Below are 56,235 nucleotides of genomic sequence, written 5' to 3' on the forward strand. Positions count from 1 at the left end.
CACAATGCTGCAAAATAAATTATCCGGTATTAGCTACCGTTTCCGGTAGTTATCCCAGTCTTGAGGGCAGGTTGCCTACGTGTTACTCACCCGTCCGCCGCTAACCATCAGGAGTGCAAGCACTCCATCAAGTCCGCTCGACTTGCATGTATTAGGCACGCCGCCAGCGTTCGTCCTGAGCCAGGATCAAACTCTCCAATAAAGTTTGACTTGCTCATTTCTTAACTGACGAGAATTTGTTCAATTCTCTTTATGCTCCATCATCCGACAAACCAAAGCTTGTACATGATGATTTCGCAATGGATCCCACTAGTGAAATCCTTACTCACTCGTTGTTCAGTTTTCAAAGATCAATCACATTTTGTTTGTCATCCGCATCTCAGCGGCGACTTTTATAATATATCATACTAGCTTGCTGTTGGTCAAGAAGTTTTTTTAATTATTTTCAAATTCAAGTTCTGCCTGACCGGTGAATCTCTATCACCCGCAATCAAACGGGCGAACATTAATGTATCATAGAATATGAGCATACGTCAACTACCTAATATCGTAAATTTTAAACCGACAAGTAGGGCCACACCCGGCAAGCCCAGGACCATGACCGTTCCTATGGTCATCGGATTCAGAGGAATATACGCTTCAGCTGCTAGTCCGGTGAAATTCACAACATAGATAGCTACAGCCGAAAGGGCCAGATGCGCCCCGAATACAGTCAGCCATCCCAGCCCGAGCTTCTTTCTAAACACAACATAGATAAGCAGCAAGAGCGATATGCATAGTACGCCAAGCACAATCAATTTCATAGATACTCCTCCTTCAAAGGTCAATAGGAATCCTATCAATCACTCTCGGTTAACCGTTCTCCCTTTTTTGCTCGATATACTGCATCCTTGCTCCATCCAGATTAAGCTGCTTGGCCTGTTTAAGATTCATCTGGTATTTGCGCTCTGCCGCCTCCAACATGTAGATCGCATAATCGATCTGATCCTGTCCCGTAGCCTCCTGGAACAGCAAGTGCGCCCGCTCCCACTCCATCTGGGATCTCTGGACGTCCAGGAAGACATGCCACATCCGTTCTTGCTCCTCTGCCGTGATATACGTTTCCTCTTCTTTCTTCCTCGACTTCCACCATATCTTCATTCCGTTCACTCCCTATGAATATGAATGATTGACCTGCCCTTATAAAGACCGTCTGTAACATTCATATCGAGAGAGGGACAAACTTAGAACCATAAGAACACTTTCAATTTCTACTTTCTTGGCCTAGAAATGCGCAAACAAAAAACGAGCCATCAGAATCGCTTCCAATGCTCGTTCTTGTGTTGCTTTCATATTTCAATCAAATGCTGCAGGGATCCATAATATCAGTTCAGTTCTCTTCGACCTTCAAGCGCTTTGGATAAAGTCACTTCATCTGCGTACTCCAGGTCACCGCCAACCGGCAGTCCATGGGCAATACGAGTCACCTTAATATCAAAAGGACGGACCAGGCGCGATATGTACATCGCCGTTGCCTCTCCCTCGATATTAGCGTTCGTCGCCAAAATGAGTTCTTTCACTCGTTCGTCACTCAAGCGCGTGAGGAGCTCCTTCAAACGGATTTCATCCGGCCCGATCCCCTCCATCGGAGATATGGCCCCATGGAGGACATGATAGTAGCCCTCGAATTCCTTCGTGCGCTCCATCGCCACCAGATCCTTCGCATCCTGTACAACGCAGATGATCGAAGCATCCCGAGTCTTGTCCTGACATACCCGGCATGGATCCGTATCCGTGATGTTGCAGCAGACGGAGCAGTAGTGCAGATTCCTTTTGACACTGACTAGCGCTTTGGCAAAATCAATAACGTCATCTTCCTTCATGTTCAGAACATGAAAAGCCAGGCGGGCGGCCGTTTTCGGCCCCACACCCGGCAGTCGCGTAAAGGCATCGATGAGCTTCGCGATCGGTTCAGGATAGTACAAATGTAACTACTCCTTCTAGGTTAGTTTAGAACAAGCCCGGGATTTTCATGCCGCCTGTGAATTTGCCCATATCGGCGTTCGCAATTTCTTCAGCCTTGGCAAGTGCATCGTTAACCGCAGTCAGCACCAGATCCTGCAGCATTTCCACATCATCCGGGTCAACCGCCTCAGGCTTGATGTTGATGGACAAAATTTGTTTATGGCCATTCGCTTCTACGGTAACCACGCCGCCGCCGGAAGTTCCTTCAACGGTTTTTGTAGCAAGCTCTTCCTGCGCCTTCAGCATTTGCTCCTGCATCTTTTTCACTTGCTTCATCATTTGGTTCATATTATTCATGATTCATCTCTCCTTATAATTAGGGTGCACGTAGGGACGCGCTAGTCTTTTATGACAACGAGGTCTTCTCCAAACAGCTGGATCGCCTCATCAATCCATGGTTTTTCTCCACCGGCATCAGCTTCTTCATGTTCCAGCTTAAGCTCTTCCGCCTGAGGCTTGCCTACTCCTTCTACCGCATCATTCCAGTCGCGAAGCATCATGGTCACCAGATGGTACGGCTTGCCGAGCATAGACTCAAGAACCCCTTCAATCACCTGTTTGTTGGCAGGTTTCTCCGTGGTTTCGCGGTGGATGTTGTTTTTGAAAGCGACAAGCACCTTGTCTTCCCATACGGATACGGGCTCACCATCCATCAGCCATGCGTGAACCGTTACCTTCTCCTCTTTCACGTTCTGCAGAATTTGGGCCCACTGCCGATGTACAGCGGTATAATCCTCTCCGGTCCGGGAGGATACATACTGATCCATATGCTGCGGAATCTTGGCCGTTGAAGCTGCTTTCGGTGCAGGTGTACGGGCAGACTTGGCCGGTTCGCGTTGATTCGATGCAGGAACACCGTTTTGAATCAGACGCTCCAGCTTTTTCTCAAGTGCGGCTACATGCTGTTTCAACTGAACCAGTTCTCCCGCATCGGCGGTAGAATGGGCAGCTGCGGCCCCGCCGCCGGATTGGGTAATGCCGGAAAGCTTGAGCAGTGCCACCTCAAACAGGGTTTGCGGCTGCGAGGCATATTTCATCTCACTCTGATAACGGTTGAGCGTATCAATCATTTGAAACAGCTCATCCCGGCTGAAGGCATTTGCCATCTCCTGAAACTCGGCCGGGTTCAAAACCCGATCGGTCAGCTTGTCGGCATCGGGAACCATCTTGATCATAAGCAAATCGCGGAAATAGTACAGGAGATTCTCCATGCATTTATCTGCGCTTTTTCCCTCCTGCATAAATTGCTCCACGATCTGCAGGACCAGTCCGGCATCCCCCTGCTTCACGGCGCCGGCCAGACGGCCAAACTGCTCTGAGGCAATGCCTCCCGTCATGTCCATGACCTGCCGGTAAGATACGGTACCTCCAGTGAAGGAAGCGATCTGATCCAGAATGCTCAAAGCATCCCGCATACCGCCATCCGATAGACGCGCAATATACTGCAGCGCTTCATGCTCAGCCGTAATGCCTTCTTCCCCGCAGATCTGCTCCAGACGTCCGGTTTGTTCCTCCAGGGACACCCTACGGAAGTCAAACCGCTGACAGCGTGAGATAATCGTTGCCGGAAGCCTGTGCGGCTCTGTTGTCGCTAGTATAAACATCACGTGTGCCGGCGGCTCCTCCAGCGTTTTCAGCAAGGCATTGAACGCTTCCGTCGTCAGCATGTGTACTTCGTCAATAATATAAACCTTGCGCCGCACTTCGGTCGGTGCGTATTTGACTTTCTCCCGCAAATCACGAATCTCCTCGACGCCGCGGTTGGATGCCGCATCGATCTCCTGGACATCCATGACGGCTCCGGACGTTATGCGCCGGCAGGCCTCGCATGCATTGCAGGGTTCCTCAGCCGGACCATGCTCGCAGTTCACGGCTTTGGCCAAAATTTTAGCGGCACTGGTCTTGCCTGTACCCCGTGGACCGCTGAACAGGTAGGCATGGGAAACCCGCTGCTCGCGAATGGCATTCTGCAGGGTCTGGATAATATGCTGCTGGCCCACCATGTCGCCGAACGACTGTGGTCGCCAAGCTCGATATAACGCGATATGTTCCACTATGCTTTACCCTCTTTCAACTTCCACTTCGCGAAGATTAGGAAATCCAAGGCTCACACCAAAGCCCAATCCTCACGTGCTTTACAAGTTATATTCATGGTCAATCCCAGCCTAAACGGCATGAGTCAACGGTTATATTATACTACATTCTATACTACTTTCCCCTGCCTTAGCAAAACGTTTACTTGGAAAACTTTATCCAAAGTTCACGTGAAGCATTCGCTCCAATTTAGAATCCCGCCTCGACAAAAAACACCCTTGCCAAAGGCAAAGGTGTTATGTGCAGATATGTATACCGTGCACCTGTTATTGATCATTGCGATCCGAGCGGCAATCCTGAGCAGCAACTCGGGCTAGGCACTCCTCCGGCACAAAAGCGGTCTTGCTTATGGCTGCTTCCTTCCGGACCTGACCAGGTTCACAAGTGCTCATTGCGGAGGACCCAACCGTCAACGTTGAGCGCAGGGACCAGCCTCACATCGACAACACCTCTAACAGGAATTCAACCTCGCTACAGCGGATTGCGAGTTACAGGGCACCGCTACCTCCCCGTCTAGCACGGCGAACTTTAGTATATCGCATGGCTACCAAAAAAGCAACCGACGGAAGAAGTTGCATACTCCATCGGCCCTGCAGACAGACAAAAACCCTTCGACCACAAGGGCGAAGGGTTTGTTTATTAGATACCGTATTTCTTCTTGAATCTATCAACACGACCGCCAGCATCCAGGAATTTCTGTTTACCTGTGAAGAACGGATGACAGTTCGAGCAAATCTCTACACGAAGATCGGGTTTCACAGAACCTGTTTCAAACGTATTACCGCAAGCACAAGTAACTGTAGTAACGTGATATTTCGGTTGAATATCTTGTTTCATTGTAGCTTTCACCTCTTTCCGCCCTGAGCCTCATGCGGACCCAGAGTTATATGGACACATAAAAGGAGTATAGCACGAGCATATTGAATGCGCAATAGTCCATACACAAATCATCAGACAAGTCCGCAATTGGAACTACACCCTATTTTTAGCACATTCGAGACCGTGCAAGTTATATAATCGAAGGCCGCTTTTTCGGTCTCGCCTGTCCAGCAGGGGGCACATGCGTATAGGAGCCGATCACCACATCCGGCAGCTCCTCCTGCATGATCTCGATCGCCTGCTTCATTCCGAGAATCTCGCCTTGCGCAGGCGGAATGAGGCCAAGATAGCTCTCAGGGTCAATATTCAGATTGCGAAGCTGAATCAATTTGAGTCCCGTGCGCCGGGCAAACTCGATCATGGCTTCCAGCTCTTCCTCGCGGTCGGTCACGCCCGGAAAGATCAGATAGTTAATGGATGTATATACGCCCTGATCCGTTGCGTAACGAAGAGATTTCTCCACATTAGCGAGCGTGTAGCCTCTTGGCTTGTAGTATGCGTTATAATGGGCATCCAATGCACTGATCGTGCTGACTCTCATCAGATCAAGACCCGCATCCACGATACCGCGGATAAAATCGGTCAGTCCCGCATTGGTGTTAATATTGATGTAACCCATATCGGTCTGTGCCCGGACTTCTCGCATGGCCTCTATAATGATCTTCGCCTGGGTGGAGGGTTCGCCCTCACAGCCTTGGCCAAAGCTAATGATCGACTCCGGAGTCTTCAGATGCTCCAGCATGACCTGCACCAGCTCATCCACTCTCGGACGGAAGTTCATGCGCGTCTGCGGGGAGACAAAGCCGCTGTCATCCGGCTGTTCCGAAATGCAACCGAAGCAGCCCGCATTGCAGGAGTAAGACACGGGAACCGCGCCTTCCCAGCGATTCAGGAAGGTGTTGGACGCCGTCAGGCATTCGTATCCCAGCGCACAGTTAGACAGATGTTCGTAGAGCCGGTTTTCCGGATACTTCTCCTTCAGCGTCTTAACCCCAAGCTCAAGGTCGTCCAGATCACAATTCACAGGATTCCATTTCTCGGGATCGTCGGACAAACGCGCCGTCGTATAGAAAGCGCCATCCTTCCATACGACCGCCGAGTAACCGAACAGCGGCAGCTTATACTCCTTGTCCGACTTCACGTACCCCGGCAGGCAAAGCCGGGTGTAGCCTTGCGGCAGAAGCGCTCCGACAGCCGTATACCCGTCCTCAAGCGGCATCATGTCACCGGTCTCCGGATCCATTCCGATCGCTCGGGTACTCGGCAGTCCGACCAGCGTAGCTCCCTCCGGCAAAGGTATCAATTCATCTTCCAATATCTCGACGATCATATCTCCGCTGCGGGCCAGCCCGAACAGCTCGGAATGATCGTATACATTCCCTTGTTCATCTGCATAAACCAAATACATGTTGATCTCCTATTCTCCGGTTGATTCAGGGCTTAGCTCTGAGGGGCCGTCGCCGCAGATGCACGCGATGGACGTCTGGCTGTCTGGCCCTGAGTCCCGGTTCCGCCGCCGTTGTTGGCATTCACGTCAAATGATGCCAAGAACTCCGCGTTATTCTTGCTATCACGCATTTTTTTAAGGAAGCCTTCCACAAAATCGGCAGAGTCGTTCATATTTTTGCGGATCGCCCAAATGGTATCCAGTTCATCCTTGTTCAGCAGCACCTCTTCGCGCCGGGTACCGGAGCGACGAATATCGATCGCCGGGAAAATACGGCGTTCCGCGAAGCGGCGGTCCAAGTGCAGCTCCATGTTGCCTGTGCCTTTAAATTCCTCATAAATGATATCATCCATCCGCGATCCGGTTTCAACCAAGGCTGTCGCCAGGATCGTCAAACTTCCGCCTTCCTCCACGTTACGAGCCGATCCGAAGAAACGTTTCGGACGATGGAATGCCGCAGGATCAATACCGCCGCTCAGCGTTCGGCCGGACGGAGGAATGACCAGGTTGTACGCACGAGCCAGACGGGTGATGCTGTCCAGCAAGATAACCACGTCCTTCTTATGCTCCACCAGCCGCAAGGCGCGCGACAATACCAGTTCCGCCACTTTGATATGGTTCTCCGGAAGCTCGTCAAAAGTAGAAGCAACCACCTCACCCTTAACGGAACGCTGCATATCCGTCACTTCTTCAGGCCGTTCATCGATGAGTAAAACAAACAGTTCAATCTCTGGATTGTTGGTTGAGATGCTGTTGGCGATTTCTTTCAAGAGGAGCGTTTTCCCTGCTTTTGGCGGTGCCACGATCAAACCGCGTTGTCCTAAACCTACGGGTGCAAGCAGATCCATAATTCGGGTTGACAACTGATTAGGGGATGTTTCAAGAACAAGCTTTTCTTGCGGATATAGAGGAGTCAAGGCTGGGAAGTGTAGTCGTTCCGCTGCGACGGCAGGATTCTCGCCATTCACGGCGTTGACCTGCAGCAGTCCGAAGTAACGTTCGTTCTCTTTCGGCGTCCGGCATTTGCCAGAAACCAAATCTCCGGTCCGTAAATCGAATTTGCGGATCTGGGAGGCCGAAATGTAGATATCCTCCGTGCTCGGCAAATAGTTGATCGGTCTCAGAAAACCGTATCCTTCCGGCAAAATCTCGAGTACGCCCTCCATGAACATCAAGCCGCTCTGTTCGGCCTGCGCCCGGAGAATGGCAAATATCAATTCTTTTTTCTTCAACTGGCCATAATAAGGAATCTGATACTTCTTGGCCAGCTTATACAGATCCGTCAGCTTCATGCCTTCCAAATCGGCTATTTGTAAATCCATTCAATAACCACCTATTCAATTATTTGTTTCTGTCGCAGCAGTTCCCTGCTGTCATGTAGTCTATTAGTCTATGAGAGCTTTACTAGGAGCATTACCCAAATCAGAGGGAGATATGCAGTTTCCACCACACATTTCCCTCATTTTGGTAAAAAAATCACTCTTCTTCGGTCTCACGCCACACGTCGGCACCCAGCTCTCGCAGATTGGAAACGAGATGGTCGTAGCCGCGGTCGATGAATTCCACGCCGCTTACCTCCGTTATCCCTTCAGGCACCGTCAGTCCCGCAATGACAAGAGCCGCACCCGCCCGCAGATCGGTCGCTTTGACCTTGGCTGCGTTCAGCGGGCCGCCTTCGATGATGGCAGAGCGTCCCTCCACGCGAATTTTGGCCCCCATGCGAACGAGCTCCGGAACATGTTTAAATCGGTTGCTATATACAAAATCACTAAGGACGCTGACGCCTTCCGCTTGCGTAAGGAGGCTGGTCATCGGTGACTGCAAATCCGTTGCAAATCCAGGATATATAAGCGCCTTCACATCCACATGCTGATACCGGGCTTTACCGATCACGCGGATGCTTTCGTCCAGCTCTTCGATGCCCACACCCATCTCGATCAGCTTGGCCGTGAGGGCCTCAAGATGTTTCGGGATGACGTTGTCAATCAGAACATCGCCGCGCGTAGCTGCGGCAGCAATCATATATGTACCGGCCTGAATCCGGTCTGGAATAATGGAATGTCGGCAGCCATGCATCTCGGTCACGCCCTCGATCCGGATGGTTTCCGTTCCGGCGCCCTTAATGACAGCTCCCATGGAATTCAAAAGTGTTGCAACATCTATAATTTCAGGCTCTTTCGCCGCGTTTTCGATAATTGTGGAGCCTTTGGCCTTGGCAGCCGCCAGCATAATGTTAATCGTTGCACCTACGCTGCTTACATCGAGGTAGATCTTCGCGCCCCGCAGCTCTTTGGCATGCAGGTGAATCGAGCCGTGTTCGTTGGTCACGGTCGCGCCAAGCGCTTCAAAGCCCTTGATGTGCTGGTCGATGGGACGAGGTTCAAAATTACAGCCGCCCGGCAGGCCGATCACGGCTTCTTTAAATCTTCCAAGCATGGCGCCCATCATATAGTAGGACGCGCGCAGTTTCTTGACGGGTCCGTTAGGCATCGGAATGGATTTGATATCAGAAGGGTCAATTCTCATCTGATTGCCTTCCCATGAAACTTGCCCGCCTAATTCCTCAAGGATCTCAGCATAAACAGCCACATCGCTGAGAAGCGGCAAATTATCAAGTACGACTTCCGATTCCGCCAGGATTGCGGCGGGAATTAACGCAATAGCACTGTTCTTGGCACCGCTGATTGTTACAGCACCTCGCAGTGGGCGTCCACCGCTGATCATCAATTTTTCCATAAGCTTTCGGTTCCCCCTACATCACTTCGCAGCCGGAAATGGTTCTGATGCCCGTCATACAAGAAAAACGTCGTATCGACGTTCCTAAAGGATGACAGACGCAATAAGCGTTCGTTTTCGTAGCGATTATCCGGTTGTGAAGCCTCACAATCCGCTTGCGCTTTTTGATAACTTAATAAATGAAATGGAAAAACACCGGCTATGCGGTGTGCTTTCCATTTCATTGTATGCAGCATAAGACAGCCTAAAATATCTTAGGTGATTCCTATCGTCATGTTGCGGCCACGAAGGCTACAAGCGACTTTTGTGTGTTACGGGTGATTAAGCTTGATTGTTGGAACCAAACTCACGGATTTTGCCGACAACGGTTTCCTTGATTGCCTCGCGGCCTGGTTTCAGGAATGTGCGCGGATCGTAAGCTTCCGGTTTAGCGGCAAGCACTTCACGAACAACTTTGGTGAACGAGATTTGGTTCTCGGTGTTAACGTTGATTTTGGAAGTACCCAAGGAGATAGCTTTCTTGATGTCATGCGTCGGGATGCCCGTACCGCCATGAAGCACCAACGGGAGTTTCACAGCATCGCGAATCTCTTCCATCTCTTTGAACCCAAGGTTTGGTTCGCCTTTGTAAGGACCATGGACAGAACCAAGCGCAGGCGCCAATGTGTCGATGCCTGTCTCGTTCACGATGCGCACGCAGTCGTCAAGCTTCGCGTACATTACGTCGCCGATAACGTCATCCTCTTGTCCGCCGACCATGCCGACTTCGGCTTCAACGGAAACGCCTTTGGCGTGAGCATACTCAACCACTTGTTTCGTTGTTGCAATATTCGTCTCAATCGGGCTGTGGGAATCATCGATCATAACCGAAGTGAACCCTGCATCGATTGCTTCTTTACATTTCTCAACACTTGAACCGTGGTCAAGGTGAATGGCAACAGGAACTGTAACTTTCAGGTCCTCCATCAAACCTTTTACCATGTGTACAACGGTGCTGAATCCACCCATGTAACGAGCTGCGCCTTCGGAAACACCAAGAATTACCGGCGATTTCTCTTGCTCAGCCGCTTCAAGAATTGCATATGTCCACTCCAGGTTGTTGATGTTGTATTGACCAACAGCATATTTACCTTCGAGTGCTTTGTTCAGCATGTCTGTCATTGATACTAATGGCATGGTTTCATCCTCCTATAGATGCTTAGTTTGTCTATGGTTTTTAGCCGATATAACATACGGACTTATTATACCACATCGCGTCATAAATACTAAACAAGCATTTCCTAAATTGCTGCGAAGGAACTCACATTCTGGCAAAAAAAAGAATTCCGCCCCTTGAGCAGAATTCATCATTCAACCGATGTTGTTCGCGGTCCCTTTCAGCTGCATGTTGACGGCTTGCCGCATCTCGTCGATGTCGAAGGGTTTGGTAAAATGCATCAGCGCTCCAAGATCGGTCGCTTCCTTGATCATGTCAAGCTCTCCATAGGCTGTCATCATGATCACCTTAATGTCCGGATTCATCTGTTTAATATGCTTCAAAATCTCAAGCCCGTCCATTCCAGGAATTTTCATATCCAGCAGCACCAAATCCGGGGCATGCATCTTCACGATTTCAAGGGCAGCCTTGCCGTTCGCCGCTTGGAACGTCTCATATCCTTCACTGCTGAACACTTCCACAAGCAGGATGCGGATCCCATTCTGGTCATCCACAATCAGCACTTTGTGTTTGCTTTGTTTGCTCATCCTTCCAACCTCCCGATACTTAAATCGTACAATGAGTATATGCAAACTCGAAAGTTCCTAACTTTCCCATAAACCGGCCATTATTTGTATTCGCCTGTAGATGTCGAATTCCTTCCTGTCCTAAAAAAAGTGAGAAAAAAAGATCGCGAATTGGCTGCATCCGAAATCGACAGCGCTGGACAGGGATTCCGGTCCTCAGCTCCACCCTTCACGCAGCGACAAACGAATTTGCACGCAAAAAAGAGCCTCTTCAAAAAGAGGCTCTTCCCAATTATGCCTGATGCTGGATCGAGGCTTTTACAAATTCACGGAACAATGGCTGCGGACGGTTCGGACGGGAAGTGAATTCCGGATGGAATTGCACGGCGAGGAACCAAGGATGTCCTGGCAGCTCCACGATCTCGACCAGGCGTCCGTCCGGTGAAGTACCGGAAATACGCAGGCCCGCTTTCTCGATATCTTCGCGGTATTGGTTGTTGAACTCGTACCGGTGACGATGTCTTTCGTAAACCAGCTCGTCCTGGTAGCAGGACTCCGCAAGCGATCCCGGAACCAGCTTGCACGGATACAGGCCAAGGCGCATCGTTCCGCCAAGATCCTCGATATCCTTCTGCTCCGGAAGCAGGTCGATAACCGGATATTCGGTAGCCGGATCAATTTCGGAGCTGTTCGCGCCGTTCAGACCTAAGATCGAACGGGCATATTCGATGACGGACACTTGCATGCCAAGGCAAATACCGAAGAATGGAATGTTGCGCTCGCGGGCATAACGGATCGCGCTGATCTTGCCTTCGATACCCCGGTCTCCAAATCCACCAGGTACCAGAATACCGCCGATGCCGTTCAACGTCTTTTCCACATTGTCCGCCGTAATTTCCTCGGCGTTCACCCAGCGGATCTTCACGTCGGCATTGGCATCGAAGCCGGCATGGGACAGGGATTCCACTACGCTGAGGTAGGCGTCATGAAGCGCGACATACTTGCCGACAATCGCAATCTCAACGGTCTTCTCCAGCTTGGAGACGCGCTCCACCAGATCTTCCCACTCGCTCATATCCGGCGCAGGAGTCGTCAGCTTCAGATGATTGACAACAATTTCGTCCAGGCCTTCATCGCGCAGATTCAGCGGCACCTCATACAGGGAGGACGCGTCGCGGCATTCTACGACCGCGTTAGGGTCGATATCGCAGAAGAGCGCGATTTTGGCTTTCATCTCGGTTGAAAGCTCATGCTCCGTACGGCACACGATGACATTCGGCTGAATGCCGATGCTGCGGAGTTCTTTTACGCTGTGCTGCGTCGGCTTCGTTTTCACTTCACCGGCTGCCTTAATATATGGAATGAGGGTTACATGAATATACATCACGTTCTCACGGCCAACATCGCTCTTGATTTGGCGGATGGCCTCCAGGAAAGGAAGGCTTTCGATATCGCCGACCGTTCCGCCGATTTCGGTAATGACCACATCCGAACCCGCTTCACGGCCCGCACGGAATACGCGCTCCTTGATCTCGTTCGTAATATGAGGAATAACCTGCACGGTGCCGCCCAAATATTCCCCCCGGCGTTCCTTGCTAATAACAGAAGAGTATACTTTTCCTGTTGTCACATTGCTGTTCTTCGACAGGTTAATATCGATGAAGCGCTCATAGTGTCCCAGGTCCAGGTCGGTTTCCGCACCGTCGTCAGTAACGAACACTTCGCCATGCTGGTAAGGACTCATGGTGCCCGGATCTATATTAATGTACGGATCGAATTTCTGAATCGTTACCTTGAGCCCTCTGTTCTTAAGCAATCTGCCGAGCGAAGCGGCGGTAATTCCCTTACCTAGAGATGACACGACTCCGCCTGTTACAAAAATATACTTTGTCACTGTTAAAAACCCTCCTATATAATCTCCATAACTTCAGGCGACATATGATGTTTATCCTAACCCGTTTTCCCCTGATTCATCAGAGGGACCAACAAAAACATCGCTCGCTTCCAATAATGGTGAGCGAGCTGACCTCCGACCTATTACAAACCGCATATATTGACGCTAAAATGATCCCCATCGGGCTGCCGGTACGGCATAACGTTATGAGGCTTCAGGGCGAGCGATTCCAATACATCTTCTTACTCTGCATATCTGAATCTTGGTCTTGCTATATTGGCCCGGAAGCTAGCGTCGTTTACACTTTCCGAGCCTTAAAAACAAAAAAAGTGACCCCGAATAAATAACGGGGCACTTTTATATTAAACATATTTAATCCACAATCATAAGCCCAAGCAATAGTTTACTCTGTGCCTTGTCTGCTTGTCAAGAGAAGAACCAACCTCAAAATTCCCCAATCGGCCGACATCGTAAAACAGAGTCATAAACCATGCGGACTGGCTTAAATTCCGAGCGGAATGACAGATTAATCTCTGTCGTCTTCCTCGAATTCTTCCTCTTCCAGATCTTCTTCCTCGGAATCCGCATCTTCGTCATCCAATTCGTCATCATCCAGAACAACGTCCTCATCTACATCATCGTCAGCATCGTCATCATCCGGGAAGAGATCGTCGTGATCATCGTCTTCATCGTCGATGCTGTCGAAATCCTCTTCGGCATCGTCACCGCTATAGGTATCCTCTTCATCCGTGAAGTCATCGTCATCGTCGTCTTCATCATTGATGATCCGCGGACGTTTGGCGTTCGCAATCGGATCTTCGGACTTCTCCAGCGGATACCAGCGCTTTAGTCCCCACAGATTCGTACCTACACATGCGAAACGTCCGTCTATATTGATCTCGGTATATAACTGGGCAATCGTTTCGTTAATTTCCTGTTCCGTAAAGCCGCGAAGCTTGGCCACCTCATTCATCAGGTCACGGTAATAATACGGCGTATTCGCCGCCTTCAGAACCATAAAAGCCAGGTCAACCATCGGGATTTCCTGAATCTTCTCCGGATCGATCTTTAAATTGAGCGGATTACTCACTAACGCACACTTCCTCTCACACAATCTTCACGTTATACCCTCAACATATCCATTATCAAAACTAAGTAAAACCTATTTGGAAATAAAAATCAAGTTTTTATGCTCCATTACCCATCAGATACCAAATGGAAAAAGACGGAGACGATTCTCTCCGCCTTCTGACTGTACCCGCCCCTAGGATCGACTCCTTACGGGATAGATAAGAGAACCTTGATATTCTCTCCATGTATCTTATGTTAGCCCTGCTGCTTTGACACGGTAAACAGGGCCTATTTCCCGGAAAAAGGGCAACATCCCATTCGGGCACTCTCCCCGGCTCATACAATACTGAAGCAACGGTTCATCGAGAAGGGAGATTGCCACACATGGATTACACCCGGATCATGCAATCACTACTTGCAGAGACGAACCCTATGCGGAACGTCCGGGAAATGAACCGGCGGCTCCTCACGTTTCATGACCCTCAGCTGTACCAGAAATGCATCCGCGAATGGAACCGGCTCGCAGGGAAAAGGCGTTTCCCGAGTTCGGTCAGCCGCTCGCCGCTTACTCGCACCATCATCGCTCCAGCTCCCCAAACCGCGAAGTTTGAAGCGGAGTTTCGGAACGAACTGATGGTTGAAGAGGATGAACAGGTTCATATCCACGCCATACAGGGGACAATAGGAACGCTAACCGGGATCCCATGGGGTATCAAGCAAATCAAAGCCCCTCAAGCCTGGTCTACCTCGACAGGACACCGCGTGAAGATTGCCGTTATCGACACAGGGGTGGATTTCGGTCACCCGGATCTGAAGTATTCGCTGACCCGAGGGGTCAACCTCGTCCATCGCAACATCCCGCCTTATGACGACAATGGGCATGGAACGCATATCTCGGGCACCATCGCTGCCGCGAACAGCACCCAAGGTATGATCGGCGTTGCTCCCAGATCTGTCGTGTATCCGGTCAAAGCCTTTGATCACAACGGCTCCGCCTTCGTGTCGGATATCATTCTGGCCATCGACTGGTGCGTGCGGGCCGAGATCGATATCATCAATATGAGTTTCGGCATGCAGACCCGAAGCCGCACGCTGCTGGATATCGTAAGCAAGGCCAACCAAGCAGGCGTCCTCATTGTGGCCTCTTCCGGCAATGACGGCAAACGCCGTACCGCGGACTATCCTGCCCGTTATCCCCAAACGATATCCGTCGGAGCTACCGACCGCAGCCGGAGAATCCCCGGCTTCAGTAACCGCGGGCAATTTGTCGATATTTATGCGCCCGGAGATAAAATCGTGTCAGCCTGGCTGCAGGGAAAATACCACGAAATGAGCGGCACTTCCATGGCCACTTCACACGTGAGCGGAGCAATCGCCCTGCTGCTTGCCCAGAAGCCTGACTTGAAAAAAACAGCTACGATCAAGGCCCTGCTGCGGCGCACCTCCTCCCCCCTTAAGCTCAAAAAAGGATACAGCGCCTCCGATGGAGAGGTAAATGCCTTGAAATTTTTGCGCGAGGGCATGAAATTATAAATTCGGTTCATCAGCAACGCAAACGCCCATTTCGTTCACGCATTAAAACAGCCGTCTTTCCAAAGAAAGACGGCTGTTGGCTGTTATGGCATATGAAAGGGAAGCCCCTTCTTACATGCGTTCCGGCGCCGATACGCCCATCAGGCGAAGCACGTTGGCAATGACCGTGCGGACGGCTGCCAGCAAAGCAAGGCGGGCTTGCGTTTGATTCGCGTCTTCCGTAATGACGCGTTCGGCTCTGTAGTAGCTGTGGAACAAGGAGGCCAGTTCATATACATACCGGATAAGCCGGTGCGGTGCATAGTTCTCCGCAGCAAGCGACACTTCCTGCGGGAGTTCTCCTAATTTGCGCAAAATGTCGTATTCATGCTCGGCGGTCAGAACGCTCAGGTTGACGTCGGCAAGCGGCAGGAGGCTAATGCCTTGCTCCTCCGCTTGGCGGAATACGCTGCAAATGCGTGCGTGCGCATACTGTACGTAGAAGACCGGGTTCTCGTTGGACGTGGACACTGCCAGATCCATGTCGAAATCCAAATGCGAATCCATGCTGCGCATGGTGAAGAAATAGCGGATCGCGTCCACGCCGACCTCATCCATCAAATCTTCCATCGTGACCGCTTTACCGGTACGCTTGGACATCTTCACCTTCTCGCCGTCCTGGAACAGGCTGACCATCTGGGCGATCAATACGATGAGTTTGTCCGGGTCATTGCCGAGCGCCTCCATGGCAGCCTTCATGCGCGGAACGTAACCATGGTGGTCGGCTCCCCAAATATTCAGGATCTTGTCATAGCCGCGCTCGTATTTATTGCGGTGGTACGCAATATCCGGCGTCAGGTAGGTATACGTTCCGTCATTCTTGACGAGGACGCGGTCTTTGTCATCCCCATAATCGGTGGTGCGGAGCCAGGTTGCCCCATCCTTCTCGTAAGCTTCGCCCTTGGCTTTCAGTTCTTCCAGGGATTTCTCCACCAGTCCATCCTCATACAGGGACGTTTCGCTAAACCACTCGTCAAAATGGACGCGGAATCGATTCAAATCGCGTTTGATTTTACCAAGTTCCTTCTCAAGCCCGAATTGACGCAGGAATGCCGTTCTCTCGCCAGGATCCATCGATAGCAAGGAATCGCCTTTCTCGGCTACGAGCTCTTTGGCAAACCCTTTGATATCCTCGCCATGGTATCCGTCTTCAGGCATTTCGGCATCCTGGCCGAGCTCCTGCAAATAGCGGGCTTCGAGGGATTTAACCAGGTTCACGACTTGGTTGCCTGCATCATTGATGTAGTATTCGCGCGTAACTTCGTATCCAGCAAAATCAAGCACATTGCAAAGGGCATCGCCTACCGCCGCTCCGCGGGCATGTCCAAGATGCAGGCTTCCGGTGGGATTGGCGCTGACAAACTCCATCTGGACCTTTTGCCCTTCGCCCGTAGCGATCCGCCCGTAGTTATCGCCCTGCTCTTGTACCAATGCCACGATCGGATAGAGATACCCCTTGTCCAAGGTAAAGTTAATAAACCCGGGCCCGGCGATCTCCGCTTTCTCAATGGAAGCCTTCGCCGTATCCAAATGTTCCAAGATAGCTTCCGCGATTTGCCGCGGGTTCTTCTTGGCAATCCGCGTCAGCTGCATCGCTACGTTCGTAGCCAAGTCGCCGTGCGACTTATCCTTCGGAACTTCCAGCGTAATGGCGGGCAGCTCCTCGCGGGACACCAGTCCGGCAGCTACGGCAGCGTCTCCTACCGCCTCTGCAACCAGCCCGTTAATGTGATCTAATGGATTCATAGTCATGATTCATGTGCCTCCTGAATAGTCAAACTGATCGAAAAGTGTCCCGAAAACTCGTCAAACACATATAAATCATACGCCCAAGCCGCTCGTCCGGTCACGCCCTCTAGCGCTAGCTCCAGACGCTGGGTGTGCGTAGACAGATTAAATGAAGTGAACGGGGAGCGATAATATCCAGGCAATTGCAGTCCCAGCTTAAACGCCTGCTCGGACTCCACCTCGCCATGACGGATCAGCTTCAGCTCGTCCTCCGTCAGTTTGAGCATGGCCCGGGTTTCCCCTTGATGCGGTCCAAGCGCCGGCTCCGTATAGCGCACATACAGCACCTTCCCCTTGATAAACGCCTCTGCGGGAAGCTCCTGTATCGTATTCTCTCCTTCGTGAAGGCTCTGAAGACGGATGTTCACTTGTTTTCGGTCGTTCATGTACGTTCCTCTTTTCCTTACCTATTGTATTACTATATCCAGTATAGCCTTGCAATTCAAATGAGGATTTTAGCAAAAGTAAAGAAAAATGTCTTTCGTCGTATTTTCGGAGAGGTTGGAGCGCATCCTTAATTCCCATATTTTTCGGCCCATTGCTCGCGCCATTCCCCGAAACTGTTACCCGTGATTTCCTCCAAGGTCTTTCCATCAATGGAATAAGGAGCTCCAGCTAAATCGTTCCGATCGGGGAACGAGGTTCCCCCGATGACCTTCCCCTCCGACATCATCACGAACAAGGCCGTATTCGTATTATACATGCGGTCAAGCGGATGCCCGGAAACCTTGAATCGATAGGTGACAATTTCTTTTCCGTAATAGTTTGCCGGATCTTGGCTCTGTACACTCCATGTCTGAATATAGGGGATTGCGCCGTTACCAGGTGCGAGAAGAGATTTCTCAAGCGTATAAGTAATCGGTTTACTGGAGTGGCTTACAATCTTATAGCCCAGCGATTTCACGTAAGAGGCCGCTATCTTCTGTTCTTCGGACATGGGTTTGCCGAAATGAACGCTTAGTTGCATGAATGAATATAGGATTACGATGCTTAAACCAATACCTGCCCATAACCAAATACGATTTCTCTTCATAAGCAGCCTCCCCATTACGTCGACCTGGCCTTTCATAGGATTAGAATACCAAAAAATTGAAATCAATGGGCGGTCAAGAAAAAGAATAGGCCTGATTCAAGAAGAATCAGGCATGATCCATACTATAGGTTACAGCGGAAGCAAGGATACCTTCTCCCGCGCGTCCAGCTTGGCCACCATGTCGTTCCAGGCTTGCGGTTTCTCGGGCAGCACCGAATAGTATCGTCTCAAGAAGTTGGCAATCAGCTCCGCGGGCAATTCATCAACGGCATCGTCGCCCGGCATGAAGCAAAAATCAAGCCCGCTCACCGCTTCGCCATCGTTGTTCCAGGACGGATGCACATAGTCGATATCCGTGCGTTTGTAACCCAGATGCGACAGGACTTCGCGGCGAACGAACGGATCCATCGGCTTCACGCCGCCGAATGCATGGTCCTGCACCCGATATGGATCGTAAATCTCGGCAAACATGCCGAACAGCTCTTTGCCGTTTGCTGCCGCCAATTGATTCAGATCCTTCAAGCGATGTTGTGCCAGGAATCGGCCGATGCCGAGCCCTTCACGCCCGATAATGGTAAAATCGGTCATCGCCACGTTCCAATCCTCGTAATAGCGGTATTCCGTCGTACCTACCACTTCGTCCTCATGCAGGGCAACAAATACCCGAATGCCCGGGTCTTCGAGCGGCTCTTTCCATAAGCTGAATTCCAGCACCTCTTCCGGAGGGAACACTTCCTTCATGAGATCGTGCATTTTGCGAAACAAGGGATCGTCGATGCTCGTAATGCGGATATATTCCATTAAATTAAAAGCCTCCTTATATATGTAATGAAAATATCTTTTATATTATGAAGATATTCGAAGCCGTGAAATCATCGTTCATTCTAAACCACTTTACCCTCGGAATGGATTCTTCCATTCCATCAAGGCCCCGTAATTGCAGGACTCCTCATCCTCCAAATACTCTGCCGCTACCCCGACGGGCGTCCGGCCGCACCGGAGCAGGAAGGTAATTACGGGGTCCTTGAGATCCCCCCTGACAACGGCATCCAAATATTCTACGGCCGACATTTCGTGCGCATGCCGATGATAGCCGGGCATCCGTCCGCCGCCAAGCAGCCGGTCCAGTCCCCTTTCGATGGTCACGTGATACAGCGACTGAATCAGCCATTTGCCGAGCCCAAGCTTGCGAAAGCGCGGCCTGACGCAAATGTCGGCGATGTATAGGGTATTTCCGTCCGGCTGATGCGTGCGGATGTATCCGTTATCCGTGGCCTCCGCCCAGGAGTGGGCAGGCTCCATCGGATCGTACTCCACAATGAGCGAGGTGATGGACCCGGCGAGCATGCCGTCCACTTCAACGCATAGGGCGCCCTCGGGAAACAAGGTGACATGCTGCATCAGCTGTTCCTTGTTCCACCATTGCTCCGGAGGATACGGAGGCGGGAACGTCTCGGATTGAATGGCGATCAGCTCGTCGAAGTCCGCTTCCGTGTAGCCTCGAATAACAACCGGCACCGGCCGGACGTCGTCGAATACATAAAACTGTTGATGAAACCGGGCCATTTCCTCTACACCGCCTTTTCCCATTTTATCAAACCATGATAAAAGACTTACTCCCAATCCGGATACAAATCCGTACGCCGGTCACGCCATGTCGTGACGGAGCCCTTCTCGCGCACTTGATATAATAAATCCAGATCGAGATCGGCGGTAATGATCATGTCGTTGTTCAGCTCTCCCTCGGCCAGCAGGCCCTTCGGCGGGAACGGAATATCGTTCGGCGTAATGATGGCAGCCTGCCCGAAGTTGGCACGCATCAGATCCACGGTAGGCAGCGATCCAACCGTGCCGGTCAGCACCACATAGATTTGATTCTCGATGGCGCGGGCATGGCTGGTATAACGCACGCGGTGGAATCCGTGACGATCATCGGTGCAGGACGGACAGAAAATGACGTCGGCCCCTTTGGCCTTGGCCATGCGCACGATCTCGGGAAATTCGATGTCATAGCAGGTGAGCATCGCGATGGTGCCTTTTTCTGTCTCGAATACTTCGAGCCCTTCGCCGGCCCCCATGTTCCAGCCGGTTATCTCCGAAGGCGTAATATGAATCTTCGCCTGTTCCGCAATGCGGCCGTCCGGATAGAACAGATGCGCCACATTGTACAGCTTCCCTTCCCGGCGAATGACGTGGGTCCCGCCAATGATATGCATGTTATATTGCTTCGCAAAGCCCTGGAACAGCTCGCGGTAACGGTCTGTGAAATCCGGAAGGTCATTGATCGTTAACGCCTGGCCCTGATCGTCCCCGATGGACATCAGCTGCGTCGTGAAAAATTCCGGAAACAGCACAAAATCGGCTTCGAACTCCTCCGCCGTTCGGATATAGTGCTCCGATTGACGGGCAAAATCGTCAAAGGATTGAATCGTGTGCAGATGATATTGCACGGCAGAAACGCGAAATTTCATGCTTCTCCTCCTTATGCATGGTTAGATGCTTTCATTATATCGGATTCCGGGCTTAGAGAACATGGGAACATCAAGTCGCCGTCAATTGGAAACCATAATCTTAAGCGCGTCCCTTAAGGTATACGGTTATCATCGACGGTACCTATGCCAAAGAATGCTCGAATTATGAAAAAATACTCGCCATTCATACCCACGCTTAACAATTCTCCTGTATACTGTCGTATGTAAGCCTCTTGTCTATACGATCAATCCCGGCCCTTACAAGCATACACACGAGCCCGTTTTGACTTTAGGGCTATCAGCTTGCCAAACTATAATGTGAGGTGTTCTGTTCACAATGATAACTCGTTCGATGGATTGGCTTCAGCAACATGACCACCTTATCTTCCGCTGGTTAAACCGCAAGATCAGCAACAAAATGGTGGATTCGATGCTCTCGCTGGTCACCCATATGGGGGGTGCTATCTTTACCATTGTGCTGACACTTTCGATAGCGTTTTTTGCACCGGAGCCGTGGGATACGATGGGATGGCAGAGCTTTATCGCACTGTCCCTCAGCTTCCTGATTACGGCTCTCATCAAAAAGAAACTGAGACGCATCCGGCCATACCAGGCATTGGAAAAAGTGAGGTTTGAAAAGAAACCGATGAAGGACCATTCGTTTCCTTCCGGACACTCGACGGCCATATTTTCCATCGTCACGCCATTTCTGTTCGTTACGCCCTGGCTGTCGTTGCTCTTGATCCTGCTGGCCCTTACGGTCAGTCTGTCACGCATTTATCTCGGCTTTCATTATCCTTCCGATTGTCTGGCGGGCTGTTTCGTCGGCACCGCTTCGGCACTACTGATCGTGCTTAGTTAAATAACCAGGCATCCTCGCGCAGTTCTCGCAACTGATGATGGGGGCCTGGTTTTTTTGACCTTCTCATCTGTAGATATCTCACCTAACAACAATTAAACGCCCTTCCTGTATATGCTCCTATCATAAAGCCACAAAAAACATGAAAAAAAATTCGAACCATTCCCGCTGGTAAATCGTACTAACTTATACATTCATAATAAGGAGGTATTTGTTCATTGAAGAAAAGATTATCACGAATGCTGGTAGCCCTGCTCGCGGTTACAATGATCCTTCCAGCCGGAGCCATGGCAGCAGATAACAGCCAGATTGCCGCTGCAGGAGGGGGTCTTGAGAAGATCGCCGCAGAGAAAGCCAAGCTGCTCACCGAGACGTATGGAACGACAAGCGTCCAATATGCCCTGATCGACAACGGCAAGATTACCGTTTCCGGGCAAGCGGGCGTCAATGATATCGAAGGAAAGATTCCGTTGACCGAAGATACGATGTATGGGATCGGCTCCACGAGCAAAGTGTTCACTGCCGCCGCGGTCATGAAATTGGTGGATGACGGGAAGATCAACCTGGATGCGCCTCTCGTTCAGTACATACCCGAATTCACGATGAAAGACGAACGATACAAAAAAATCACGCCGCGCATGCTGCTTAACCATTCCTCCGGTCTACAGGGCTCAAGCCTGAACAACGCGTTCTTGTTCGAAGATAACGACCCGCATGCACATGACACGCTGCTGAAGCAGTTGTCCACTCAAAACCTCAAAGCAGATCCGGGTGCATTCTCCGTGTATTGCAATGACGGATTCACGCTGGCCGAGATTCTCGTGGAAAAAGTGAGCGGCAAGGATTTTACCGCATTCATTCATGAACATTTTACCGAGCCGTTAAACATGGACCACACCAAGACATCCCAAGACACATTGGATTTAAACCAAATGGCGGGCCTCTATTATCCGGCTCATCAAGGACAGCTGCCTAACGAGACCATCAATGTTATCGGAACCGGCGGCATCTACTCCACGGCCGAAGACCTGGTGCAGTTTGCGCAGATCTTCACCGGGGAAGCCGAGGGAATCCTCTCAGCTGCGTCTGTGAAAGCCATGGAGCAGGAAGAGTATAAAAAAGGCCTGTGGCCAGAAGATGCCGATAATTCGTTCGATTATGGACTTGGCTGGGACAGCGTGAGACTGTTCCCGTTTAACCAATATGACATGAAAGCCGTGACTAAAGGCGGCGACACCATTCTATACCACGCTTCGCTCGTTGTGCTTCCGGAGCAGAACATGGCAGCTGCCGTATTATCTTCCGGCGGTTCGAGTTCAACCAACCAATTGCTGGCAAACGAAATTTTGCTGCATACGCTCAAGGAAAAAGGCACCATCAAGGAGTTCAAGCCGGAAAAATCGTTCGGCAAACCGGTCCAAGCGGATATGCCTGACAATATGGCGGAATTCGCCGGTTACTATGGCGTGACGAATCAGCAGATGAAAGTCGACATCAAGGACGGCGAACTGTCCATTACCGTACCGATGGTTCCGGACTATCCTGCCGAGAAATATGTATACACCGCTGACGGAACGTTTGTCAGCGCGGATGGCAGCATTAAGGTCAGCTTCGTTAAGGAAAAGAATGATCGCATCTACCTATGGGTAAGACAATATGTTTCGATTCCTGGACTGGGACAGATGGCCTTGTCGCAATATTCGGCCGAAAAAATGGAAGCGAACCCGCTGTCCAAGGAAACCGCTGCCGCATGGGCGAAGCGGGAAGGCGAAACGTTCTATCCATTGAACGAGAAATTCACGTCGCTGATGTACTTCATTACGAAACCGACGGTAGAGATTAACAGCAAGAGCGGCCTGGAAGGATATCTGGTCGACAAGAAGATTATCGATCCGGATACCGCAGTAAGCCAGCATCAGGTTCCGGCGATCGGCAGCCGGGATACGTCCGAACTCCGCTTCTATAAGGAAAAAGGCGTAGAGTATCTCGAGGGCGCTGGATCCCTGTTTATCAGCGGCAAGCATGTGAAGCCATTGTATAAAGGGAAAAAATCCACCGTTACCCTGCAGGCCGACGGCTATGCCAAGTGGTATACCGTACCTGAAGCAGCCGCAGGCAAAACCATGACGGTAACCCTGCCGGCAGAAGGCGCATTCGCCGTATACGACGAGAAGGGCACGGTCGTTAACTACACCGTGGTCAGCGGCTCCAACGAAGTTAAGCTCCCAGCTAACGGAGCTGTCGTATTCGCCGGTGCCCCTGGCTCCGCATTCGGCATCACCCTGAAATAACACAAAAGCAAGCAACCCGATTAGCCGCTCGGCTTAAGTTGGGTTGCTTGCTTTTTCACTGTTAAAGGGACCTTGTGAGGTACGCTGCCTGTCCGCTATCACTCCGTAAAAACCGCGAGATTCTCAAGCGTTGAACGGAGGCCTGCTTCGTGATCTTCCTGCCGGATGCCCTCAGGAACGTCCTCGCAAACAACCGCCACCTCAGTGCCTTCCGCAAGTGCTGTCAACGTCCATGTCATTCTCATCTGGCCCCCGTAAGCGGGGTCTTCCGACTCGAATTCAAAACACTGAACGATTTTCTTGTTTGGCACCAACGCCAGGAATTTACCTTGGACGATATCCGTGCCTGCCGATGATTTGCCGAGGTTCGCGTGGTCCGTTCCAATATAGGTGAGCACCATTCGATAAGTCCCGCCTTCACGGGCATCAAAGGTATCAATCTGACCTGACATGCCCTCTGGCGGAAGCCACGACACCCAAGCCTTGGGGTCAGTGAATGCCTGATAAATGGTTTGGGGCGAAGCCTTAATCATCCTCGCGGCAGAGTCAATTCTCTTCTTCCTGGACGAATCTTCCATGATATAGCCTCCTTATTGGCGTCATAATCCCTTTCAAAAAGATTCCATTCAAATCCGAATCAAGCTTCCTTAAGCTTATAACATATGACTACCAATCATTTCTTCTCAATTGCTCAAAGTTGAAAAAGCAAGCCTTCCCCGATAGCCGTAGGCTTAGGCAGGGAGGGCTTGCTTTTTCTTTCATCGCCGAGGGGCAAAGCCTCGGCTGATCATCTATATTGGGCTGGCCCGCGAGCGACCCGTCAGGGAATTGCTCGTGAGGGCCGCGCTCACGCGAAAAAGCAAGCCGACACCGATAGACGTTAGGCTTAGGTGGGGGAGGCTTGCTTTTCTTTCATCGGCCGAGGGGCAAAGCCTTGGCCACATAAAGGGCGCTCCAAAGGCCACGAGGGCGTCCCCGCAGGGGAGACCGAAGGGTGGCCGGGCACAAGCACCAGCCCCGCTTCGATCCCCACAGCCCCGCTGAACGCCAACGTTGCGGGTGTCCAGAGGGCAGCGCCCTTGGGGCCCTCCCTGGCAGGGAGGGTTTGGGTGGGTGGAATCCCCTACTTCACGAATCCCAGCAGCATCTCGCGAATCAGCTTCGCAGCCACGATCTGGGTCTGCTCGGTCGGATCGTAGATCGGCGCCACCTCCACGAGATCGCAGCCAACAACGTTCACATCGGAGTTTGCAATCAGATGTACGGCTTCCAGCAGCTCTTTCGACGTGATGCCGCCGGCTTCTGCCGTACCTGTGCCCGGTGCGGCAGACGGATCCAGCACGTCGATGTCGATGGTCACGTAGACCGGACGGTTGCCCATGGAAGGCAATGCTTCCTTCAGCGGAGCGGCTACCTCAAACGGGTAGAAATTGATGTTCTCGCGTCCGTACTGGAACTCCTCGCGGGAGCCGGAACGGATGCCGAACTGATAAATGTTCTTGCCGCCCATAATGCCCGCCGCCTTGCGGACCGGCGTGGAGTGGGACAACGGCTCTCCCTCGTAATGCTCGCGCAGATCGGCATGGGCATCGATATGGATCAGAATGAGATCAGGATACTTCTCATACACCTTCTGAATAATCGGCCACGATACGAGGTGTTCTCCGCCGAGTCCAATCGGGAACTTCCCGTCGTCCAGCAGCTTGCCTACATAATCGCCGATCACTTCAAGACTGCGGCCGGCATTGCCGAAAGGCAGCATCAGATCGCCTGCATCGAAATAAGTGATATCTTCAATGCTCTTATCCAAGTACGGGCTGTACTCCTCCAAGCCAACGGATGCTTGGCGGATACGGGCCGGGCCGAAACGGGAGCCGGGACGGTAGCTAACCGTGAAGTCCATCGGCATACCGTAGATGACGGCCTTGGATCCTTCATAATCCTCGGAGCTCAGAATAAACACGTTGCCGGAATAACCTTGATCCAGTTTCATCAGTTTATGCGCGCCTCCTTATTTCACCAAGTCTTCTACGAATTTCGGCAGCACGAAGGCGGCTTTATGCAGACGAGGCGAATAGTACTTCGTATCCATCTCATCAATCGTGGACTCGTCCACTGCAAGCGGATCGTATGTTTTGCTGCCCATCGTAAAGGTCCACAGACCGCTTGGGTAGGTTGGAATGTTCGCTCCATAGACACGCACGATCGGGAAGATTTCCTTCACGTCTTTGTTGACCTGCTGAATCAGATCCGCTTTGAACCACGGATTGTCCGTTTGCGCCACGAAAATACCGTCTTCCTTCAGCGCCTCATAGATCCCTTGATAGAATCCGCGCTCAAACAACGGAGCAGCCGGGCCCACAGGCTCGGTGGAGTCCACCATGATGACATCATATTCGTTCTTATGCTCGATAATGTGCATATATCCATCGTTAACCAGCACTTCAACCTTCGGATCGTCCAGCTTGCCGGCGATCTCAGGCAAGTACTGCTTCGAATATTCGATAACTTTTCCATCAATTTCAACGAGTACGGCCTTCTCTACGCCCGGATGCTTGATCACTTCGCGAATGACGCCTCCGTCTCCTCCGCCGACGACAAGAACCTTCTTCGGATTTGGATGCGTGTTCAGCGCGGGGTGAGCGACCATCTCATGATAGACGAATTCATCCTTAATCGTAGTCATAACCATACCGTCCAGCACGAGCATGCGCCCGAATTCCTCGGTATCGATCATATCCAATTGTTGAAACTCCGTCTTCTCATGTACAAAGGTCTCCCGGATTTTAGCCGTAATGCCAAAAGTCGGGGTTTGCTTCTCTGTGTACCATAATTCCATCGTCACTACCTTCTTTCCGCTAGAATAATGTTCAGCCGTCCAGATCCAAGCCGTAAAACTTTATTCGGGGCAGATGCCTTTAGCTTACAGTTTCACACTTTTCCTATTGTACCAAACAAATTAGATTATATTAAATCAAGCCCAAATTGCAACCAAAAGTTCCGGTACATGCGAAAGGAAGCAAAAACATCGCCCTTTCCGATGAATATCCTGACCGCTGCAGCCCCATACTGTATAGAAAAAGAAGGCAGCCAAGGAGAATTTGAGCACATCTCCATTTTTGGCGGCACAAGGGCCTTGACTCTACAAAAGGACTGGAAGGAGAACATCTGATGCCGGGGCAAAAAAAATCACCCAAGCGCAAACGTCGTTTCGTCCGGCTTGCTACATTTCTGTTCGTACTCCTTGGCATTTCCATCATCGCAGGCGGCATTCTGCTCGCCTATTTATTTATAACGCCGCTGCCGGTCGCGGAAACATCCCGCTACTCCCGTCTGCTCGACAGCCAGGGAGATTTGATCGCCACATTCTCAAGCACGGGACATACATCCGAGCAGGTGAACCTGGCCAACATATCCCCCCTCCTGGTTCAGGCCACCTTGGCGGTGGAGGACCGAAAATTCTATGATCATCCCGGGTTCGATATGAAGGGCATGGCCAGAGCCGTATTGGTCAACCTGCAGCATATGGATCGCAAACAGGGAGCGAGCACGTTAACCCAGCAGCTTGCACGAAACTTATACCTATCTCATGAAAAAACATGGACACGAAAACTCAAGGAGGCCAAATTCACCGCCCAGCTTGAGATGAAATATACGAAAGATCAAATTCTCGAAATGTACCTGAACGAAATTTATTACGGTCACGGCGCTTACGGCATCGAGTCGGCGTCGCTGCTGTATTTCGGCAAATCGGCAAAAAACCTGACCTTGGCCGAAAGCGCAATGCTGGCCGGCATTCCGAAGGGGCCCACGTATTACTCGCCCTACAATCATATGGACAACGCGGTCAAAAGACAGCAGATCGTCCTGAATGCCATGGCGGAGACCGGATTCATCACGGAGGCCGAGGCGGATAAAGCCGCTTCGGCCAAGCTTGCCCTGCTCCCGCAGGACCGGCAGGAGAATAAAGTAATTGCCTCCTACTTCCGGGACTATGTCCGGGGTCTCGTCACCAAGCAGTTGAACATCACGGACCAGCAGCTCGAACAGGGCGGCTTGAACATCTATACAACCCTGGATCCTCGGGCCCAGAAAGCAGCCGAAGAGGCCGTATCCGAGGGCATGGACAGCAAGAGCGAGCTGGAGACGGCGCTCGTATCCATCGATCCGCGAAACGGCCACATCAAAGCTATGGTCGGCGGTAAGAATTACCGCGAGAATCAATACAACCACGCGTTGGCCAGAACCAGGCAGCCCGGCTCCTCATTTAAGCCGATTATGTATTTAACGGCCATTGCATCCAAGGAAATGACAAGCACCAGCGTGTTCAACAGCCAGCCTACCCTGTTTCATTACGATAACAATCGCAAAACGTACCAGCCCAGCAACTTCGGCGATAAATATTTAGGCGAAATCCCCATGCGGGAAGCCATTGCCGCCTCGGATAACATCTATGCCGTGAATACCATCATGAAGATCGGCCCGGATAAAGTCGCCGACATGGCGAAAAAGATGGGCATCACGAGTCCGCTGGAGCCTGTCCCTTCGCTGGCCCTGGGCACCTCGCCCGTCAGCCCGCTGGAGATGGCCTCCGCTTACGCCGTCATGGCTAACAGCGGCAAGCGGGTCTCCCCTGTCGCGGTGCTGAGCATCACCGACGCGGCCGGCCGCAGTTTGTATACGGCTCCGGAAGAGGAAGGCGAACAAGTGGTCGAGCCTTCCGCAGCTTACGTGATGACGCGCATGATGGAGGGGGTATTCGAGACCGGCGGAACGGGTAACCGCGTCTCCACCCTGATGAAACGGCCGGTGGCCGGGAAGACGGGCACTACCGACACCGACGCCTGGCTCGTCGGATATACCCCGGAGCTGTCGACGGCGGTATGGGTCGGGTATGACAAAGGACGGGAGATCAGCAAAGTCGACGGACGGCGCGCAGCGCCGATCTTTGCGCAGTATACGGAGAAGGCACTGGAGAACGTGCCGCCCAAGATTTTTCCGATCCCGGATGAAGTCGTCAGCGCGTATGTGGATCCGAAGACGGGTAAGCTTGCAGGCGCCGGCTGTCCGGACAAAATGCTGGAGGTTTTCGTCAAAGGGACGGAGCCCACGGAGTATTGCGACGAACATGAAGGCGGGAAGCCCAACAAGAAGGCTAACCCTGCAGATGCTGCCGAGAAACAGGAGGAACGTTCCTGGTGGAAGGATTTCAAACGATGGTGGGTCGAATAAACGGATAGCCCGTCACGTCAAAAAACAGCAGGCTCTTTTTCCGGGCGTTCCCGATAAAGAGCCTGCTGTTTTCTCTTTTTCACGATTCTTTATGTAGATGGCTTCTTATAAAATGCTCATATATTCGATCATGGAGCTGCCCAGAAGCACGATGACGAGCATGACTGCAACGTAGATCAGCAGGATCGCATACAGCGGATCCAGGCCGCCGGCCACTCTTCTCTTGTAGCCGGTCATGACGCATAACGGCACGGTCATCACGGTGCTGATGAACGCTAGAAGGATGATCACCTTGGATATATCGCCATTAAGAAACAGGAACAACAAACTGATCGCATACAACACAAGGTATAGCGGCAGTAATGTGCCGAATCTGGCCATGACTTCTTTCAGCTTCGCAGCCGGATTAAATGACAGCTTGACTGCAGCGAAGGTAAAGACGTTCAGCAAAAACAAGAAAATCGCGATCCAGACAATAGGCTTCAGGACTAGATCAACAAACGCCCCCTCCGGGAGTCCCTGCAGTTCATGATGAAGCGCTGCGTACAGCGCGAGCGGAAGGAGCACAATATAGAGCAGCATGGATACGATCGCGTTTAGGAACTGGCTGTTGTCCGTTACGGCAGCTGCGCTGAAGGGATGCCTTAGCCCCTTCAGGAAATGGTCCCCATAGAGCTGCCCATACAATTTTAAGCTGGTCCAATAAGGATTCGGCCCCTCTTCCTCTTCGGCATGCTGGCGGCCTGCTGTAGGAAATGAAATATCCGGCGGAGTATACACCGGCAGAGCAGCTTCTCCTTGGCGCACATGAGAAATCTCCCTATTTATGCTTCCGCCTCGCCTGGCGACGCCGTAAATTTCCGACGCAGCAGCTTGCTCCTTCATGGCCGCAAAGACGGGGGTATCCTCGATAATCAGCCTGGCCCCGCATTTCTTGCAATATTTCCCATCTCCCGTTTCATATCGACATATCGGACAAGTCATACTCCGGCCTCCCCTGTTTATACACATCCGCAAATCGAAGGATAGGTATTAGATAATGTACACATTCGAGTCGAAACGATGGCCCGTACAGGATATGATGCAGCGCTTGAGGCGCCTGGGCCGCAGATACTCTTCCTGTGCGAATTTCACATCTTTTTGCTAATAGTATAAGTTGGCGTGAAATGAAATGGAAGGATTTTCTGAGCGGCCGCTGCGCCTAACGCTGGAATTGGTTCATATGATAGGACTCGCCGGATTATAACCTGCGCTGTGAAAAGCTTGTGAACAATCAAATATTCGTTTGAATATCATGTGTAAATCGGGTATATTATGACTAACAATCAAATCAACGTTTGAATATATAGAATAAAGAGCACTAATTGCTCCTATTTCAAGGAGGTTGATCTTATGAATGTCCGAACAATGAGAGAGGACGTGGCTCTGGAGCTGTGTGAAACGGAATGTCCTTCAACCGAGAGGGTTGCTTTGTTAAAAGAAACGGTTTCGGATGATGATATGCTCGGCATGGCCGAGATCTTCAAGGCGCTGGCCGACCCGACGCGGGTCAAGGTAGCCTATATGCTGGACCGCGGCGGCGAGTTATGCGTTTGCGACGTGGCTGAAGTTCTCGGAAGCTCCACCGCAACAGCCTCCCATCATTTGCGCACGCTGAAGAACAAGAATATCGCCAAATCGCGCAAGGCGGGTAAGAATGTATACTATTCGCTAAAAGACGACCATATCCGGACTTTGCTTCATATGACGCTGGAGCACCAGAAGGAGAGGGTGTAGATGAGCACGGACAACCATCAGCAATCCAAAACATCTCCTGAAGCAGGTGGCAGCAAACTTGTTGAATACAAGGTCCAGGGCCTCTCGTGCCCGAACTGCACCCGTGAAATGCAGGAGGAGATCCAGAAGCTCGACCATGGAGGCGACGCCCGGCTGAGTTATAACAGCGGAAAGCTGACCCTTTCCCCCCAGGTGAACCTAAACCGGGTAGAAACCATTTTGAAAAGTGATGGAGCCCGAATCGTTTACGCTCCCCAAACAGCCCATTCGGCTGCCGGCGCTGATGTTCGGCCCGCCTCTTCGCCGCACGCTCATGGTCCGTCAGATGAACACGACCACGGACAAAGCCATGGACATGAACACAGCCATGGCAGCGAACGAAAAATGAAGTGGCTGCTGTCCATCTCGGCTGCGTTTTATCTGCTGACTTTTCTATTAGAAGGGAAAGCCGCCGAGTCGGTTGTGATCGCATTATATGCTGGTGCCATGATATTGAGCGGGTATACGACGTTTTTGCGCGGACTGCGTAACCTGACCCGCTTCAAATTCAATATGGATACCCTGATGACCGTTGCGCTCGTAGGTGCCGTCATCATCGGGGAGTGGCGGGAAGCCACGCTCGTTGCCATTCTGTTCGGCCTCAATGAGCTGCTGGAAGGCTACGGCATGAACCGTGCCCGCCAATCCATGGAAGCGCTGCTGGCCGCAGCGCCGAAGGAAGCCGAGCTTTGGGTAGACGGCCAAACCAAACGCGTGCCGATCGAGAGCCTCTCTCCCGGAGACGTTGTCCGGGTAAGACCTGGCGAGAAAATTCCTTCGGACGGAGCCATAACCCAGGGAACCGGCGCGGTGAACGAAGCTGCCATAACCGGAGAATCGGTGCCTGTTACGAAACGGGAGGGCGACGCCGTATTTGGCGGCAGCGTAAGTACCGACGGCGTGCTCTATATCGCCATATCGAAGGCTTATCAGGATTCCTCCCTGGCCAAGATCATGCATCTTGTGCAGGAGGCACAGGACAGCAAGACGCCGACGGAGCTATTCATCGATAAATTTGCTAAATACTATACGCCAGCCATTATGATCATCGCATTGGCTGTTGCGCTGATTCCTCCGTTGCTGCTGAATCAGCCCTGGATGACCTGGGTCTACCAGGGGCTGTCCATTCTCATTGTCGGGTGTCCTTGCTCGCTCGTGCTCTCTTCCCCGATAGCGCTGGTTAGCGGGATGACCCGCGCGGCACGCAACGGCATTCTAATTAAAGGCGGAGTCCATCTGGAGCAGCTCGGACGCCTGGAAGCCGTCGCTTTCGACAAAACGGGAACCCTGACCAAGGGCGAGCCGGCCGTCTACGCGGAAACCGTATATGATGAAGATAAATTTTATGCCGTGGTAGGCGCGCTGGAGCAATCCTCTCTCCATCCGTTGGCCAAAGCCGTCATGAAACATCTGGAGATCAAGCAGCCGCAATGCATGTTTAATGAACCTCGACAGATAACGGTGCTGCCGGGTGAAGGCATTCGGGCTGAAATCGGAGGGAAGCTGTTCTGGGTGGGCAGCGAGGAAGTGCTGAAGTATGTGAACGGCCATCAAGATCATATCCGTGCCGTTGAGGATGACATTCGGAGAATGAAGGCCCAGGGGTACACGATCGTTGCCGCCGTAAGCGAGGAGCGCGTATTAGGTCAATTCGGTCTTGCCGATGAGATTAGGCCGGAGACCGCAGCCGTTGTCCGCAAGCTTCACGAGGCTGGAATCGCGGATACGGTGATGCTGACGGGCGACCATGAGCAGTCGGCGCAGGCGATCGCGAAACAATCCGGCGTATCGCGGGTGTTCGCAAGCCTGCTGCCGGAACAGAAGGTCGCCAAAATCAAGGAGCTTAGCTCCCGCAAAAAGACCGGCATGGTCGGCGATGGCATTAACGACGCCCCTGCATTGGCCGCTGCCGATCTGGGCATCGCAATGGGAAAAGGAACGGACAGCGCCATCGAAACCGCCGACATCGTATTGATGCAGGATCACCTTGGTAAGCTGCCCGGGGCCATCAAGACGGCAAGACGAGTCAACCGGATTATTAAATGGAACATCGGACTTTCCTTGTCGCTGAAGGCCATCGCTCTGCTTCTAACGATTCCGGGCTGGCTGACCCTATGGATCGCGATCATATCGGACATGGGGGCCACCATTATCGTTACCCTGCTGGGTCTCACCATTCTGCTTGGCAAGGATCAGGAACTGCAATCAGGACATTGACATAAACCGGAGCTGCGTCCCTTCTGGGCAGCTCCGGTTTTTTAGGTTCGGACGCTCCCTCTCCCCTCAGCTTTGCTTCATCGCATATATCATTTTTTACATGATTTTTTTGATTTGATGAAACATTTCCCATTATTTAGTCGTTTATATAGGAGGGAGTGAAAACCAGAAGGAGGAAAGACATGAAATCCGTACAGATCATCAAACTAGCAGGTACCGCATCCATAGCATTGTCTTTAATGCTTACATCCTCATCGCTCGTAACCATTCCTGCCCATGCGGCAGCGGCCTCCACATCGCAGAGCAAGGCAGCCTGGAGCACGCTCGATGTGAAGCATAAACCTTATACGAATAAAGGCGTCGTGTTCATTCCGCTGAAGGAAGTTTCCGAACAGCTGCAGCTGCAGCTGACGATCCCTGGAAAGAACGAGCTGTACATTAACAGCCCGACCCAGTCTGTTCGTGTGATTATTGGAAATTCGCGCGCCGTCAATGCCAAGGGTACCGCTCTGAAGCTTGAGGCGGCTCCGGTTGTGAAGAAAGGCGTGACTTATGTTCCCGCCAGCCTGATTACCAAAGGCTTCGGCATTCAGTTGAAGTACGACAGCAAATCCGGACTTCGAACCACCTTTGATTCCTGGTCCCAATATGCTTATGCCTCCAAGGCCAATATGCTGTTCTGGGTAAATCGCGAGACCGGTATGCTGTCCATGGGGAAAGCCGGAACGACGCCAACGAAAGTCGGCATTCTCCCGATCGAGGATATCGATCAAGTGGGCTTGAACGCACATCGCATCAACAGCAATACCTATGTCGTCGACTTGTCCAATTATTACGGGGAACCCCATATTCATGAAGGAAGATATCGGGTGCTCATTCAGGACATGAAAATTCTGAAGCTTTCCAAAACGAATCACACCAATTTTGCCGGGATCAACTACCGTCCGGACCAACTCAGCTACAAAGGCAAAGTTGCCATGATGAATGGCAGTACGCTAGAGCTGGTTCATCCGATGGGCAAAACGGTAAAAACCTACGATCTGGCCGCCCTCACCGGTGTTGACGATCATTTTATTGTGGAAGCAATCGAACAGGACTTCCTGCTCGTCCGTCCTTATACGAAGGCAACCCTGTATATTGTTGAACCGACAGGCAAGTCCGCAGAACTTATCTATCCCGATCTTTTGGACGAGGAGAGCATCAAGGCTATTGAGGAGATGCCGCCAAACGAAGTGGGTTTCATCGGAGACGGCCTTACGTATGACGGATATGCCGGCGGCAAGCTGAAGCTTCAATACGAAAATCCGTTTCTTGATATAAAGAAAAAGCTGACCTACGCCCTTCCATTCTAACCGTAACAATCACAAAAAGACCGGCGGATTCTTTCACGAATCCTACCGGTCTTTCCTATGTCCGCATCTAGAAAAATGCTTATTTATGGTATCATTCCGCTGTTTGAAGAGCTTCTCTAAACTCCTCCGGCGAGGCATTCCACCATTCCTCGTTACGGGAGATCAGCAGTTCGCGCAGCGCTTTCTTCTCCACGTCGCCAAGCCCATCCAGAATAATCTTGCGCTTCATCGCCGCATCCATTTTATTCACATGGTCGGCGAGGATTTTCCAGCCGCGCCGTGCTTCATGGTCGATCCACATTTCGCACGCGGTCATGCCTGCATAATGCTGTCCTTCCGCGGTACGGTCTACAGCTACCCACACGATCCACACCTGGCGTCCGTTGGGCACTTCATCCCGGTTCATGCTGAAACGGATGCCCTTCTCCACCTTGCTCTTTGCATGCATGGCTCCAATATCCACTCGCGCCTCGCCATTGTCGATGATGACAGGCGACAAACTGTTCAGATCGATGGAGCCGGATCCAAACCCCTTATGCTTACTCTTGCTATTGATAATATTCAACGCAATGGGTTTCTTCGCACCCTGCTTCTGATCTTCGTTCTCCACTGCTGCCGACCTCCTATATCAGAGCCGATTCTCACGTATCAGCCGCTAAATTGATAACCATGTCCCAATAATTTTATTTTAACTAATAATCCCCCAAAAGCAAACATATACATGCACTAGATGCTTGTCAACGGGAGGTTGTTCGATATGGTCCCACCACGTGCCAAAGTCTTTCTATCATCCCTGCTTGCCCTTGGTTTGCTTGCAGGATCGATGCCGATATTTCTGAATCCAGGGTCCTCAGCGTCTGTCCTTGCCCCAAATGCGGGCAAGCCCTCTGCCTCTGCCGTGGAGAAGGCCCCGCTCTCACCGCCTAAGGTGCAGCCTGATACTCCCGCTCCGGCCCTAAGCGACCGGCTGGTGGAATATCACATGGATGTTCGGTACGAGCCTGAGGAGAACAAGCTTAAGGGCAAGCAGACACTCACTTGGACTCACCCAGGCAAAAAAAGCGTAAATGAGCTGTACTTTCATCTGTATCCCAATGCCTTTGCTTCCGATGAAACGACCTTTATGAAGGAATCGGGCGGCAGGCTTCGTTCCGACCCCATGCCGGACGACGGGTACGGCTCCATGACCATTACCAATGTGAAAACGACGGAAGGACTGGCCCTTACCCATCGCCTTCAATTCGTCCAACCCGATGACGGGAACATCAAGGATCACAGCCTTGTCAAACTAAGATTGCCCAAACCCATCAAGGGCGGGGAGAGCATCACCATTCACATGGAATTTGAAGTCGAGCTTCCCAAAATATTCGCGCGCATGGGTACCACCGAGAATTTTATTATGGCTGGCCAATGGTTTCCTAAAGTATCGGTCTATGAACCGGCCGGACTTCGCGGAAGAGCCGAGGAAGGATGGAATCTTCATCAATACCACGGCAACTCCGAGTTCTACTCCAACTTCGGCATTTACAGCGTTCGCATCCGGGTGCCCGAGAATTACATTGTTGCCGCGACCGGATTCCCGACCAAGCCTGCCCAAAAGTCGAACGGGGAAAAAATTTATCAATTCTATGCCGATGATGTGCATGATTTTGCCTGGTCGGCCTCGCCCAACTTTGTCACGGCCGAGGAGGCCTTCTCGGCACCGGGCGTGCCGGGCGTCCGCATCAAGCTGTATCTCGATCCGGCCCATAAAGACCTGAAGGACCGTTACTTTGATGCCGCCAAGTCGGCACTGGCTTCGTTTGGTAAATGGTACGGAACCTATCCTTATTCCACGTTGTCCATCGTCGTCCCGCCGGAGTCGGGCAACGGTGCAGGCGGCATGGAATACCCGACGCTGGTCACGGCCTTCGGGGCCAAGAACGATTCGCCGGGTTATGAGCTCGAACGGACCGTCATTCACGAGATCGCCCACCAATATTTTTACGGAATGATCGCAAGCAACGAATTTGAGGAAGCGTGGCTGGACGAGGCCTTTGCAACCTATGCAGAAGAAAGAGTGATGGAGAAAGAATACGGCATTACCTCCAACACCGCTGCTCAAGGAGCATCGATTACCTCCCCTGCCCCGCTGAAGATGGAGTCCTGGAAATACAGCTCACACGAGAACTACGCGCTGAATGTTTACACGAGAGGCAAGCTGGTGCTGCAAGGCATTGAACGGCAGGTCGGTCCACAGATGATGGGGAAAATCATGCATACCTATGCCCAGAAATACCGTTTCAAGCACCCAACCACGTCTGATTTTCAGAAAGTCGTCGAGCAAGTAAGCAAAACCTCCTGGCAATCGTATTTTGACCAATATGTATATGGAAGCCAAATGGCCGACGTCGCCATCGATGTGATCAAAACCAAAAATAAAGGCACGTCAGACCATCCGCGGTATGAATCCACGGTCAAGATTACGAGCAAGGACGGAGATATAACCGATGTGCCTATCGTGTTCGCCTTTGAAGACGGCAAAACGGTGGAGCGAACCTGGAGCGGCAAGGACGGAAAAGTTACGTACACCCTGGAGTACAGCACCCCGCTCGCCTGGGCCATGGTTGATCCGAAATACTCCATCGTTCTGGAGAATAGACACATCAATAACTATATGAAGGCAGGAATGGATCCGAAGGTGGTCACACGCTGGAATCTCAGTATTACCAAGCTTGTGGAGACGTTGTTCGGCAGCCTGTCATGGTGAGGGGGGAGCACATGAAAAGTTATGCAGGCCAAGGTTGGATCAGTGTTAAAGACCAATTATACGTCTCCATTCTGCTGTTCTTGTACCGCATGCTGTGGGGATATTGCCTGTACCGGCTTGTAAAATCGGCAGTCGTCCCCCTGCTGATGCGGTATCCGGATTCTGCCCCTAACGAGCTTAGTCGCCTGTTATTCTTCTACGAGGGCGAGATGAGTCTATCGTTAAGCGGCACGGTCCATACCTATGGTTGGCTTCTGGCCGCTCTGCTCCTGATCCGGATGGTATGTACCCCGCTCATTCGGGCAGGCATCTTCTATAACCTCCACCAGGAGGCCAAGGGCGAGCGCGGATTATTCTTCTTCACCGGCATGCAGAAGCTATGGAAGCCCGTTACGGTATTTTATCTGATCGAACTTGTTCTTACCTTTGTGCCCGGATACTGGATTCTGCCCAAAATCCTTCCGATCCTGCTGAACGGGATCCATGAGCCGGTTCTGCTGCTTCATGCGCTGCCTCATGCAGCCGGCTGGTTTCTGTACGCCTATCTGATTCGCCTGTTATTGCTCTATATGCAATTCGGCCGTACGGACAATTCCGGCATGATCAGCTCCGTTCTTGCGCTCTTCCGCCGACTGGGCACGGCTGTGCTGTTATCCCTTACCGTTGGCGGATCGGCCTGCGTCATTCTTTTGCTCCTGAGCTCGGCATCGCTCTTCTGGGCGGGATTGATTGGCTTGATTATTCAGCAAGCCTCTTATTTTCTGAATGGACTCTTCCAAATTTGGGTAATTTCCGCCCAATACCATTTGTGGCGGGATTCTTCCTCGCAGCATGCCTAATCGTTACATTTCGTTACCATCATATGATAAACAAGCTCGTAAATATGCTGTAATCGGAAGCGACACATTTCTCTCTCGGACTTGATTTTACAAAGAATAGAAGCTTATTTTTCCTCAATATTACATTTTCCGATGGCCAAATTACAAAAAAACCTGATCCCGCATGATGGTGACAGGTTTTTTTGTATAAAAATGAGCTTTCCTCATTTGCCAAATTGTTAATACTCTGCTAAAATAACGAATATGTTAGTAACAACTTTGTCATCTTTACTGTAACTTTTTGCTGGAACTATGTAATTTCGTTAAGCATGTTGGAACGTCAGACGTCTATGAATGGGTTCATCAACATTTTAAGGAGCCGAATTCCCATGATTGGGAAGCGGGGGATCCGTTTTGGGTGAATTGATCTCGCAAGAGAGGGATCATAGGGGACCTTCAACCGAACCCTTAAGCTAACCTCGCAGGCAATGGAAGGAGCTTTTTGTTTTGAAAAAGAAGTTAACGGCCATTTCTCTAGGCCTGGCCCTCGCACTCACATTAGGGACCGGAAGCGCTTTCGCCGATTCCAAATTAAATACTGCAATCAAACCAGCCATTGGTGTCTCTTATAAAACAGGTGGAACCACAACGAATGGTTTTGACTGCTCCGGATTCACCAGCTATATCTACAAGAAACTTGGTCTAAGCCTGCCGCGCACGTCTGGAGCTCAATACAAAGTCGGTACGGCCGTAGCCAAGAGCAAGCTGAAAGCTGGCGATCTCGTGTTCTTCAACACATCCGGCAGAGGTGTATCTCATGTGGGTATTTATGTTGGGGGCGGCAAATTCGCTCATTCCTCATCCTCGCGCGGTGTCATCATTAGTCCGCTGAGCCAGAGCTATTACGCCAATCGATACGTAGGTGCTAAGCGAGTCATGAGTCAGTCTACGTACAAGTCTGTAGCTGTGAACTACAATTAATTATTGGAACTTCATTGATTTATCCTTTACAAGAAGCCCTGGGCGTATGAGATTGTGCCGATCTCATCCAGCGGCTTTTTCTTTTGTCTGCTCTGTGTATACCTTTATAACGTTTGGGACAACGAAAAAGTTCCCACTTTTCGAGAAAAAAAGAAAATTATTATGCAAATTCTCTTCGCTTCCTCAAGTCATTGCATCTTCTACCCTTTATATACCCTCCTCTCCCTTCATTAAACACCCTAATGGAAAAATATTGATTTTATTTTCTGAGGACTACTACGAGCAGCGATACGTAGATGCCGAACGCATCATGAGCAATGATCAGTATGAAAAGTCGACCGGAGAATCCTCCTAAGCTTCGATGTCTTATCCTCGTCCTGCCCATACATATCCGTTTGCCCGTCAAAGGAGACCTACTTCTCTTGGACGGGCTTTTTGAATGCGGCTAGAATGTTTGAGAAATGGGGTATAATTTAATTTGTAATTATGACAGGGGGACTTTGCCAATGGATGCAGCACCGATTTCATTTCATACGGTGGTCATGCGTGAAGAGCACGCGAAAGAAATATGCGCCTGGACCTATCCTCCTCCCTATAACATTTACGGTTTTCTTCCCTGGGAGCAGATGAAGGGGCTTGAGATCGAGTTTGGGGATCCGGACATCCGCCGGGAACAGTACATTTCGATTTTGGATGAACGGAAGACGCTATGGGGATTTGCCCAGCTGTTTCCGATGCATGAGGTTACGCGGATCGGGCTGGGCATGCGGCCTGATTGGTGCGGGCGGGGAATGGGTAAACGGTTTATGCAGACGATTGTCCGGGAAGCGAGGCGGAGGCGGCCTGCCGATGAGATCGACCTGGAGGTAATGACCTGGAATGAGCGCGCGATCCGTGCATACGAAAAGGCGGGCTTTCATATCACCGATACGTACGAGCGCCTTACACCGACGGGAAACGCCCTTTTCCACTGCATGGTGTATGAGCCTCCGGCAAATGAGGAATAGTAATCTTTGTCTATATGAAAAAGCACAATTTTGTGTACTTTTTATGAAGGCGCGCGGTATAGTTGCTTTTTTTGTCACAACTGGCTATGCTGTCTATGGATGTTGGTTTATAATGGAGACAAGTGCAAAAGTGCAGTATACATAGAAGGGACGATATGACGATGCAAAAATGGATCATGAGCGGATTGTTCTTCGTCGCATGTGCGTTGGCTATTGCGCTGATGTTTACGCTCCCAGGCAAGGAACAGGTAGCTCAGGAAGAGAAGCCGACTATGCCGGAAGTGACTCTGGATGCTGCCGCAGCCGAAGCCACACTGAAAGCAAGCTGCATCAGCTGTCATGGTGACCAACTTCAAGGCGGCGCTGGACCGGCTTTGAATCAAGTAGGCGGACACATGGATGCGGACGCGATCTTCAACGTTGTAACCAAAGGCCGTAAGGGTATGCCTTCCTTTAAGGATCAACTTAAGCCTGACGAAATCGCAAACATCGCGCTGTACCTTGCTGAGAAAAAATAAATCAGCTTATACGCAAAACACGCTTGAACCTGGAGAACCTCCCGGCGCAAGCGTGTTTTTACATATTGGGGAGCTATGACCGGATGGATCCGTCTCCCGTCTATTGTCCTGATTTGCCGTCCTTGGAACGGCTTTTCTCGTAGGCCTCGTTAAACTGCTGCGCTTCCTTAATATCCACAGCCGTAATGCCGCCGTCGTCCCAGGAAGTGAGACGCAGCGTAACGACTTTATAATCTATGGTGATATAGGGGTGATGTCCGAAAGCTTCCGAAATAGCTGCCACTTCATCAACAAAAGCGATTCCCTTCATGAAGGAGGAGAAGGTATACTTCCTGACGATCCATCTCCCTTGTTCAAATTCCCAACCCTCAAGCTTTTCCAGATGAGCCTCTACTTCTTGCTGCGTATAAAGCATCTTTTATCTTCCTCCCCGAAAAAAACCTATCGTAAAGCCGACTGACACGTGTATGGGCTTCTGTCATCTATTCTATTCTGCCCTGTTTCCGTTGATAACTGGAGTGATTACACAAGAGCCACAAAGGCCAACTCTTCTTCACCGATCAAAATATGTATTCGATGGTTATTCTGGTCATGCATGACCACGCCGCTGCCGACGCTAATCACCGGCTCCGTGCCCAGCGCATAGAACAAATCCTCCGCCAGCGCCTCATGAACCTCATTCCGCTCGGCTTCGCCCAGATTGCCCCAATCCTCCGCTTCCATTTCAAAGAAAACGTAGCTGTCGGAAATTCGCCCGACGGCTTCGGTCAATTCCGCGAGGATTTCGCCGTAATCCCTTCCGTGCTTCACACCCATCTCAATCACTCCTTTCCTTACCGTACTAAGCTTCGTTTCCCTTCCTTCCATTATACCGGAAATTACAACTAAAAAAAAAAGCCCGACATGACGATAAATAGGATAACGCCCCACAAAAGGGGCCCGGTTCTCCATGAGAGCCGTTCTGACGAATGGATTCGTTATTTTATTTCTCACGGATGAGGTGTGGTATGGAAATTTCAACAATTATAGGCTTAATCATCGGTATCGTCGCGGTACTGGTGGGCATGATTCTTAAAGGTGCCTCCCTTCTCGCTTTGTATAACCCGGCAGCCTATCTAATCATTCTTGGCGGTACGGCAGCAACTTTATTCATCGGATTTCCGTTATCCGAGCTGAAAAAGATTCCGAAGCTGGTCAAAATGACCTTCGTGAAACAGAATCTGATGGACAAGACGGACATGATCAAGCTGTTCATGGAATGGGCTTCGATTACGCGCCGTGAAGGTCTGCTGGCTCTGGAAACCAAAGTCGATGAGATCGATGACAGCTTCCTGCGTAACGGAATGCGCATGATTATCGACGGCAACGATCAGGAATTCGTACGCGATGTTTTGATGGAAGATATCAACGCCACGGAAGAGCGCCATCGTTCTGGCTCGCTGATCTTCTCCCAGGCCGGCATGTATGCACCTTCCCTCGGAGTACTCGGAGCCGTTATCGGTTTGATCGCTGCACTATCCCATATGGAAGACATGGGCGAGCTTGCCCATGCCATCGGGGCTGCGTTTATTGCTACCCTGCTCGGTATCTTCACCGGTTATGTCATCTGTCACCCGATTGCGAACAAACTCAAGCGCCTATCCAAGCGCGAGGTTGAAATTCGACTGATGATGGTAGAAGGCCTGCTGTCCATTCAATCCGGTGTATCCACCATTGCAATCAATCAGAAGCTCTCCGTGTTCCTGACACCATCCGAACGCGCTGAGCTCAGCGAGAGGGAGGCTGGTGCTAGTGAGCAAAAAGACTAGACACGAGCCGCACGAGGAGCATGCCGACGAATCCTGGCTTCTTCCGTACGCAGATCTGCTGACATTGCTTCTGGCCCTGTTCCTAGTTTTGTATGCCATGAGCGCGACGGATGCACGCAAATTTCAAGAAATGAGCGAAGCCTTCAGCGTTGCTCTCACCGGCGGAACCGGCGTGCTGGATTACAGCAAGACCGAGCCCAGCGACACCCCGCCTAATATTAACGATCATAAAGCGACAACCCCTTCCGTTCCAGCAACAACGCCCGACCAACGTCGTGCCGAGTTGATGCGTCAGGAACAAGAGGATCTGGAGAAGCTGAAGAAACAGCTCGATAATTATATTAAAAATAACGGTTTAACCTCAGAGCTCAGCACCAAGTTAAACCACTCCCAGCTGGTCATTACGATCCGGGATAATGCCCTGTTCCCGTCCGGCGAAGCCGTGGTGAAGCCGGAGGCCCGTAAACTGGCCAAGGCCATATCGCAAATGCTTCACAAATTCCCGGATTATGAGATCATTGTTTCCGGTCATACGGATAATGTGCCGATTTCCAACAGCAAATATCCGTCCAACTGGGATTTAAGCTCGGATCGGGCATTGCAGTTCATGAAGATTCTGCTCACCAACTCGGAACTGGACCCTAAACGGTTCATGCCGATCGGTTATGGAGAATACCATCCGATCGCCGATAACAACACCGCTGTTGGACGAGCGAAGAACCGTAGGGTTGAGGTATCCATCATACGTAAATACCAGGATAGCGCAACGTTTACCAGCGTTAATGAATAACCGGTATAATGAACGGTCTAACCGACTATAACACACCCTAAACAACCGATGCATCTGGCCTCCAGATCTCATCGGTTGTTTTCTTTTTACACAAGGGATTCACAAACCCGGTACACTATAATTGCTACTCGAGCTTATAGTTCAGCAGCCGGCCAAGCTCTTCCTTCTCTTTGTCATTGAGATCGCGCCATGAGCCGATACGTTGGCTGCCAAGTCGAATATTCATAATCCGGATTCGCTGCAGCTTTCGAACCTCATAACCAAAAGCGCTGCACATTCTGCGGATTTGCCGATTTTTCCCCTCCGTCAGAATGATTCGAAATACGCGTTCGGACATTCGCGTGACCTCACAGGGGAGCGTCATCTCCCCCAAAATTTTGACGCCGCCGGCCATTCCGCGAAGGAAGGATTCCGTAACCGGACGGTCCACCGTCACAATATATTCTTTCTCATGTTTTCCTTCGGAACGAAGGATCTTATTGACGATATCTCCGTCATTCGTTAACAGGATCAGTCCTTCGGAGTCCTTATCCAATCGTCCAATGGGAAAAACCCGTTCGTTATGGCCTACGAAGTCTACAATATTGCCCTTAATATGCGACTCGGTGGTGCTCGTAATCCCGACCGGCTTATTAAGAGCAATATATACATGCTTCTTCTTGTCCTGAAGCGGCTTTCCCTGGATCCGCACATCGTCGCCTTCCTCGGCCTGGCTGCCCAAGACCGCAACCACCCCGTTAATGGTGACCTTCCCGCTCTCCACCAGCTTGTCCGCTTCACGACGCGAGCAATATCCCGTTTCGCTTATAAATTTATTGATTCTCAAAGATGCCATCCCCTTATCTGTAACTACTTCATGTTCAGCCTTCGATTGTTTTCTGCGGTACCGCAGGCAGGACAATACTTACCCTCGTGCCTACGCCAACTTCACTCTCGATTTCCATCGTCCCCCGGTGGCCCTGAATAATGCGCTGGCTTACCATCAACCCGAGTCCTGTGCCCGTTTCCTTATTCGTAATAAACGGTTCGCCAAGATGCGGCATCATGTCTTCCGGAATGCCTTGACCTTCATCCCGAATATCGATCTGTATCTGTTCGGCCTGCGGGTGTGTAAGCCTAATCCATATATTGCCGCCTTCCGGCATGGCTTCAATGGCATTCTTGAGCAGATTTATGAACACCTGTTTGAGCTGGTTCTCTTCGCAATGCACAAAGGTCGGTTCTTCAATAAAATCCAATTTGAACTCGATGCCGTACAGATGCGCCTGGCTGTCAAGGAAGGAGATGACATCCCCCATAATGACGCCCACGTCCCTCTCCTGGAAATTAATCGCCTGAGGCTTGGCTAATATCAGAAATTCACTGACGATCAGATTGATTCGATCCAGCTCGGACAGCATCAGGTCGATATGATCGGGATTCGCTTTGTGAGTCTGTTGTTGAAGCTGCAAAAATCCTCGGAGGGTCGTAAGCGGATTCCGGATTTCATGCGCAACCCCGGCAGCCAGCTGCCCCACGGTATTGAGCTTCTCCGAACGCCGCAGGAGCTCCTCGATCCGATTGCGTTCCGTCACATCGCGGGATACGCTAATCATGGAGGTAACCTCGCCGTTCTCGTCCCGCACAAGCGAGGTGCTGATGCTCACTTCAATCGTGCTTCCATCCTTGCGCAGACGGACCGTCTCCACCGGTGGAAGCCGCTCACCAGCCCGCAAACGACGGATGCGTTCCTTCTCCTCTTCCTCTTTGGCCGGAGGCACAAGCGCAAGCTTCCGCCCGACCACTTCGTGCGCCTTCCAGCCGTATAATTGCTCAAACGCTTTATTCACGCTGATCACGCGTTCATAAGTGTCTGTTGTATGAATGGCATCGGCCGTCTGATTGATAACGGACTCTAAATATTCTTTAACGGACTGGTTCTCATCCACCATCTGCTTCAACTGGCTCGTGTAGGTACCCAGATTGCGGGTCATGGCATTGATGCGGCCTGCAAGCTGCCCCAGCTCGTCCCGGCTGCTAACCTCAAGTCTACGATCGAAGTGACCATCCGATACATCGTTTACGGTGCCCAGGATGGCCTGAATCGGCTTCGTAAAATAACCCGCTACAATGTAACTGCCAAAAATCACGATTTCGAGCAAAACCAGTGAAATAGCCACCAGACTGATCATCTGCTCCCTCATCACGGAAGAGATGGCTTCATAATCCATGACGACGCTGATCACGCTGGTCGGTTTATTTTCGGACAGGATGGGAATGAAGCTTTTTAACACCTTCTTATTATTGATGGTGCTGACAAACACCACATTGTCGCTGGTAGATACGGCCCTTTGCACAGCTTCCGTATCTTGATCCAGGCTCCCATAATTGTAGGTGCCGAACGTGATCGGTCGATTGCGGAGCTTGTGGTGAACATCGTCCGTTCCATCCTCTCTCATATATTCATTGCCAAACGTTTCGGGGTTGATGCCCGTCACTTCCAATATCCGCGGATTCGATTTCAAAGTCTCCTCCACCACGGTGTTCGGGCTTGTGATCTTCACAAAATCCTTGATATTCGAATTCCGGATGTAGGGATCGATAATATAATTCCGCTTGCCATCATAATAGTATCCCCATTTATCAATGAACTCCGGATTGGATGTGGAGAACTCGAACGGTCCGGACCAGAAATGCTCGGACCGCTGCCCCTCCGTAACGGACACGACTTTGCCATGCTGGAACAATTCCAGAAATGCGGTATGCCAATACCCCCAGTTTTTTGTGGAAAGGCCGATTTCGTCTTGGGAGGAGGAACGGGCAACAACGATATCATCGTTGGTTCGAACCAGCAGCGAAATGTGGGTCACACCGATCTCTTTACTTAATTCGGCCAATTGCTGATTGGTTATATTGTTAATATCGGGATCTAAGGCCTTTGCCGCATTAACTGCTGCTACCTTCAGCATATCCCCGAAAATGTTATCCACATACGCAGAGCTAAAGCCGGTTTGCTGAACCGTAATGGCGATTTGCGTGGCGGCCATTACCATTTTGGTTTCACTATCCTGCTGCAGGTTTTCCTGTGTCGTGTAATAATTCAGCGTAATGTTAAGCAGAAGGATAAATAATACCGATATGGACATGATCATCGATAATTTCGTCTTAATCGACAAGTGGCATCTTCACCTTTCTGCTGTCACATCGACGACTTGTGAATATATACCCTCATGATACCTTGATCACGAACGTTTGAAAAGACAAGCCGTATTGCGGCTGACGGGTTTTTTCCGCAATCGCATTGCTATTGAATTAGGGAATCCTTACAATATAAGAGGCTAATCCCGATAAATAAAACGACGTATCCACAGATTGCGCACAAATACACAACTTATCTGGGGATAATGTGTATAACTTTGTGTATAATTTTTTACTTATCCACAATTCTGTCCACATCATGTTAACAAACGAATAAATGTTCGTTGAACATTGGGTATAAATACAGGGTTTTAGCAGGCAGCGAAAGGAGACTTTAGATTGATATCACATTCAATAGACCCACTGGCTGTGGATAATGAAAATCATGAACGCTGGATGCGAGAAGCCATCGCGGAAGCCCGGAAGGCCGAAGAGCTCGGTGAAGTTCCTATTGGCGCTGTCATCGTACGGGGCGATGACATTATTGGCCGTGGATATAATCTGCGCGAAACGACTTACGATGGGACGGCTCATGCCGAGATGGTAGCGATCCGGGAGGCCAGCCGGCATCTTGGAGCCTGGCGGCTGCTCGACTGTCGATTATACGTGACGCTGGAGCCTTGTCCCATGTGTGCAGGTGCCATCGTTCAGTCCCGGGTTCCGCAGCTCATCTACGGCACAAGCGATCCCAAGGCAGGCTGTGCGGGCACACTGATGAATCTGCTTCAAGAGCCTCGCTTTAATCATCGGACGCACGTGGTGGACGGCGTGCTGCAGGAAGAATGCGCATCGTTGCTGACTCAGTTCTTTCGGCGTTTACGCGGGAAAATATGATTTGATGTACCGAAAGAGGAATGAACACAGAAAACCCGGCCGTCATGGCCGGGTTTTCTTGTCTGCGATGAATAAAATTAGTAAGTGCTCATTTGGCTCATGGATTCCTCAAATTGCTCCATCGTGATGACGTCAGCGTCTTTTGGAATACCGATTTTGAACTCTTGTTTCGCGTTGATGTTGTTGTATTGGGTGCTACCCTTCACAGCCAACTTCACGTTCTCATTCGTTTCTGGATCATTGAAATCAACGTTCAATACAACATCTTGGTACGCAGGGAAATCTTTTTTATCGATAGCCGTGTTGATGTTAAATGTATTGATTTTCAGGTATTTCTGCATTTCTTCCAAGCCCGCTTTGAATTCGTCTTGGTTGACGTTGGACACTTCAGCTTTGGCAGCATCGATGTCTTCTTGGGTCAGACCCAGCAATTCGCGGTACTCGTCTTTAGCTGCAATATCAACAACCTTAGGTGCAACCTTGTTTACCATAATATCCAATGCTTCATTCAGGTTATCATTGGTTACAAAGAATTGTACCACTTGTTTAGCGTCAACACCTTCTGGAAGGCCGGCATCTTTAACATTGATCTCTTTGAAGTATTTCGCTTGGTCATATTCGCTCAGCACAGCTTCAAGGATTTCGTTAACGAATTTTTGGGACTTCTCGGTATCCAGGGTTTCAGGGTTAAATGTTTCGCCGGATTGCTCAGCAAGCTCTTTCATGTCCATCACGAGGAATTTGCCAACAACGTCTTCCGGGAACGGCAGCATAGGAATGCTTGGCACTTTAACGTAGATTTTCTCTTTCGTCATCACCATATCAATGTTGAAGGACATCGCCATGTCACCCTTCAAATTGATGCCCATGTTCATTTCGGTTTGCATTGGCTCAGCCTGGTAGATCCCGTCCAGTGTAACCTCCGCATTCTTCAGCATCGTCATCGCCTGTGTTACGCTTGGATCGCCTTCAACTGCAGGTATGTTAACTTGAAGGTCTTCAATGACAAATTTGCTCTTCATTTCGTAGGATGTCATCTTCATCGCGTTCGTAGCAGCATTGGTCATTGCCGCCTTAGGCTCTTCTTTTTTCGCGCAGCCGGAAAGCACAACTGTCACCGTGAGCAGCAGTGTCAGCATGATAGCTGCAAACTTCTTGTTCATTAAAATTTCTCTCCCCTCTAACAGTCAAAAAAATAACAGACCTTCTAATCATAAACCATTTAACCAAAATGAGAAACACTTTCTGGAATATTTGCTGAAATTTTATTTCCTTTCTTTTTCCATCCATCTTAATTTCAAACTTCTTAACATGCGAATAAGGTGGGGCCCCAACATATTACACTTGAACACTAATACGGAAGTTGGAAGCAAAAGGTTTCAAATCGAAAAAAAGAACTTCCTGTCGAATGTCAGGAAGTTCTCTCGATTCTTGATTTTTGGCGCCTTCTTATTTTGCTCCTAAAGGCTGTTAGCCCTCCGGATTAAAATGGCCATCCTGCTTGCGGATCTTCGCTCTGTGCGAGCCTGACAGCGGCTCCTGGCCGCCCCGGTCATGGTCCTTCCGCTGCCTCGGTTGTTCCTGTGCTTCAGGCACCGGAATCGACTTTGGTTTACTCATCTGATAGCCCTCCATTTCATGGATCACAGCGTTTGTTCTACGCAAACGGCCTTGATGCTTCGGTCTGAAAGGAGCATCACAGCTTTCACATTTATTCATGGAACTTAGTGATGCGTGATTTGCTGCAGCGTTTGAGCACACTCATGAATATGACGCGTATAATCGCCCACCATGCCTTGTATGTTCTCATTGCGCTCATCCGTCGTCGCGCCATCACGCTCTACATCGATCAGAGCGACCTTCACTTCCCGGGAATCCACATAGGTGCATTGAAAATCAAACGAATACTCCTGACGACCTGCTGCGCCAATGTGAATGCGGATGGCGTTCGGATCTCCTTCGTCTGCTGCCACTTCTGCACGATCCCCCGGTTTGAGTATGGTCGGCAGCCTTTCCTGCCAAGCATTGACCAGCGTCGATTGATCGACATTCAGTTCTGAGTTCATGTTCACACCTCCCCTTCTCTATAAATTGCGATAACAGGCGCTGTTTTATACAGCAGGTCCCCCAAGCATAAAGTGCTTAGATCTGAACCTTCTATGCATTTCTCCTCTGGTAAAAAAGGCATAAAGACCATAAAAAAACCGTTCCCCTAAGGAAACGGCTTGCATTTGTATATGTATGGCGGAGAGGATGGGATTCGAACCCATGTGGAGTTGCCCCCTAACGGTTTTCAAGACCGCCCCGTTATGACCGCTTCGGTACCTCTCCATGTGGAAATGATCACTGCAAATGAATCACGTGCAAAAATCATTATACCACAAGTCAACCTATGTTATCAACTTATTTCTTAGGTTCGATAATGCTAACATTCCCCATGTAAGGGCGAAGCACTTCCGGAATGACAACGGAGCCGTCGGCCTGCTGATAATTCTCCAGAATGGCTGCAACCGTACGCCCTACCGCGAGCCCGGAACCATTCAAGGTGTGAACAAACTCCGGCTTGCTCTTCGGCTCCGGACGGAAACGAATATTGGCACGGCGTGCCTGGAAATCTCCAATATTCGAGCAGGAAGAGATTTCACGGTATACGCCGCTCTCCGGAAGCCATACTTCCAGATCATAGGTTTTCATGGAGCCGAAGCCCATATCCCCGGTACATAGCGTCATGACGCGATAAGGGAGATTCAACAGCTGGAGCACTCGCTCCGCATCCGCCGTCATTTTCTCGAGCTCATCAAACGATGTTTCCGGATGCACAATCTTCACCATTTCGACTTTATTGAACTGATGCTGACGAATAAGTCCCCGAGTGTCGCGTCCTGCGGCACCCGCTTCCGAACGGAAACAGGAGCTGTATGCGACGTAATATTTAGGCAGATCCTCGCTATTTAGGATTTCCTCACGATGGTAGTTCGTTACAGGAACCTCAGCCGTTGGGATCAGGTAATAGTCGGTATCGCTAATTTTGAATAAATCCTCTTCGAATTTAGGCAGTTGTCCCGTTCCGTACAAGCTGTCCCGGTTGACGATATATGGAGGCAGCATTTCCTCATAGCCGTGTTTGTCGCTGTGCAGATCCATCATGAAACTGATTAAGGCACGCTCAAGCCGTGCACCCAGACCTTTGTAGAACGTAAATCGGGAACCCGTAACCTTCGCGCCTGCTTCAAAGTCCAAAATACTCAGGTTCTGGGCAATCTCCCAGTGAGCCTTAGGTTCGAAATCGAAAGCTTTAGGCTCCGCCCAGCGGCGAATTTCCACGTTCTCCTCCTCCGAGGCGCCGATCGGCACACTTTCGTGGGGAATATTCGGAATCGCCAAAGTAAGCTCGGATATGCTGGCTTCCAGCTCACGAACTTCCTCATCCATTGCTTTAATCTGGTCTGACACTTGGCGCATCTCCAGAATCAGCTCATCTGCATTTTCGCGATTTTTCTTCAGCTTGGCTACTTCAGCCGACACGGTGTTGCGGCGATTCTTCAAACTTTCGCTTTCCTGCAGCAATTCCCGGCGCCGGGAGTCAAGCTTAGGAAAATCCGCAATCAAATCGAGCGATTTGCCTCGATTCTTCAGCGCTTCTTCAACACGACTGTACTCGCTGCGCAATATTTTTACGTCTAACACGGGAAACCCTCCTAAAGTAAAACATCCATCAAGTATATCGAAGCAGCTGCCCTACCTGTTGATAAAAAGCCTTGGGACAAGGCTGCATTATACGTTGTTACATACGATACATCTTATTGCATTTCAGCGAAAAAGACAACTTGACTCCCACATACTGCCAAAGAGTCAAGATGTCTTCTACTGAAACTATTACGTTACGCCTGTGGCGCCGTCGCTCGGGAACGAACCATCTCCACAAAATATTGATGGAGCCGGTAATCGTCTGTCAGCTCCGGATGATAGGAAGCCGCAAGCAGATGGCCTTGTCTGGCTGTAACGATCTCATCCTTATACGTGGACAGAACCTCAACGCCCGGTCCCACTTCCAGAATAAGCGGAGCGCGGATGAAGACGGCTCGCACCGTTTCATCGATGCCCTTCACCGGCAAATCGGTCTCGAAACTTTCACGCTGTCGTCCGAACGCGTTCCGCGCCACCGTGATGTCCATCAGCTTCAAATGCGCTTCTTCGTCGCCTTGAATTCGCTCGGCCAGCACGATCAGTCCGGCACAGGTTCCGAATATCGGTTTGCCTTGGGCTGAAAACTGACGAATCGCATCCATAAAATCATACTTGCGCATCAGCTTGCCAATCGTCGTGCTCTCACCGCCAGGGATAATCAAGCCGTCAATGTCGTCCAGCTGCTCGACCTTCTTGATGGGCACCCCTTCGGCGCCAGCAAGCGTAATGCTTCGAATATGCTCTGCAACGGCACCCTGAAGTGCCAGTACGCCGACCTTCATGTTACCCCTTCTCTCTTACCAGCCGCGATCCTGCATGCGCTCAGCCGGACTAAGCTTGGATATCTCGATGCCTTTCATTGGAGCACCCAGGTTCTTGGAGACTTCAGCAATCAATTTATAATCATCATAATGCGTTGTCGCTTCCACGATCGCACGAGCAAATTTCTCAGGGTTATCGGATTTGAAAATACCGGATCCTACAAAAACGCCGTCAGCGCCCAGATGCATCATCAATGCGGCATCCGCAGGGGTGGCCACGCCACCGGCGGCAAAATTAACGACAGGCAGCTTGCCCGTCTCGTGAACGCCTTTCAGGAGGTCATAGGAAACACCGAGGTTTTTGGCTTCGGCATACAGTTCGTCCTTCGACATGTTGCGAACCTTGCGAATTTGGCTGTTGATCAAACGCATATGGCGAACAGCTTCCACGATATTGCCGGTTCCCGGCTCGCCCTTCGTGCGGATCATGGATGCACCCTCGCCGATGCGACGCAACGCCTCACCGATATCTTTCGCGCCGCATACGAACGGTACGGTGAAATCCCATTTGTCGATGTGGAACACTTCATCCGCAGGCGTCAGCACTTCACTCTCATCGAGGTAATCCACGCCGAGAGATTCAAGCACTTTCGCTTCAACGTAATGACCGATACGAGCTTTGGCCATAACTGGTATGGATACGACCTTCATGACTTCCTCAACGATGGTTGGGTCAGCCATACGTGCTACTCCCCCAGCAGCGCGAATATCGGAAGGAACGCGCTCCAGCGCCATAACTGCCGTAGCACCGGCAGCTTCAGCGATTTTCGCTTGTTCCGCATTCATGACGTCCATAATGACGCCGCCTTTTTGCATTTCCGCCATACCTCTTTTTACAGTAGATGTTCCTGTTTCCATGTCCCCTAGCCTCCCGATTATATGTTGTATCTCATCGCCATTTAGAGCATTCCCTGGCGATATGGTCTGTACCCGTATGGTGCATACTTGCAATGAATCTAACTTGATATTTTACCGCATCAAAATCAAATACACAACCCATTTACTCGGAATTTATCGGGTCCTTAGAAAAGATTTTTGATGGAATCAAACAAATCCGCGAAAAAGTCACCGATCGCACGGAGGAACAGCTTGAACCAGCCGGCCTTCTCTACTTCGTCTGCCGTGATAAGATTCACCGTTTCGGTCTGGGTTTCCTTCATGCCTTCGATTTTGTATGAGTAGGTTGCCGTACCCACCTTCGTATCCTTGGCGACAGGCGCCGTCACGCTGGAAGAATCCAGTTTGGCTTCAAAGGTAATGTTCTTTCCGCTAGAACCTTTAGGCACCACAAATGTGAGGGCTTTATCGGTCACCAGCCCAGCTTCCTTACCTTTGCCCTTCTTCACTTCGACGGTTTCAAATCCTTGCACGGTTGCTCCGGCTGCTTGGACTTCCTTCACTTCGAAGTTGTCAAAGCCGTAATCCAGGACTTTTTTGGTTTCCTTAAAGCGAGCCCCTTCGGATTTCGTTCCCATAACCACGCTGATCAAACGCATGCCGTCACGCTCAGCGGTACCGGCAAAGCAATAACCCGCCGCATTGGTATGACCGGTTTTCAAACCGTCCAAACCTTCGTAAGCATAGGCCTTGAAGTTCGTAATGCTTTTGTTGGCCTCCAGCATCCAGTTGTAGTTGATGATCGGACTCGTATCGCGCGGCCGGAATTTATGCGATTGAATGGCTGTAAATCTCGCAAAGTCAGGATGATCCTCAACGATATACTTGGCAAGTAATGCAGTATCCATTGCCGACATTACGGTTTCTTTATCTTCTGCAGGACGGTATTTCTCAGGCATATCTGCACGGCTAAGGCCTGTCGAATTAATGAAGAAAGCTGTCTTCAATCCCATCTTTTTCGCCGTATCGTTCATCATGGTAACAAACTCTGCTTCGGAACCAGCAATATGTTCAGCCAATGCTACCGTTGCATCATTCGCCGAGCCAACAGCCATGGCTATGTAGAGCTCTTCCACTGTATGTTGGTCGCCTTCAGCTAAAAATATCCGTGAGCCCACGGTCTTTTCAGCATTTTCCCCTACCGTGACTACGTCATCCCAAGCTAACTCGCCTTGTTTTACCTTCTCTGCCACGATATATTCCGTCATCATCTTCGTCATGCTTGCCGGCGGCAATGCTTCATCCGCATTTATGGATAACAGCACCTGGCCCGTAGATGGCTCGATCAAGACGGCAGAGCTCACTTCCAAGCCCAGCTGATCGACCGATGGCACTTTGTCCGGCTTCGTATTATTCGTAGCAGCCTTGTCCGTTGCCGCTTTGTCTTCCGTAGCTTTGGTTGTATCCGCTGTAGCCAGCATATTAGGCGCAGCGAGCGAAACCGCAGGCGCAGCAGAGAAACATAGTATATTAAAGAGCATCAAGGATGCCAGCGTTCTTTGAATTCGTTGTCGCTTATTCTTCTTTATAGACTTGTCTATCAATGGAATTACTCCCCTCTAATTCTCAATAAGTCATTAACTTGTTCTATTCTATCATAGGGGGGGTATCAAAAAAAGACAAGCTAGATGAATTTCATCCAGCTTGTCCAGGAAATAAATGACATATACTGTGTATCCTTATTCTTTTCCGTGAATTACAAGGAATAGTTAGGCGCTTCTTTGGTGATTTGAATATCATGCGGATGGCTCTCGCGGAGACCAGCCCCGGAAATGCGGATAAATTGGGTATCATTCCGCAGCTCCTCCAGGTTTTGCGTTCCGCAATACCCCATGCCGGAACGCAATCCACCGATCAACTGATGGATGGTATCTGCCAATGGCCCTTTATAAGCTACACGGCCCTCGATGCCTTCCGGTACCAATTTCTTGTCATCGTCTTGGAAATAACGGTCTTTACTGCCTTGTTTCATGGCAGCAAGGGAACCCATGCCCCGATAAGCCTTGAAACGGCGTCCTTGGTAGATCTCGGCTTCACCTGGGCTTTCTTCCGTCCCTGCAAACATACTGCCCAGCATAACGGCACTAGCGCCGGCTGCGATGGCTTTTGTAATTTCCCCGGAGTATTTGATACCGCCATCTGCGATAATCGGCACGCCGTACTCTTTAGCAACCGTTGCGCAGTCATAAATGGCTGTGATTTGCGGTACGCCAATCCCGGCAATAACGCGGGTCGTACAGATGGATCCAGGACCGATTCCCACTTTAACGACGGATGCGCCGGCTTCGATAAGCTCTCGCGTACCTTCGCCTGTAGCCACATTACCGGCGATAATGGTCAGATCGGGATACAATTCGCGCAGTTTGCGTACGGAATCAATAATATTGATGTGATGCCCGTGAGCGGAGTCAACGGTTATGACGTCTACACCGGCTTTCACAAGCGCTTCTGCTCTTTCGAAGGTATCTTTGGAGATTCCGATCGCTGCACCTACAAGCAGGCGGCCCTGAGCGTCCTTCGCTGCTCTAGGGAACTGAATCGCTTTCTCAATGTCTTTAATCGTGATAAGTCCTTTAAGAACATTATCCTCGTCCACCAAAGGCAGCTTCTCGATTTTATGCTTCTGCAGAATCATTTCGGCATCCTGAAGGGTCGTTCCAACCGGAGCGGTAACCAGGTTCTCGCTGGTCATCACTTCGCTGATAACCGTATTGTAATCATGAACAAAACGAAGATCACGATTCGTCAAAATCCCGATCAGCTTATTGTTCTCATCCACGATCGGAACCCCGGAAATCCGGAATTTGCCCATGAGTTTCTCAGCGTCGGATACAAGATGATCGGCATGAAGCGAGAATGGATTGGTGATGACTCCGCTTTCCGAGCGCTTCACCCGATCTACTTCTTCCGCCTGTTGTTCAACCGTCATATTTTTATGAATAATGCCGATTCCGCCTTCTCTAGCAATGGCAATTGCCAAAGGAGCTTCCGTAACGGTGTCCATACCTGCACTGATGAGCGGGATGTTCAATTTCACGTGCTCGCTCAATTTGGTGCTAACATCCACTTCTTTTGGAAGTACCTCGGATTTTCTAGGAACCAACAATACATCGTCAAAAGTAAAGCCTTCCTTGCTAAACTTATCTTCCCACACCTGGGTTATTCCTCCTTTTTGTCGTCTTCCTGCGGACTACAACTACTGTCAGAGCTGGACCGGACGGCATTTTCAAGTATTTTCAGAAATATATTATTGCCATCTTAGCAAAGGGCCCATAGGCTGTCAAGGATTGAATTGGCCCATTTCCTGAAGTTCGCAAGTATCCATCCAGCGCGTTGTCCTGTCTCTTTGGAGTGGACAAACGGACAGCTTTCTTCTATTAAATGGAGACTTATCCACGTTTAAGATTGACCTGCCATATTGCATCCCTTTAGGCATTTATCACGGAGACGATGCATGACTGCCGTTTAGTATCACCCAAGTCGGTTCGAGATAGTCCAGAATTCAGAAATCCACTTCACGGTATATAGGAAAAGACCGCTATCGATTACTCGATAACGGTCTTTATGGTTGTTCGCTTGGCGACGTCCTACTCTCCCGGGACCCTTCGGTCCAAGTACCATCGGCGCTGGAAGGCTTAACGGTCGTGTTCGGTATGGGAACGCGTGGAACC

At 50.6% G+C, this 56,235-nt stretch carries 51 protein-coding genes, 1 tRNA gene, 2 rRNA genes, 1 other RNA gene and 1 riboswitch; of the genes, 15 read left to right on the forward strand and 40 right to left on the reverse strand.

Annotated elements, in window-relative coordinates:
* The 15 genes from RB298_RS21610 to rpoE form a co-directional block, all read right to left on the reverse strand.
* Positions 1-202: ribosomal RNA gene (locus RB298_RS21610) — 16S ribosomal RNA — on the reverse strand; the annotation flags it as partial.
* A 331-nt stretch (positions 203-533) separates the two neighbouring features.
* Positions 534-803, reverse strand: a complete 270-nt coding sequence (locus RB298_RS21615) for a pro-sigmaK processing inhibitor BofA family protein (protein ID WP_009595500.1) — start codon at positions 801-803, stop codon at positions 534-536.
* Between the two features lie 49 nt (positions 804-852).
* Positions 853-1,140 (reverse strand): hypothetical protein, encoded by a 288-nt coding sequence (locus RB298_RS21620; protein WP_009595542.1) that lies wholly within the window; start codon positions 1,138-1,140, stop codon positions 853-855.
* 224 nt (positions 1,141-1,364) lie between these two features.
* Positions 1,365-1,964: a recombination mediator RecR gene (gene recR, locus RB298_RS21625; RefSeq protein ID WP_009595539.1), complete on the reverse strand. Its 600-nt coding sequence runs from the start codon at positions 1,962-1,964 to the stop codon at positions 1,365-1,367.
* 25 nt (positions 1,965-1,989) lie between these two features.
* Complete coding sequence (locus RB298_RS21630) at positions 1,990-2,301, reverse strand: YbaB/EbfC family nucleoid-associated protein (protein ID WP_009595540.1); 312 nt, start codon at positions 2,299-2,301, stop codon at positions 1,990-1,992.
* Positions 2,302-2,342: 41 nt separating this feature from the next.
* Positions 2,343-4,058, reverse strand: a complete 1,716-nt coding sequence (dnaX, locus tag RB298_RS21635) for a DNA polymerase III subunit gamma/tau (RefSeq protein ID WP_486048556.1) — start codon at positions 4,056-4,058, stop codon at positions 2,343-2,345.
* 295 nt (positions 4,059-4,353) lie between these two features.
* An RNA gene (gene ffs / locus RB298_RS21640) (signal recognition particle sRNA large type) lies at positions 4,354-4,620 on the reverse strand.
* Between the two features lie 117 nt (positions 4,621-4,737).
* On the reverse strand, positions 4,738-4,935 hold the full coding sequence (rpmE, locus tag RB298_RS21645; protein WP_006207505.1) for a 50S ribosomal protein L31: 198 nt from the start codon (positions 4,933-4,935) through the stop codon (positions 4,738-4,740).
* 172 nt (positions 4,936-5,107) lie between these two features.
* A complete protein-coding gene (locus RB298_RS21650; protein WP_009595518.1) occupies positions 5,108-6,385 on the reverse strand; it encodes a radical SAM family protein in 1,278 nt (425 codons plus the stop codon).
* 32 nt (positions 6,386-6,417) lie between these two features.
* Entirely contained in the window at positions 6,418-7,746 is a 1,329-nt protein-coding gene (gene rho / locus RB298_RS21655) for a transcription termination factor Rho (protein WP_012818386.1), read from the reverse strand.
* 154 nt (positions 7,747-7,900) lie between these two features.
* Positions 7,901-9,160 carry a UDP-N-acetylglucosamine 1-carboxyvinyltransferase gene (locus RB298_RS21660; protein ID WP_036662837.1) on the reverse strand — a complete coding sequence of 420 codons (1,260 nt, stop codon included), beginning with the start codon at positions 9,158-9,160 and terminating at the stop codon, positions 7,901-7,903.
* Between the two features lie 321 nt (positions 9,161-9,481).
* Positions 9,482-10,336, reverse strand: a complete 855-nt coding sequence (gene fba, locus RB298_RS21665) for a class II fructose-1,6-bisphosphate aldolase (protein WP_012818384.1) — start codon at positions 10,334-10,336, stop codon at positions 9,482-9,484.
* A 174-nt stretch (positions 10,337-10,510) separates the two neighbouring features.
* Positions 10,511-10,903, reverse strand: a complete 393-nt coding sequence (locus tag RB298_RS21670) for a response regulator (RefSeq protein ID WP_009595517.1) — start codon at positions 10,901-10,903, stop codon at positions 10,511-10,513.
* Between the two features lie 271 nt (positions 10,904-11,174).
* On the reverse strand, positions 11,175-12,776 hold the full coding sequence (pyrG, locus tag RB298_RS21675; protein WP_096777301.1) for a CTP synthase: 1,602 nt from the start codon (positions 12,774-12,776) through the stop codon (positions 11,175-11,177).
* A gap of 526 nt (positions 12,777-13,302) precedes the next feature.
* Positions 13,303-13,866, reverse strand: coding sequence for a DNA-directed RNA polymerase subunit delta (rpoE, locus tag RB298_RS21680; protein ID WP_090914358.1), 564 nt, complete (start codon positions 13,864-13,866; stop codon positions 13,303-13,305).
* A gap of 365 nt (positions 13,867-14,231) precedes the next feature.
* Here rpoE and RB298_RS21685 point away from each other — a divergent pair, with 365 nt between their 5' ends.
* Complete coding sequence (locus RB298_RS21685) at positions 14,232-15,380, forward strand: S8 family peptidase (protein WP_012818380.1); 1,149 nt, start codon at positions 14,232-14,234, stop codon at positions 15,378-15,380.
* A gap of 111 nt (positions 15,381-15,491) precedes the next feature.
* On the opposite strand, the gene argS is transcribed toward RB298_RS21685, so the two are convergent.
* From argS to RB298_RS21715, 6 genes are all read right to left on the reverse strand, one after another.
* The gene (argS, locus tag RB298_RS21690) at positions 15,492-17,171 is read right to left on the reverse strand and encodes an arginine--tRNA ligase (protein ID WP_486048561.1); all 1,680 of its coding nucleotides are present in this window, start codon (positions 17,169-17,171) and stop codon (positions 15,492-15,494) included.
* Complete coding sequence (locus RB298_RS21695; RefSeq protein WP_096777299.1) at positions 17,168-17,593, reverse strand: YwiB family protein; 426 nt, start codon at positions 17,591-17,593, stop codon at positions 17,168-17,170. The genes argS and RB298_RS21695 overlap by 4 nt, the downstream gene beginning before the upstream one ends.
* Positions 17,594-17,721: 128 nt before the next feature.
* Positions 17,722-18,240, reverse strand: a complete 519-nt coding sequence (locus RB298_RS21700; protein WP_096777298.1) for a hypothetical protein — start codon at positions 18,238-18,240, stop codon at positions 17,722-17,724.
* A 129-nt stretch (positions 18,241-18,369) separates the two neighbouring features.
* Positions 18,370-19,041, reverse strand: coding sequence for a GNAT family protein (locus RB298_RS21705; RefSeq protein WP_012818376.1), 672 nt, complete (start codon positions 19,039-19,041; stop codon positions 18,370-18,372).
* A gap of 93 nt (positions 19,042-19,134) precedes the next feature.
* Positions 19,135-19,806: a GNAT family N-acetyltransferase gene (locus tag RB298_RS21710; protein ID WP_192570122.1), complete on the reverse strand. Its 672-nt coding sequence runs from the start codon at positions 19,804-19,806 to the stop codon at positions 19,135-19,137.
* Positions 19,807-19,853: 47 nt separating this feature from the next.
* Positions 19,854-20,711, reverse strand: coding sequence for a carbon-nitrogen hydrolase family protein (locus tag RB298_RS21715; protein WP_009595511.1), 858 nt, complete (start codon positions 20,709-20,711; stop codon positions 19,854-19,856).
* A gap of 337 nt (positions 20,712-21,048) precedes the next feature.
* Here RB298_RS21715 and RB298_RS21720 point away from each other — a divergent pair, with 337 nt between their 5' ends.
* Both RB298_RS21720 and RB298_RS21725 read left to right on the forward strand, forming a co-directional pair.
* A complete protein-coding gene (locus RB298_RS21720; RefSeq protein WP_090914378.1) occupies positions 21,049-21,573 on the forward strand; it encodes a phosphatase PAP2 family protein in 525 nt (174 codons plus the stop codon).
* 215 nt (positions 21,574-21,788) lie between these two features.
* The gene (locus RB298_RS21725; RefSeq protein ID WP_486048565.1) at positions 21,789-23,861 is read left to right on the forward strand and encodes a serine hydrolase domain-containing protein; all 2,073 of its coding nucleotides are present in this window, start codon (positions 21,789-21,791) and stop codon (positions 23,859-23,861) included.
* A gap of 98 nt (positions 23,862-23,959) precedes the next feature.
* Here the strand turns inward: RB298_RS21725 and RB298_RS21730 are convergent, their stop codons facing one another.
* The 3 genes from RB298_RS21730 to speE all read right to left on the reverse strand — a co-directional run bounded on the left by RB298_RS21730 (position 23,960) and on the right by speE (position 26,700).
* Positions 23,960-24,439, reverse strand: coding sequence for an SRPBCC domain-containing protein (locus RB298_RS21730; protein WP_452520792.1), 480 nt, complete (start codon positions 24,437-24,439; stop codon positions 23,960-23,962).
* Between the two features lie 545 nt (positions 24,440-24,984).
* Positions 24,985-25,854 (reverse strand): agmatinase, encoded by an 870-nt coding sequence (gene speB, locus RB298_RS21735; protein WP_012818361.1) that lies wholly within the window; start codon positions 25,852-25,854, stop codon positions 24,985-24,987.
* Positions 25,855-25,872: 18 nt separating this feature from the next.
* Complete coding sequence (speE, locus tag RB298_RS21740; RefSeq protein WP_486048567.1) at positions 25,873-26,700, reverse strand: polyamine aminopropyltransferase; 828 nt, start codon at positions 26,698-26,700, stop codon at positions 25,873-25,875.
* Between the two features lie 332 nt (positions 26,701-27,032).
* On the opposite strand from speE, the gene RB298_RS21745 reads away from it, so the two are divergent.
* Positions 27,033-29,093, forward strand: a complete 2,061-nt coding sequence (locus RB298_RS21745; RefSeq protein ID WP_486048569.1) for a transglycosylase domain-containing protein — start codon at positions 27,033-27,035, stop codon at positions 29,091-29,093.
* 105 nt (positions 29,094-29,198) lie between these two features.
* Here the strand turns inward: RB298_RS21745 and RB298_RS21750 are convergent, their stop codons facing one another.
* Positions 29,199-30,077, reverse strand: coding sequence for a hypothetical protein (locus tag RB298_RS21750; protein WP_486048571.1), 879 nt, complete (start codon positions 30,075-30,077; stop codon positions 29,199-29,201).
* Positions 30,078-30,485: 408 nt separating this feature from the next.
* Here RB298_RS21750 and RB298_RS21755 point away from each other — a divergent pair, with 408 nt between their 5' ends.
* From RB298_RS21755 to RB298_RS21765, 3 genes are all read left to right on the forward strand, one after another.
* Complete coding sequence (locus tag RB298_RS21755; RefSeq protein ID WP_096777290.1) at positions 30,486-30,869, forward strand: ArsR/SmtB family transcription factor; 384 nt, start codon at positions 30,486-30,488, stop codon at positions 30,867-30,869.
* Positions 30,870-33,125 carry a heavy metal translocating P-type ATPase gene (locus tag RB298_RS21760; RefSeq protein WP_486048573.1) on the forward strand — a complete coding sequence of 752 codons (2,256 nt, stop codon included), beginning with the start codon at positions 30,870-30,872 and terminating at the stop codon, positions 33,123-33,125.
* Positions 33,126-33,307: 182 nt separating this feature from the next.
* A complete protein-coding gene (locus RB298_RS21765; RefSeq protein WP_375122089.1) occupies positions 33,308-34,477 on the forward strand; it encodes a stalk domain-containing protein in 1,170 nt (389 codons plus the stop codon).
* A 91-nt stretch (positions 34,478-34,568) separates the two neighbouring features.
* Here the strand turns inward: RB298_RS21765 and RB298_RS21770 are convergent, their stop codons facing one another.
* Positions 34,569-35,087 carry a YwhD family protein gene (locus tag RB298_RS21770; RefSeq protein WP_009595531.1) on the reverse strand — a complete coding sequence of 173 codons (519 nt, stop codon included), beginning with the start codon at positions 35,085-35,087 and terminating at the stop codon, positions 34,569-34,571.
* Positions 35,088-35,234: 147 nt separating this feature from the next.
* Here RB298_RS21770 and RB298_RS21775 point away from each other — a divergent pair, with 147 nt between their 5' ends.
* The 5 genes from RB298_RS21775 (at position 35,235) to RB298_RS21795 (ending at position 40,550) form a co-directional block, all read left to right on the forward strand.
* Positions 35,235-37,226 carry a M1 family metallopeptidase gene (locus RB298_RS21775; protein WP_012818353.1) on the forward strand — a complete coding sequence of 664 codons (1,992 nt, stop codon included), beginning with the start codon at positions 35,235-35,237 and terminating at the stop codon, positions 37,224-37,226.
* An 11-nt stretch (positions 37,227-37,237) separates the two neighbouring features.
* A complete protein-coding gene (locus RB298_RS21780) occupies positions 37,238-38,065 on the forward strand; it encodes a hypothetical protein (RefSeq protein ID WP_036662875.1) in 828 nt (275 codons plus the stop codon).
* Positions 38,066-38,411: 346 nt separating this feature from the next.
* Positions 38,412-38,547: riboswitch (cyclic di-AMP (ydaO/yuaA leader) on the forward strand.
* 4 nt (positions 38,548-38,551) lie between these two features.
* Complete coding sequence (locus RB298_RS21785; RefSeq protein WP_012818351.1) at positions 38,552-39,025, forward strand: C40 family peptidase; 474 nt, start codon at positions 38,552-38,554, stop codon at positions 39,023-39,025.
* Positions 39,026-39,531: 506 nt separating this feature from the next.
* Complete coding sequence (locus RB298_RS21790; protein WP_012818350.1) at positions 39,532-40,032, forward strand: GNAT family N-acetyltransferase; 501 nt, start codon at positions 39,532-39,534, stop codon at positions 40,030-40,032.
* Between the two features lie 161 nt (positions 40,033-40,193).
* Positions 40,194-40,550: a c-type cytochrome gene (locus RB298_RS21795; RefSeq protein ID WP_096777305.1), complete on the forward strand. Its 357-nt coding sequence runs from the start codon at positions 40,194-40,196 to the stop codon at positions 40,548-40,550.
* 100 nt (positions 40,551-40,650) lie between these two features.
* Here RB298_RS21795 and RB298_RS21800 read toward each other — a convergent pair whose 3' ends face one another.
* Together RB298_RS21800 and RB298_RS21805 are read right to left on the reverse strand one after the other, a co-directional pair.
* The gene (locus tag RB298_RS21800) at positions 40,651-40,965 is read right to left on the reverse strand and encodes a 4a-hydroxytetrahydrobiopterin dehydratase (RefSeq protein WP_009595556.1); all 315 of its coding nucleotides are present in this window, start codon (positions 40,963-40,965) and stop codon (positions 40,651-40,653) included.
* A gap of 107 nt (positions 40,966-41,072) precedes the next feature.
* The gene (locus RB298_RS21805; RefSeq protein ID WP_009595521.1) at positions 41,073-41,366 is read right to left on the reverse strand and encodes a hypothetical protein; all 294 of its coding nucleotides are present in this window, start codon (positions 41,364-41,366) and stop codon (positions 41,073-41,075) included.
* Positions 41,367-41,557: 191 nt separating this feature from the next.
* Between RB298_RS21805 and motA the strand changes: the two genes are divergently transcribed.
* Together motA and motB are read left to right on the forward strand one after the other, a co-directional pair.
* The gene (gene motA, locus RB298_RS21810; RefSeq protein WP_009595558.1) at positions 41,558-42,358 is read left to right on the forward strand and encodes a flagellar motor stator protein MotA; all 801 of its coding nucleotides are present in this window, start codon (positions 41,558-41,560) and stop codon (positions 42,356-42,358) included.
* On the forward strand, positions 42,342-43,148 hold the full coding sequence (motB, locus tag RB298_RS21815) for a flagellar motor protein MotB (RefSeq protein WP_009595545.1): 807 nt from the start codon (positions 42,342-42,344) through the stop codon (positions 43,146-43,148). The genes motA and motB overlap by 17 nt, the downstream gene beginning before the upstream one ends.
* A gap of 124 nt (positions 43,149-43,272) precedes the next feature.
* Here the strand turns inward: motB and rluF are convergent, their stop codons facing one another.
* Positions 43,273-43,974 (reverse strand): 23S rRNA pseudouridine(2604) synthase RluF, encoded by a 702-nt coding sequence (gene rluF, locus RB298_RS21820; RefSeq protein WP_036662880.1) that lies wholly within the window; start codon positions 43,972-43,974, stop codon positions 43,273-43,275.
* A gap of 34 nt (positions 43,975-44,008) precedes the next feature.
* Positions 44,009-46,303 (reverse strand): ATP-binding protein, encoded by a 2,295-nt coding sequence (locus RB298_RS21825; RefSeq protein WP_486048577.1) that lies wholly within the window; start codon positions 46,301-46,303, stop codon positions 44,009-44,011.
* Between the two features lie 361 nt (positions 46,304-46,664).
* Between RB298_RS21825 and tadA the strand changes: the two genes are divergently transcribed.
* Complete coding sequence (gene tadA / locus RB298_RS21830; RefSeq protein WP_096777284.1) at positions 46,665-47,159, forward strand: tRNA adenosine(34) deaminase TadA; 495 nt, start codon at positions 46,665-46,667, stop codon at positions 47,157-47,159.
* Between the two features lie 77 nt (positions 47,160-47,236).
* On the opposite strand, the gene RB298_RS21835 is transcribed toward tadA, so the two are convergent.
* The 10 genes from RB298_RS21835 to rrf all read right to left on the reverse strand — a co-directional run.
* On the reverse strand, positions 47,237-48,322 hold the full coding sequence (locus RB298_RS21835) for a hypothetical protein (protein ID WP_096777283.1): 1,086 nt from the start codon (positions 48,320-48,322) through the stop codon (positions 47,237-47,239).
* A 307-nt stretch (positions 48,323-48,629) separates the two neighbouring features.
* The gene (locus RB298_RS21840; RefSeq protein ID WP_012818342.1) at positions 48,630-48,779 is read right to left on the reverse strand and encodes a hypothetical protein; all 150 of its coding nucleotides are present in this window, start codon (positions 48,777-48,779) and stop codon (positions 48,630-48,632) included.
* 104 nt (positions 48,780-48,883) lie between these two features.
* The gene (locus RB298_RS21845) at positions 48,884-49,225 is read right to left on the reverse strand and encodes a hypothetical protein (RefSeq protein WP_009595528.1); all 342 of its coding nucleotides are present in this window, start codon (positions 49,223-49,225) and stop codon (positions 48,884-48,886) included.
* Between the two features lie 176 nt (positions 49,226-49,401).
* A tRNA-Ser gene (locus tag RB298_RS21850) sits at positions 49,402-49,490 on the reverse strand.
* A gap of 72 nt (positions 49,491-49,562) precedes the next feature.
* Positions 49,563-50,846, reverse strand: a complete 1,284-nt coding sequence (serS, locus tag RB298_RS21855; protein WP_486048580.1) for a serine--tRNA ligase — start codon at positions 50,844-50,846, stop codon at positions 49,563-49,565.
* A gap of 194 nt (positions 50,847-51,040) precedes the next feature.
* A complete protein-coding gene (gene pdxT / locus RB298_RS21860) occupies positions 51,041-51,628 on the reverse strand; it encodes a pyridoxal 5'-phosphate synthase glutaminase subunit PdxT (protein WP_096777282.1) in 588 nt (195 codons plus the stop codon).
* A 15-nt stretch (positions 51,629-51,643) separates the two neighbouring features.
* Positions 51,644-52,525: a pyridoxal 5'-phosphate synthase lyase subunit PdxS gene (gene pdxS / locus RB298_RS21865; protein ID WP_009595550.1), complete on the reverse strand. Its 882-nt coding sequence runs from the start codon at positions 52,523-52,525 to the stop codon at positions 51,644-51,646.
* A gap of 164 nt (positions 52,526-52,689) precedes the next feature.
* A complete protein-coding gene (locus tag RB298_RS21870; RefSeq protein WP_096777281.1) occupies positions 52,690-54,108 on the reverse strand; it encodes a D-alanyl-D-alanine carboxypeptidase family protein in 1,419 nt (472 codons plus the stop codon).
* Between the two features lie 152 nt (positions 54,109-54,260).
* Positions 54,261-55,718: an IMP dehydrogenase gene (gene guaB / locus RB298_RS21875; protein WP_090914430.1), complete on the reverse strand. Its 1,458-nt coding sequence runs from the start codon at positions 55,716-55,718 to the stop codon at positions 54,261-54,263.
* A gap of 420 nt (positions 55,719-56,138) precedes the next feature.
* Positions 56,139-56,235, reverse strand: a 5S ribosomal RNA gene (rrf, locus tag RB298_RS21880); the annotation flags it as partial.

It is taken from the genome of Priestia sp. BR_2 (assembly GCF_041954005.1).
In the GTDB taxonomy this organism is placed as follows: Bacteria; Bacillota; Bacilli; order Paenibacillales; family Paenibacillaceae; genus Paenibacillus_AQ; species Paenibacillus_AQ lautus_A.

Bases quoted from the DNA above. Each gene is read 5' to 3' on its own strand.
- RB298_RS21805 (WP_009595521.1), bottom strand. From the start codon at position 41,366: ATGGGTGTGAAGCACGGAAGGGATTACGGCGAAATCCTCGCGGAATTG.
- RB298_RS21650 (WP_009595518.1), bottom strand. From the start codon at position 6,385: ATGTATTTGGTTTATGCAGATGAACAAGGGAATGTATACGATCATTCC.
- argS (WP_486048561.1), bottom strand. From the start codon at position 17,171: ATGACTATGAATCCATTAGATCACATTAACGGGCTGGTTGCAGAGGCG.
- RB298_RS21750 (WP_486048571.1), bottom strand. From the start codon at position 30,077: ATGACTTGTCCGATATGTCGATATGAAACGGGAGATGGGAAATATTGC.
- rpmE (WP_006207505.1), bottom strand. From the start codon at position 4,935: ATGAAACAAGATATTCAACCGAAATATCACGTTACTACAGTTACTTGT.
- RB298_RS21845 (WP_009595528.1), bottom strand. From the start codon at position 49,225: ATGAACTCAGAACTGAATGTCGATCAATCGACGCTGGTCAATGCTTGG.
- RB298_RS21705 (WP_012818376.1), bottom strand. From the start codon at position 19,041: ATGGAATATATCCGCATTACGAGCATCGACGATCCCTTGTTTCGCAAA.
- RB298_RS21760 (WP_486048573.1), top strand. From the start codon at position 30,870: ATGAGCACGGACAACCATCAGCAATCCAAAACATCTCCTGAAGCAGGT.
- RB298_RS21710 (WP_192570122.1), bottom strand. From the start codon at position 19,806: ATGGCCCGGTTTCATCAACAGTTTTATGTATTCGACGACGTCCGGCCG.
- RB298_RS21615 (WP_009595500.1), bottom strand. From the start codon at position 803: ATGAAATTGATTGTGCTTGGCGTACTATGCATATCGCTCTTGCTGCTT.
- RB298_RS21790 (WP_012818350.1), top strand. From the start codon at position 39,532: ATGGATGCAGCACCGATTTCATTTCATACGGTGGTCATGCGTGAAGAG.
- RB298_RS21780 (WP_036662875.1), top strand. From the start codon at position 37,238: ATGAAAAGTTATGCAGGCCAAGGTTGGATCAGTGTTAAAGACCAATTA.
- rho (WP_012818386.1), bottom strand. From the start codon at position 7,746: ATGGATTTACAAATAGCCGATTTGGAAGGCATGAAGCTGACGGATCTG.
- fba (WP_012818384.1), bottom strand. From the start codon at position 10,336: ATGCCATTAGTATCAATGACAGACATGCTGAACAAAGCACTCGAAGGT.
- speE (WP_486048567.1), bottom strand. From the start codon at position 26,700: ATGGAATTATGGTACACAGAGAAGCAAACCCCGACTTTTGGCATTACG.
- RB298_RS21775 (WP_012818353.1), top strand. From the start codon at position 35,235: ATGGTCCCACCACGTGCCAAAGTCTTTCTATCATCCCTGCTTGCCCTT.
- RB298_RS21795 (WP_096777305.1), top strand. From the start codon at position 40,194: ATGCAAAAATGGATCATGAGCGGATTGTTCTTCGTCGCATGTGCGTTG.
- RB298_RS21745 (WP_486048569.1), top strand. From the start codon at position 27,033: ATGCCGGGGCAAAAAAAATCACCCAAGCGCAAACGTCGTTTCGTCCGG.
- RB298_RS21630 (WP_009595540.1), bottom strand. From the start codon at position 2,301: ATGAATAATATGAACCAAATGATGAAGCAAGTGAAAAAGATGCAGGAG.
- RB298_RS21700 (WP_096777298.1), bottom strand. From the start codon at position 18,240: ATGAAGAGAAATCGTATTTGGTTATGGGCAGGTATTGGTTTAAGCATC.
- RB298_RS21715 (WP_009595511.1), bottom strand. From the start codon at position 20,711: ATGAAATTTCGCGTTTCTGCCGTGCAATATCATCTGCACACGATTCAA.
- pdxS (WP_009595550.1), bottom strand. From the start codon at position 52,525: ATGGAAACAGGAACATCTACTGTAAAAAGAGGTATGGCGGAAATGCAA.
- RB298_RS21835 (WP_096777283.1), bottom strand. From the start codon at position 48,322: ATGAACAAGAAGTTTGCAGCTATCATGCTGACACTGCTGCTCACGGTG.
- RB298_RS21685 (WP_012818380.1), top strand. From the start codon at position 14,232: ATGGATTACACCCGGATCATGCAATCACTACTTGCAGAGACGAACCCT.
- RB298_RS21670 (WP_009595517.1), bottom strand. From the start codon at position 10,903: ATGAGCAAACAAAGCAAACACAAAGTGCTGATTGTGGATGACCAGAAT.
- RB298_RS21720 (WP_090914378.1), top strand. From the start codon at position 21,049: ATGATAACTCGTTCGATGGATTGGCTTCAGCAACATGACCACCTTATC.
- motA (WP_009595558.1), top strand. From the start codon at position 41,558: ATGGAAATTTCAACAATTATAGGCTTAATCATCGGTATCGTCGCGGTA.
- RB298_RS21730 (WP_452520792.1), bottom strand. From the start codon at position 24,439: ATGGAAGATTCGTCCAGGAAGAAGAGAATTGACTCTGCCGCGAGGATG.
- RB298_RS21660 (WP_036662837.1), bottom strand. From the start codon at position 9,160: ATGGAAAAATTGATGATCAGCGGTGGACGCCCACTGCGAGGTGCTGTA.
- RB298_RS21765 (WP_375122089.1), top strand. From the start codon at position 33,308: ATGAAATCCGTACAGATCATCAAACTAGCAGGTACCGCATCCATAGCA.
- RB298_RS21800 (WP_009595556.1), bottom strand. From the start codon at position 40,965: ATGCTTTATACGCAGCAAGAAGTAGAGGCTCATCTGGAAAAGCTTGAG.
- speB (WP_012818361.1), bottom strand. From the start codon at position 25,854: ATGAAACTGGATCAAGGTTATTCCGGCAACGTGTTTATTCTGAGCTCC.
- RB298_RS21620 (WP_009595542.1), bottom strand. From the start codon at position 1,140: ATGAAGATATGGTGGAAGTCGAGGAAGAAAGAAGAGGAAACGTATATC.
- pdxT (WP_096777282.1), bottom strand. From the start codon at position 51,628: ATGAAGGTCGGCGTACTGGCACTTCAGGGTGCCGTTGCAGAGCATATT.
- RB298_RS21695 (WP_096777299.1), bottom strand. From the start codon at position 17,593: ATGAACGACCGAAAACAAGTGAACATCCGTCTTCAGAGCCTTCACGAA.
- RB298_RS21755 (WP_096777290.1), top strand. From the start codon at position 30,486: ATGAATGTCCGAACAATGAGAGAGGACGTGGCTCTGGAGCTGTGTGAA.
- RB298_RS21840 (WP_012818342.1), bottom strand. From the start codon at position 48,779: ATGAGTAAACCAAAGTCGATTCCGGTGCCTGAAGCACAGGAACAACCG.